Annotated in this window: 38 protein-coding genes, 3 tRNA genes and 2 pseudogenes (1 of these 43 cut by a window edge); 30 read left to right on the top strand and 13 right to left on the bottom strand. The window is 59.0% G+C overall.

Annotated features, from left to right (window positions below):
• A pseudogene (locus C1711_RS05075) lies at positions 1-354 on the top strand (hypothetical protein); the annotation flags it as partial.
• Between the two features lie 618 nt (positions 355-972).
• Here C1711_RS05075 and C1711_RS05070 read toward each other — a convergent pair.
• The 3 genes from C1711_RS05070 to C1711_RS05060 all read right to left on the bottom strand — a co-directional run bounded on the left by C1711_RS05070 (position 973) and on the right by C1711_RS05060 (position 4,956).
• The gene (locus C1711_RS05070; protein WP_102338074.1) at positions 973-2,613 is read right to left on the bottom strand and encodes a C45 family autoproteolytic acyltransferase/hydolase; all 1,641 of its coding nucleotides are present in this window, start codon (positions 2,611-2,613) and stop codon (positions 973-975) included.
• Positions 2,614-2,873: 260 nt separating this feature from the next.
• Positions 2,874-3,500 (bottom strand): helix-turn-helix transcriptional regulator, encoded by a 627-nt coding sequence (locus C1711_RS07735; protein WP_159060055.1) that lies wholly within the window; start codon positions 3,498-3,500, stop codon positions 2,874-2,876.
• A 1,120-nt stretch (positions 3,501-4,620) separates the two neighbouring features.
• Positions 4,621-4,956, bottom strand: a complete 336-nt coding sequence (locus tag C1711_RS05060) for a helix-turn-helix domain-containing protein (protein WP_102338585.1) — start codon at positions 4,954-4,956, stop codon at positions 4,621-4,623.
• A 186-nt stretch (positions 4,957-5,142) separates the two neighbouring features.
• On the opposite strand from C1711_RS05060, the gene C1711_RS05055 reads away from it, so the two are divergent.
• The 24 genes and pseudogenes from C1711_RS05055 (at position 5,143) to C1711_RS04945 (ending at position 29,379) form a co-directional block, all read left to right on the top strand.
• Entirely contained in the window at positions 5,143-5,931 is a 789-nt protein-coding gene (locus C1711_RS05055; protein WP_102338072.1) for a hypothetical protein, read from the top strand.
• An 85-nt stretch (positions 5,932-6,016) separates the two neighbouring features.
• Positions 6,017-7,282 (top strand): leucine-rich repeat domain-containing protein, encoded by a 1,266-nt coding sequence (locus C1711_RS05050; RefSeq protein ID WP_102338071.1) that lies wholly within the window; start codon positions 6,017-6,019, stop codon positions 7,280-7,282.
• Positions 7,283-7,460: 178 nt separating this feature from the next.
• Positions 7,461-8,261, top strand: coding sequence for a hypothetical protein (locus tag C1711_RS05045; RefSeq protein ID WP_102338070.1), 801 nt, complete (start codon positions 7,461-7,463; stop codon positions 8,259-8,261).
• A gap of 2 nt (positions 8,262-8,263) precedes the next feature.
• Positions 8,264-8,944: a hypothetical protein gene (locus C1711_RS05040; RefSeq protein WP_102338069.1), complete on the top strand. Its 681-nt coding sequence runs from the start codon at positions 8,264-8,266 to the stop codon at positions 8,942-8,944.
• A 228-nt stretch (positions 8,945-9,172) separates the two neighbouring features.
• Positions 9,173-9,406 (top strand): hypothetical protein, encoded by a 234-nt coding sequence (locus C1711_RS05035; protein ID WP_102338068.1) that lies wholly within the window; start codon positions 9,173-9,175, stop codon positions 9,404-9,406.
• Between the two features lie 245 nt (positions 9,407-9,651).
• Positions 9,652-11,610 carry a glutamine--fructose-6-phosphate transaminase (isomerizing) gene (glmS, locus tag C1711_RS05030; RefSeq protein ID WP_102338067.1) on the top strand — a complete coding sequence of 653 codons (1,959 nt, stop codon included), beginning with the start codon at positions 9,652-9,654 and terminating at the stop codon, positions 11,608-11,610.
• A 9-nt stretch (positions 11,611-11,619) separates the two neighbouring features.
• Positions 11,620-11,847: pseudogene (locus tag C1711_RS07980) on the top strand (HAD family hydrolase); the annotation flags it as partial.
• 59 nt (positions 11,848-11,906) lie between these two features.
• Positions 11,907-12,017 carry a hypothetical protein gene (locus tag C1711_RS07975; protein ID WP_407641525.1) on the top strand — a complete coding sequence of 37 codons (111 nt, stop codon included), beginning with the start codon at positions 11,907-11,909 and terminating at the stop codon, positions 12,015-12,017.
• 352 nt (positions 12,018-12,369) lie between these two features.
• The gene (locus C1711_RS05020; protein ID WP_102338065.1) at positions 12,370-13,410 is read left to right on the top strand and encodes a branched-chain amino acid aminotransferase; all 1,041 of its coding nucleotides are present in this window, start codon (positions 12,370-12,372) and stop codon (positions 13,408-13,410) included.
• 462 nt (positions 13,411-13,872) lie between these two features.
• Entirely contained in the window at positions 13,873-15,726 is a 1,854-nt protein-coding gene (locus C1711_RS05015) for a carbon starvation CstA family protein (protein ID WP_102338064.1), read from the top strand.
• A gap of 206 nt (positions 15,727-15,932) precedes the next feature.
• A tRNA-Ile gene (locus tag C1711_RS05010) sits at positions 15,933-16,009 on the top strand.
• A 62-nt stretch (positions 16,010-16,071) separates the two neighbouring features.
• A tRNA-Ala gene (locus C1711_RS05005) sits at positions 16,072-16,147 on the top strand.
• An 865-nt stretch (positions 16,148-17,012) separates the two neighbouring features.
• Positions 17,013-17,468: a hypothetical protein gene (locus C1711_RS05000; RefSeq protein WP_102338063.1), complete on the top strand. Its 456-nt coding sequence runs from the start codon at positions 17,013-17,015 to the stop codon at positions 17,466-17,468.
• Between the two features lie 113 nt (positions 17,469-17,581).
• Positions 17,582-19,411, top strand: coding sequence for a translational GTPase TypA (typA, locus tag C1711_RS04995; RefSeq protein ID WP_102338062.1), 1,830 nt, complete (start codon positions 17,582-17,584; stop codon positions 19,409-19,411).
• Between the two features lie 12 nt (positions 19,412-19,423).
• Positions 19,424-19,696 carry a TIGR03905 family TSCPD domain-containing protein gene (locus C1711_RS04990; protein ID WP_102338061.1) on the top strand — a complete coding sequence of 91 codons (273 nt, stop codon included), beginning with the start codon at positions 19,424-19,426 and terminating at the stop codon, positions 19,694-19,696.
• Between the two features lie 21 nt (positions 19,697-19,717).
• Positions 19,718-20,917, top strand: coding sequence for a hypothetical protein (locus C1711_RS04985; RefSeq protein ID WP_102338060.1), 1,200 nt, complete (start codon positions 19,718-19,720; stop codon positions 20,915-20,917).
• A 338-nt stretch (positions 20,918-21,255) separates the two neighbouring features.
• Positions 21,256-21,972 (top strand): response regulator transcription factor, encoded by a 717-nt coding sequence (locus C1711_RS04980; RefSeq protein WP_102338059.1) that lies wholly within the window; start codon positions 21,256-21,258, stop codon positions 21,970-21,972.
• Between the two features lie 180 nt (positions 21,973-22,152).
• Complete coding sequence (locus C1711_RS04975) at positions 22,153-23,913, top strand: sensor histidine kinase (protein WP_102338058.1); 1,761 nt, start codon at positions 22,153-22,155, stop codon at positions 23,911-23,913.
• Positions 23,914-24,013: 100 nt separating this feature from the next.
• Positions 24,014-24,907, top strand: coding sequence for a phosphoribosylaminoimidazolesuccinocarboxamide synthase (locus tag C1711_RS04970; RefSeq protein ID WP_199824844.1), 894 nt, complete (start codon positions 24,014-24,016; stop codon positions 24,905-24,907).
• On the top strand, positions 24,908-25,465 hold the full coding sequence (locus C1711_RS04965) for a hypothetical protein (RefSeq protein WP_102338057.1): 558 nt from the start codon (positions 24,908-24,910) through the stop codon (positions 25,463-25,465).
• 159 nt (positions 25,466-25,624) lie between these two features.
• Positions 25,625-26,905: an aminopeptidase gene (locus tag C1711_RS04960; protein WP_102338583.1), complete on the top strand. Its 1,281-nt coding sequence runs from the start codon at positions 25,625-25,627 to the stop codon at positions 26,903-26,905.
• A gap of 97 nt (positions 26,906-27,002) precedes the next feature.
• Positions 27,003-27,075 (top strand) — tRNA-Lys (locus C1711_RS04955).
• A gap of 471 nt (positions 27,076-27,546) precedes the next feature.
• Positions 27,547-28,023 (top strand): 5-(carboxyamino)imidazole ribonucleotide mutase, encoded by a 477-nt coding sequence (purE, locus tag C1711_RS04950; RefSeq protein WP_102338056.1) that lies wholly within the window; start codon positions 27,547-27,549, stop codon positions 28,021-28,023.
• A gap of 453 nt (positions 28,024-28,476) precedes the next feature.
• Positions 28,477-29,379, top strand: coding sequence for a class B sortase (locus tag C1711_RS04945; protein WP_234346262.1), 903 nt, complete (start codon positions 28,477-28,479; stop codon positions 29,377-29,379).
• Between the two features lie 277 nt (positions 29,380-29,656).
• Here C1711_RS04945 and C1711_RS04940 read toward each other — a convergent pair whose 3' ends face one another.
• From C1711_RS04940 to pth, 4 genes are all read right to left on the bottom strand, one after another.
• Entirely contained in the window at positions 29,657-31,000 is a 1,344-nt protein-coding gene (locus C1711_RS04940; protein ID WP_102338055.1) for a putative ABC transporter permease, read from the bottom strand.
• A 509-nt stretch (positions 31,001-31,509) separates the two neighbouring features.
• Positions 31,510-32,916, bottom strand: coding sequence for an NADPH-dependent glutamate synthase (gltA, locus tag C1711_RS04935; protein WP_102338054.1), 1,407 nt, complete (start codon positions 32,914-32,916; stop codon positions 31,510-31,512).
• On the bottom strand, positions 32,904-33,740 hold the full coding sequence (locus C1711_RS04930) for a sulfide/dihydroorotate dehydrogenase-like FAD/NAD-binding protein (RefSeq protein ID WP_102338053.1): 837 nt from the start codon (positions 33,738-33,740) through the stop codon (positions 32,904-32,906). Before C1711_RS04930 ends, gltA begins: the two co-directional genes overlap by 13 nt.
• 175 nt (positions 33,741-33,915) lie before the next feature.
• A complete protein-coding gene (gene pth / locus C1711_RS04925) occupies positions 33,916-34,545 on the bottom strand; it encodes an aminoacyl-tRNA hydrolase (RefSeq protein ID WP_199824843.1) in 630 nt (209 codons plus the stop codon).
• A gap of 373 nt (positions 34,546-34,918) precedes the next feature.
• Here pth and C1711_RS04920 point away from each other — a divergent pair, with 373 nt between their 5' ends.
• The 3 genes from C1711_RS04920 (at position 34,919) to C1711_RS04910 (ending at position 38,305) form a co-directional block, all read left to right on the top strand.
• On the top strand, positions 34,919-35,770 hold the full coding sequence (locus C1711_RS04920) for a tyrosine-type recombinase/integrase (protein WP_102338052.1): 852 nt from the start codon (positions 34,919-34,921) through the stop codon (positions 35,768-35,770).
• Between the two features lie 363 nt (positions 35,771-36,133).
• Complete coding sequence (locus C1711_RS04915) at positions 36,134-37,885, top strand: VWA domain-containing protein (protein WP_102338051.1); 1,752 nt, start codon at positions 36,134-36,136, stop codon at positions 37,883-37,885.
• A gap of 72 nt (positions 37,886-37,957) precedes the next feature.
• Positions 37,958-38,305 carry a hypothetical protein gene (locus C1711_RS04910; protein WP_159060054.1) on the top strand — a complete coding sequence of 116 codons (348 nt, stop codon included), beginning with the start codon at positions 37,958-37,960 and terminating at the stop codon, positions 38,303-38,305.
• 127 nt (positions 38,306-38,432) lie between these two features.
• On the opposite strand, the gene C1711_RS04905 is transcribed toward C1711_RS04910, so the two are convergent.
• Complete coding sequence (locus tag C1711_RS04905; protein ID WP_102338049.1) at positions 38,433-39,419, bottom strand: ribose-phosphate diphosphokinase; 987 nt, start codon at positions 39,417-39,419, stop codon at positions 38,433-38,435.
• 49 nt (positions 39,420-39,468) lie between these two features.
• Complete coding sequence (glmU, locus tag C1711_RS04900) at positions 39,469-40,869, bottom strand: bifunctional UDP-N-acetylglucosamine diphosphorylase/glucosamine-1-phosphate N-acetyltransferase GlmU (RefSeq protein ID WP_102338048.1); 1,401 nt, start codon at positions 40,867-40,869, stop codon at positions 39,469-39,471.
• A gap of 103 nt (positions 40,870-40,972) precedes the next feature.
• On the opposite strand from glmU, the gene C1711_RS04895 reads away from it, so the two are divergent.
• Positions 40,973-42,619 carry a cation:proton antiporter gene (locus C1711_RS04895; protein ID WP_102338047.1) on the top strand — a complete coding sequence of 549 codons (1,647 nt, stop codon included), beginning with the start codon at positions 40,973-40,975 and terminating at the stop codon, positions 42,617-42,619.
• Positions 42,620-42,721: 102 nt separating this feature from the next.
• Here C1711_RS04895 and C1711_RS04890 read toward each other — a convergent pair whose 3' ends face one another.
• The gene (locus tag C1711_RS04890) at positions 42,722-43,552 is read right to left on the bottom strand and encodes an exodeoxyribonuclease III (protein WP_102338046.1); all 831 of its coding nucleotides are present in this window, start codon (positions 43,550-43,552) and stop codon (positions 42,722-42,724) included.
• A gap of 247 nt (positions 43,553-43,799) precedes the next feature.
• On the opposite strand from C1711_RS04890, the gene folP reads away from it, so the two are divergent.
• Positions 43,800-45,563 carry a dihydropteroate synthase gene (gene folP / locus C1711_RS04885; protein WP_102338045.1) on the top strand — a complete coding sequence of 588 codons (1,764 nt, stop codon included), beginning with the start codon at positions 43,800-43,802 and terminating at the stop codon, positions 45,561-45,563.
• Positions 45,564-45,850: 287 nt separating this feature from the next.
• On the opposite strand, the gene C1711_RS04880 is transcribed toward folP, so the two are convergent.
• The 3 genes from C1711_RS04880 to C1711_RS04870 form a co-directional block, all read right to left on the bottom strand.
• Entirely contained in the window at positions 45,851-46,615 is a 765-nt protein-coding gene (locus tag C1711_RS04880) for a type III pantothenate kinase (protein ID WP_102338044.1), read from the bottom strand.
• A 280-nt stretch (positions 46,616-46,895) separates the two neighbouring features.
• The gene (locus C1711_RS04875; RefSeq protein ID WP_199824882.1) at positions 46,896-48,767 is read right to left on the bottom strand and encodes an ABC transporter ATP-binding protein; all 1,872 of its coding nucleotides are present in this window, start codon (positions 48,765-48,767) and stop codon (positions 46,896-46,898) included.
• Between the two features lie 166 nt (positions 48,768-48,933).
• On the bottom strand, positions 48,934-50,490 hold the 3' portion of the coding sequence (locus C1711_RS04870; protein WP_234346259.1) for an ABC transporter ATP-binding protein. Its footprint extends 300 nt past the window's final position; 1,557 of the gene's 1,857 nt are visible here — the last part of the coding sequence; its start codon lies off the right edge, out of view — the gene reads right to left on this strand; the stop codon is at positions 48,934-48,936.

Here is a 50,490-nt window from a genome sequence, read left to right as displayed (position 1 = left end):
GTGCGGCCCGCGGCGTCGGCGCCCGTGTTCCCCGCACCCGCCTCGGGCGGGGTCTGGGAGCGCGGTAACTGCCAGAAGGCCGTGCGCGCGTTCTACGACGAGCTCGCCGACTCCCTCGGCATCCCGCAGCTCCGCGACGTGGCGACGCACGCGTGGAGGGCGACGCTCAACTCGGAGTGGGCGGACCTCGGAATCTCCGCCGAGCGCCGCGCCGCCTACTTCGGGCACTCAGTCGATGTGAACCGCGCCCGCTACACCGACCTCACCGACGTCTCGGAGATTGCCCGGGTTCTGCGGTCTCAGGATGTACATCAGGATGTATCTATAGCCGTGACACAGGATGATTCGCAGTGATTCGCAGTGATATTCGGATTTGGCATTTTTCCAGTTGTACACAGTGATTGACCGTGTCATCAGGTGATTTGAAATAAGAACATCTGACCCCGGAGGTCGTAGGTTCAAATCCTGCCCCCGCGACCAAGACTTTTAGCAGCTCAGAGGCATTGTTCCTCTGGGCTGTTTTCTTTTGGCTAAATAGTGCGGCGAAGAAATAGCGAAGAAAATAAGACGGAATCATGCACAAAGAAGCCTACCGGAGTGCAATAGAGTAAAACGCTGGCAAAAAAGACCGGACTAGCACGTAGAATCTTTCTCAGTGGAAAAGGCTATCAAGTGAGGGCCCTTGTGTCGGTGGGGCAAAGACCACGCGGCGAGCTAGTTGCTGCGCGGGCATTTTGGATCCCCATGCCAATCTCTGCGCCTTGGAGGTCGTTGGTTCGAATCCGGCCCTCCGCGACCAAAACTCCGGGTCAGACGCAGGAAAGCCTGGCAGCGCGAATAAACGACAAGTACCACCATGCCGAGATGATCGGCATGGTGGTACATCTTAGAAGTGATCTCGAACGTTATCTTTAGGGAGAGTTCGAGATCATCTCCGCTTTCTGTAAATGACGAGCTGAGCGTTACGCAAAATTACTGAATAATCACATTTTCAGTAGTATAAGATGCCTGTGCGTATCGCTGAGCATTGGCAAACTGTGAAGTGGCAAGGCCATACATAATCGCAGCCTGCTCCTTATCGCCTTTCGCATTGGCGCAATCAGCCATAGTTGTGTAATTGCATCCCGTGTGCACCGCCTCAGCAGCCTTATTGTAATATTCCATGGACTCGTCATCCACCGAATCGTTCTTGTACAATTCAGCTCCTGCGTTTCTCACCGCAATACGTGCATCGGTTTCTGCCTGCTTGTTAGTAGCCTGCATGCCCTCTCCAAGAATAAGCCTGCAGTAATTCGCTGTGCCGTAGGGAACATCTGAGCGGAATTTCTCGTCATGACCTCTCAAGACATACATTTCAAGATCAGTTGCATCAAAAATTGTCCTGAAAATTGTCTTGAACTCTATGTCATCTCCTTCTGGAGAGTGGAACTGATAGAAACCGCCAAAATCCCAGTTTTCCTCATTCCATTTGCCTTCGTCAAAGTAACGAATACTTCCGAGTCCGTTCGCAAGCGTAAGAGGGGTAACGCTGCCGCTCTCGTCTAGCATAACCTTTTCTAGAGTATTGGCTCTCGGAACGCTATCTGGATATGCCTCGTATGAATCATTCATCCACGATTCATCCTTGAAATGATTCGCTGCAATAAGATAGTCCGTCTCGCCGTAGTCGCCAGCCTTGCGCACTACGAATGCATTGTCTTTTTGCTCGATGAGGTATGCATTTCCATTGTTGTCGGAAACGTTGATGTTGCCTGTATGGATCCACTCGGTTTCCGTAAGCATCTTAACCGCTTCGTCTGCTGTAGCGCACTTTGTAGCTGCGTACCAATAAGCAAACAAGGTATCGAGGAAGGTGCCTTCCCTATCAATCACCTCCGCACCTTCGCTCGGCGATGCCTGAGGCCCTCCAGCATAGGTGATAATAAGGCCTTCGGAATTCATGAACGCATTTCCCTGCAATCCGCCTGATGCAATAACCGCATAGCCATCATCCGGATAAGAAATCATATCCGAGAACATTGCGGCGGGCGTTGCGCTGATTGCATCAAGATTAGCGGCTCCAAGATGATGGCCATCCTGAGTCATATCTCCCCAAGCAGATACATTCATACATGTTTTTGAGCGCTCTGGATCGTAATGCATCATGAGGTCGTAGTTGAGAACAGATGAACCCATAACTGCAACTATTGCGTCTTCCTTTGAGATTCCTGCCCCATCAGCTATCCCTGACAAGAAATCAAATACAGCCGGCTCATCCGCTTCATAATGCTTCAGAATCTTACCCATAGCTTCGTTATATGCGGCATCGTCTGCCTCTGCGTAAATTAGAGCCATAACAGATGTCCAGTTATTCTCTAACTGATCTTTCTGCTGTAACCCATACTGCCTTCCCATATCAAACCAAGAGCCATTTACATACACGACTTCCTGTGCATTCCCCGCATTGACGGTTGCATCGAACTTCCCGTCAAACTCTTTAGAAGTTGATCCGGCATTTGCCAGCGTGCTGTCTGATGCCCCACCTTGCAGATTATTTGCAGAACATCCTTGGCCTACCACCATGCTTAAACATAGGCTGGCGCAACACAATACGCAGGCAATCTTTCTTCTCATAATCTGTCACCTTCTCTTCCAGAGGTTCCGTGTTGCCGATAACTTGATGGCTAAAGCAAAGGCCCCTCGCTGCCGACAACCCAATGGCTAGATTATGTAGTTTTCCAATCCGCTTTCACATGAACTGGTCTTGATAAAAATGTTCAATCTTAGCCTATACCCTGGTTTAGCGCTTTATGAACTAGGGTTCATAAAGCGCTAAACCAGGGTATAAACAAAAGGAAGCGGGATTCATATTGATTGGCCCAACGTAATCAACGTTATGAACATCTGATTTTCTGCAGCAACTGCATCCTGTTGCTGACATCGGCCTTTTGGTAGATGTTATGCGTATGCGACTTGACCGTACCAGCCGAAATAAACAACAGTCCGGATATCTCCTGTACGCTTTTCTCTTTAAGCAAGAATCCCAGGATCTCTCGCTCTCTGAGACTAAGGCCAATAGATGTTGCATAGGCGTCTATGACTTCTTCTGAAAGCTCCCCCGTCAAGGCTTCACCGCGAATCGATTTCGCTGCAATCTTGTCAACAAAGAAATGTGCCGCAACAGCGATAAGGTATACGGCAACGATTATTTGAAAAATGTTCTCGCTAATATTACGGCTTCGAATTGCCCCACTTGCCACCAGATCCGCAACGTCACTACCGAGCCCATAATACAGTCCTGTGACGACATCTTCGAAGACAATCGCTATCCCAAGAATTCCAACCACTCTCAAGAATACACCTAACTTCAAAAATATGCTTTTCTGCGCTACCCTGCCGAAGGATTTGCTGCCGATGAAAGCTAGTACGACAACTAGAAGTTGGAATGGCAACAGGTAACAAATATACAAGAATCCCGTACGCACCCCCAGCAAGGGGAACATGACGAGCCAAATGAACAATAGCACTTCCACCGGTACCAATATCCATGCTCTTGACTTATCAATAGCCCTCCTGAACAAACAACATATCAGAAAGACGGATGCGCAATAGAGAAGCGACTTGATCACCACGGGCGCCGAAAAATAGCTATGGAGGTAATAGTAAATTGGCGAACTAGTCTCGTATCCTCGAACCATTAGCTCGATCAAGTACTGACTTAGCATAAATAGAGCGATATACAGGTATTCCCTCTTTCGATCTCCAATAAAGAGAATTAAATACAGGGTTGCGGAGATCACACAGCCAGACCTTATTAATAAACTTAAAGCAGCAGACAGTACTAGCATCAGGACCCATCCTTTATTTTGTAATACAGATACTAGCGATAACGTCCCAGTCCGGATGCGTTTCCAAGGACGGTACATTCGAGATTGCAAAAGGAGAGCGGCCGGTCAGAAACTGCATCAGGAGCGTGCCAATATTCGACAAAATAGCGACCGCTGGAATTGGGCAACACATGGCAAGCGACCTTATAGATTTTTTCACTTCAGTCATTTTAGAAGCCCCCTTACCGACAACGCTAATTCCTTTTATAGCGCGCAGTGCCCAATTTAATTCATATCATTTGTCTGCAATCCGCCTTCTGGATCTCCTTGCTCTGCTTCTAGTAAGCAAGCCTTTTCCCGCAGCCTCTTCAGCATCCTTTCAATAGCACGTCATATGATACCAGTTGCAGCGGCCACATCATTCGCTTTGAGCATCGCCGCCGTGCGGGCGATGACGGACAATGGGGTCGTCTACCACAGCGACAAACCCAGCGCACTGCTAGGTCGGAGGATATCGCCACATCTGTGCAGACCCTTTGGCCCCTGGCAGAGCGGGAAGGTTTGAATAGAGATGTTGGACTGTTTATAGGACTAAATACTGTGGAAGGCCCGGCTTTAGTCCAATCGCTGTTTGACGGCCCGCCATATTCATGACCCGGAGGTCGTAGGTTCAAATCCTGCCCCCGCGACCAAGAATTGTACGCCTGAACTGGTAAAACGGTTCAGGCGTTTTCTTTTATCTGCTGCCAAAAACGGGCGACCGTGTAGGTATCCGTGTATGTATCGGCGTATATCGGAGTTCTCTAGAAGAAGGCTATTCCCTGCGCTTTGCCATCGCGTCCCTCAAGGCCCTCAGCACCTCTATCGCCACGGGCAGTTCGTCAGCCTCAAATGAATCCAGTATCTCCCGTACTTCTGCCGAGAGCATCGATTTGTCGAGCTTCGGTTCATCGGACAACAGGGCATCCGTGCCAACGGAAAGCTCTTCGGCAATTTTTGCCAGCACGGGCAGGCTCAGCTTCGTATTTCCAGTCTCTATATGGCTCATGTGCGTGACGGAGATGCCGACCCTTCCCGCCAGCGTCTCCTGCGAGAATCCGCACGCTTTGCGATACCGCCGGATCCGTTGGCCTATCTCGAAATACCTCATGCAATCACCGCCCATATAAATCAAGTCATCTTGAATCCTATGGGCGATTCTTCTCGACTATAATAACCTCTGTAGGCTAATTTATGCCTATACAATTAAAGTTTAAGAGCAATCCGCACCTTGTTGTGACAAGCGCGCTTGCGAGCGGTTCCATGGCCGCGAAAGAGAAGGCAAAAGGAGAATGGCATGGACGAACGGGAAGATTTGCTATCGGGAATCACGACAGCCCGCGACCTGATGCACAGCGTGGTGGAGCTGCAGAACCGCATCAACCAGCTGACTACGCAGTTCGCAAAAAAGTCGGAGAAGAAGACGAAGCGGCACCCTCTGCTGTATGCGGTTCTGGGTTTCCTCATCGCGTTTACACTTATCACGAGCACACCGCTCAAGGTCGTCACATATCCCCTCACCATTCCGTTTTTCGCAATGGGCGGCATGGAGCTTCAATTGACGGTCTGGAACGTTGTGAACCTCGCCGTCTCCGCCGTCATAGGCGCAATCCTGTACAGGGTCATTGCCAGGACGGCAGACAAGAGCCGCGCACAGAGAAATACCGCCATCGAGCAGAGGAACGCGCAGATCGATGCGAGCAACCAAGCACTTGCGCAGAGCATCGAGCAGACCAAGCAGGAGATTTTCGCCGTGCAGCAACGGTGGGCGGAAGAGATCGCGCCGTGGTACCCCATGGACTACGACAACATCGAGGCCGTCGACTTCTTCTTCGCGGCGGTGCGTAACCATCGTGCGGCGACGGTGCAGGAGATGGTCAACCTCTACGAAACCGAGATGCACCAGCGCCGCATGGAGGCGGGCCAGCGGCAGATGCTCAACCAGCAGCGCATCGGCAACATGCTTCAGCTTGGAAACCTGTTCATGCAGGGGCAGGTACTCAGCCAAGCCCAGCAGGTCAACGCCAACACGGCCTCTGCAAGCGCGAACATCGATCGATTGACGCGTTCGGTAACAGGGCGATAACAGCAGCGATTGGCTCGTCGCCTCGAATGCGGGTTTAGCGCGAGTGGGCGACGAACGTCAGATAACACGGTAAGGAGAGGCAGGAATGATCCAATTTGCAAGAAAAGCACGTGGGGCTTGGCTGGCGGCGGGAATCGTCCTTGTGGCGGTATTCGCGCTCGCGGGTGTAAAGCCCGCATACGCAGCAGAGGTGGCGTCTGGAACAGGTTGGACGCTAGACGATGCGGGGACGATCACGCTTACCGCGGACGTTGCACCCGCCGGGTCGGGGCAGCCCTACGAGTGGGCGCAGTATGCGCATCAGATAAAGGAGGTTCGGGCTGCAGAAGGGGTTACGACGATCCCCAGAATGGCGTTTGCCTCCACACAGGAAACCTCCTACAGCGAGCTGCGCACGTTCGTCTCACCCTCGACGTTGAAGACGGTGGGCGGGGCGGCATTTGAAGGCACCTCCTCTTTAACGGAAGTCAGCTTGAATGACGGGCTCGAAGAGCTGCAGGTGGTCGCTTTCTCGGGAACGGGCATCCGGGAGATCAGCATCCCCGAGAACGTGAAATTCGGCTCCGATGTGTTCACCTATTGCACGAACCTGGAGCGCGCTACCATAGGCGGCGGCGCGACATGGGACGGAAACGCGCAGTTTCACGGATGCGCGAACCTCAAGACGCTGATTCTCGAAGAGGGTACGACCGCCATTCCCAACCAGTTCGTCAACGGTTGCGACAACCTCGCATACGTCTGGATTCCGCGCTCGGTAACCACTATCGACGGCGCTTCGATGGGCGCGAGCTGGGAGACGTGGGGCAGCCCCATCCTGAACGGGTGCATCATTGGCTACTCGGGAACGATCTCCGAGAAATACGTTGAGCGCTGGGACGGCAAGCACGGGTATCCCGGCAGCTATCCTTTGTCCTTCCACGCCATCGATGGCGAGCAGCACGAGGGCGCGTGGCAGACGGTGAGCGCCCCCACATGCATCGCCAGCGGCCAAGAGAAACTGGTGTGCAGCATTTGCGGCACCGAACAGGTGCGCGGGCTTGCGGCAACGGGCCATGTGTGGGATGGCGGCGCTGTGACCAAGGAGCCGACCGCACACTCCACTGGCGTAAAAACGTATACCTGCTCCGTATGCGGCGAGAAGCGCAGCGAGACGATCCCCGATTTGTCCACGAAACCGGGACAGGATGATGCAGCCGGCAGCGGAAGCGGACAGGACAGCCAGGACGCCAACAAGGGAGAGCTGCCTCAAACGGGAGACGGCGCCCTCTCGGCGCTGGTGCCGCTCGCGCTCTCGGCTCTTCTCTTCGTGGTAGGCCCAGCAATCTCAGCCACGAAAGAGCAGCGCAGCTAAAAGCAAACAGATAAGACAGGGAAGCTCTGCGCCCTCGATATGCCGGGGGCGCACCGAGCAATTTAGCAGGGCGCACCGAGAATCAAACGGAGGGGCTATGCGGTTTTATGCTAGCGCCCCCTCGCGGACGGAGGTTGCGCCGGACTGTCGAAGGATCATGACAAGGAGGAATGCAGACATGAAAAGGAAGATGACGGTTGTCGTGGGGGCGCTCGCCGCTGCGGCCCTCGCGGTGTCCCTCGCCGGCTGCTCCGGTGGGGAGGATGTGAAAAAGGCGGAGGAGCCCGTCTCCGCTTCGCAGGCGTTCAACGCGAAGGGGGTGTGGTTCCGCTCGTCGGACACGCCCGAGAAGGACGAGAAGGTGTCCGAGGTGTTCGTGTTCGACGGGGCGGGCAACGTCACCGTGTATAAGACCGACCTCACCTACGGGGACCTGAACGGCAAGTCCGAAGACGAGATCGTCGACATCGCCAAGCAACAGGACGAGGAGGTCTTCAACGCCACCCGCGATAGCAGGATAGACGAACTCAACGCCGAGATCGCGAACCGCACGAGGGACAACGCCGACCCTCAAGAGGGCTTGGACATGCTAGAGGAGCAGAAGGAGCGCTACGCGGACGACCCCGAAGCCCTTGCGGCTATTCAAGCAGAGGGCGAGGAGCTTCAAGCGGAGGTTAACGAGAACGATGAGGCGATTCAGAGGATGAAGGACGAAATCGCCGAGTTGGAGGCGGGCTACACCGCTCCCGAGGCGCAGCCCTTCACGCTTCACGTGGAGACCGACGGCACGGGCAACAACGCCGAGAGCGAGGACCTCGGATACGGGACCGAGTCCATCGAGCTCACGACGCAGAGCATGGGGTGGACGGTCTACGACTTCCACTTCCTCGGCTATGATGGTCTGTACACCATCGTCGAGCAGGGGCATCACGGGTTCATCCTCGATACGCCCGGAACCGAAGGAGTGGAGGTCGATTAGGGATGGAGCGGCTGAGAGGATGGCTCGCCTCCCATAGGGTACAAGCGGCCGCCGCGGCGGCCGCGGCGATCATCCTCGCACTGTGCCTAGGGGCCTTCTTCGTCGGCGGGTCTTTCCCGGACGGAAAGGCAGACGCCGCGGGTTCCGATGCCTCCGTCGCCGTCTCCGGTGGGGACGGCGCCGATGAAAGAGGGGGAAGCGCTTCTGCCGACGGCAAAGAAGGCGGCCCGCCCGCCGAGGCTTCCGAGGGCGAATCCTCCTCAACCGATTCCAAATCCGGAAGTAAGGGTCCCTCCAGCCCAAACTCAGGAAATTCCAATTCTGGAAACTCTGGAAGCTCTGGCGGTTCCGACAAGCCGAGCAAACCTGCTCACCAGCATTCGTGGAAACAGCACACCGCACAGAAGTGGGTGTCCAACATGGTGACGGTTCCCGACTACGAAACCCAAAAGGTACCTGTTGGAACTCGCTACATCTTCGCCTATGACGGTTACTCCACTACAAGTGCGGCTGACGCTGAAAACCACAGTGTGGAACTCATCCTCGCAGGTCTCCCAGACAACCACCGTCTGGAAACCATCTACGAGGAAAAACAGGTTCAGGTCGGTTCCCATCAGGAAGACCACGGTCACTACGAGACCTATGTCGACTACGAATACTGCGACTGCGGTGCAACCCGCTAATCGCAACCGTCCATACCACGGCTATGTCAGACCCCTCACGGGGAACGACATGGCCGTATTTTTTTTCAATTCTCCGCCACAGGCGGTACGGCGGATGCCCGCCGGACAACCTCGCCCCGAACGTCAGTGCAGCCCCTGTCGCGCATGATCCCCATTGCCCCCGCGGCTTCCGCAAAGCCTCGAAGATGCCTCCGGCATCGGGAGAATGCGCGAAGGGAGGTGCTGTTCATGAGAGAAGAGAAGATAAACGAGCACAGCATCGAAGAGGAGATGGAGTGGCGGATACGGGTGCTCAGGCGAACCGCGAGGACGTGTGCCGCGGAGGCGAAGAGGCTGGAGCGAGAAAAAGACGCCATGCGCGACAGCGAGCTCCAGCTCGTCATCCCCTCCCAGCAGGACTGGCTCATGGACGTGGGCGGCTTCTGTGAGATGGTCGAGGAGAGGCAGCGGGCGCTCGACTAGGCCGGGACAATAAGGACGTTGAGGCGACGGGCAAGCGACTGGGGTTTTGCCGATATTGGTTGTCGCCATCATTTTCGGGGCAAACCTAGGCGAGGGAGTCGTCCTTGCCTCGATTCTTGGGTTTCTGCACTGGTATTTAATGTGTGTTACCAGATGGCAACCTCCACGTGTCCGTGCTTTTTTACAATAAAGCGGATGTGTTGAAACCTCGCCGCGCTGCTGCGGCATCACGATAGGAGGTCGCTATGTGCGGCATCGTCGGTTATACGGGAACGCATTCGGTTGCGGAGATTTTGACTGAGGGGCTGGCGCGCCTTGAGTACCGCGGGTACGACTCCTCGGGTGTGGCGCTGGAGCACGCGAACGGATCTGGCTTGGACGTGGTACGCCGCGTTGGCAAGGTTTCCGAGCTTGTTGACGAACTGCAGAACAAGAGGCTTCTGGGCGCGGCCGCCGGTACGGGCGAGGGCGCGGCCGCCGCTGGGGACGCCAAGGCTGCCACCTGTTCGACCTGCGGCATCGGTCACACCCGCTGGGCAACGCACGGCCGCCCCACGGAGGAGAACGCGCATCCCCATACCAGCTGCGACGGTCGTATCGCCATCGTCCACAACGGCATCATTGAGAACTTCGCTGAGCTGCGTGAGGAGCTCGAGGGCCGTGGCCACGTCTTCAAGAGTGATACCGACACGGAAGTGATCGCGCACCTCGTCGAAGAGGCGTATCTCGGCCGCTGCGCCAACGATGCCGCCGCAACCGATGCCGAAGCGCCCGCCCGCGCTGCCGGCACGCACGATCTCGTTGCCGCCCTGCGACTTGCTTGCGAGCGCGTGACGGGCGCCTACGGCATCGCCGCCGTCTGCGAGGACGAGCCGGGCGTGATCGCGGTGGCCCGCAAGGATTCGCCCATCGTGGTCGGCACCTGCGAACGCGGCAGCTACGTGGCCTCGGACGCCATCGCCATCATGGACGCCACGCGCGACGTGGTGGTGCTCGAGGACGGTCAGTTCGCCCGCCTTACGCCGGAGGGCATCGAGTTCACGGATGCTTCGGGCGCGGTCATCCAGCCCGAAATGACGCACATCGACTGGGACATGGATGCCGCGGAGAAGAGCGGCTACCCGGACTTCATGCTCAAGGAGATCTACGAGCAGCCGCGCGTGGTGCGCGACACCCTGACTGGTCGTTTGGCCGGCGGCGCACTTGCCATCGACGAACTCGGCCTTACGCTCGAAGAGCTCAACCTCATCGACCGCGTGTACGTGATCGCCTGCGGCACGAGTTACCATGCGGGCCTCATCGCCAAGAACCTGGTCGAGGCCTGGGCGCGCATCCCCTGCGAGGTCGAGGCCGCAAGTGAGTTCCGCTATCGCGACCCCATCATCACGCCGTCCACGCTCGTGGTTGCCGTGAGCCAGTCCGGCGAGACGGCCGACACCCTGGCCGCCATCCGCGACGCGCGCATCAAGGGCGCCAAGGTCTTCGGCATCACCAATGTGGTGGGCAGCCCCGTGGCGCGCGAGTCCGACGGCGTCATCTACACCAAGGCCAACAAAGAGATCGCCGTCGCCTCCACCAAGAGCTTTATCGGCCAGGTGGTCTCGCTCACGCTGCTTGCCATGCTGCTCGCCCAGGTCAAGGGTCGTCTGCGCCAGGCCCAGGTGCGCTTGCTGTTCCGCGAGCTCGGCGACACGGCCGAGCAGATCCAGCGCATCTTCGACACGCAGGAGCCTGCAATCCATGAGGCCGCTCTTGCCTGCGAGCACGCCTCGTCCGCGTTGTTCGTCGGTCGCGGCATGGGTGCCGCCATCAGCTACGAAGGCGCGCTCAAGCTCAAGGAGATCAGCTACCTGCACGCCGAGGCATACGCGGCGGGCGAGATGAAGCACGGTCCCATCGCCCTCATCACGCCCGGGTTTCCGGTGATTGCGGTTGCCACCAAGAGCCCCACGTACGACAAACTCGTCTCCAACCTCAAGGAGTGCGAGGCCCGTGGCGCCACCATCATCGCCATTGCGACGGAGGGCGACGAGGATATCCGTGCGATTGCGGACCACGTGATCTACGTGCCGCCCGTGCGCGACGCGATGAGCCCCATCACGGCGACGGTACCGTTGCAGCTGCTGGCGCGCGAGGTCGCCCTGCTGCGCGGCTGCGATGTGGATCGTCCGCGCAACCTGGCCAAGAGCGTCACGGTGGAGTAAGCACAAAGGATGAATTCAGCCGCCTGCAACCCGGGCGGCTGTTTATTGGCGCATTATGAGCGGGGAACACCATGCAAAAGTGATGGCCTTAGACAAGCCTGTCGATCCAACACGTCGATAAAGGAGCACATCATGATCAAGATGGTTTTTTCCGATTTGGATGGCACGTTTCTCACACCCGAGAAGACCATATCAGACAAGAACAGTCGCATGTTGGGCGCCTTGCACGAGCGCGGCATCCTCGCCGCCCTGCAGTCCCATGAGTTCGAGCCAGGCGCCCGGATGCTGGCGTTGCCATGGCGAATGCCCTCAGCGAATGCAAACGGGCGGCGGACCATGTGTGCGCTGGCAATGCCGAATCGGGTGTTGGTCGGTATATTCTGAACGCGCTGGGAGTGACGGAGTAGCCGGGAGTCGCAGCGCAGAAGAGGACGCGCCGGGGGCGGCCGAGCAACTGTGCTGCGGAACAGAGGGGCGGCGAAATAGTAGAGCGGCGTTACGCAGTTGTTACAGCTTTGCTACGTGGCCCCATGCGCAAGGGCGTCCGTCCCGTGCGGCGTAGAATGCGTGCAAACCAAGCGAGGCCGGCTCCGACCGGCCTCTTCTTCTATGGGCTTGGCTTATACGAGTGGTATGTGCGAGACGACTGCAAAACGCGCCATCGAGCGCTGTGTCCGCGAGACGAGCAGACGAAGGCGCTGGTTGGACTTCTGCTTTGCCTCCGAATCGCATTGCCGCATGCACGGAAAGGGGTTTGAGATGACAGTGGAAAAGAAAGACCTCGATTGGGGCAACCTGAGCTTCGGCTATATGAAAACCGACTACAGCTACGTGTCCAATTGGAAGGACGGCGCGTGGGACGAGGGCGACCTCACCACCGATCACTCCATCACGCTTTCCGAGTGCGCGGGCATCTTCCATTACTGCCAAGAGGTTTTCGAGGGACTCAAGGCATACACCACGAGCGACGGTTCCATCGTGTGCTTCCGTCCTGATATGAACGCGCAGCGCATGGCCGACTCCGCCGAGCGCCTGTGCATGCCGGTGTTCCCGCAGGACCGCTTCGTCGAGGCGGTCAAGCAGGTCGTCGAGGCCAATGCCGCATGGGTTCCGCCGTTCGGCTCTGGCGCGACGCTGTACGTGCGCCCGTTCATGATCGGCTCCGGCGAGGTCATCGGTGTGGCTCCGGCTCCCGAGTACCAGTTCCGCATCCTCGTGACGCCGGTCGGTCCGTATTTCAAGGGCGGCCTCAAGCCCATCAAGCTGCGCATTTCCGAGTACGATCGCGCCGCGCCGCACGGCACGGGCAATATCAAGGCGGGCCTCAACTACGCCATGAGCCTCAAGGCGGGCATGGAGGCGCACGCCGCCGGCTACGACGAGAACCTCTACCTCGATTCCGAGTCGCGCACGTATGTCGAGGAGACGGGCGGTGCCAACGTGCTGTTCGTAAAGGCCGACGGCACTCTCGTGGTGCCGCAGTCCCATACGGACTCCATCCTGCCCTCGATCACGCGTCGCTCGCTCGTGCAGGTCGCGCGCGATCTGGGTATCGCGGTCGATGAGCGCCCCGTCACGTGGGACGAGGTCAAGCAGGGCACCTTCGTGGAGTGCGGTTTGTGCGGCACGGCGGCCGTGGTCTCCCCGGTGGGCGAGATTCATGAAGGCGACCAGGTGGTGAGCTTCCCGGCCGGTCACGACGAGATCGGTCCGGTTATGGCGCGCCTGCGCGAGACGCTCAGGGGCATCCAGGACGGCGTGGTCGAGGACCAGCATGGCTGGGTATTCTCTATCGCATAGCGCTTGTCGTCGCATTTTACCTGCGCATACGTGATAATTTGAGACCCGCTTGCACACTACAGGCGGGTCTCGTTTTGTTCCGAGCCATGTACATCCGGGTGTCACATGGCAATGCAAGCTCGCCTGCTGCATCGTTTCGCAATCGAAATGCGGACGAAACATTTGTGCGCGCCCGTTGACTCCACTTTGATAAAGCGTACTATACTGCCCAACCGTTTGGGGCGCCTGAAGGAATGGGCGCAGCGGTAACAGAAAGGGTTTTCACCATGAGCATGCGTCGCCACGAGCTACTACTTGAGATTATTTCGATTGTTTAGCGTGGGCTGACGTATGGCCGCCCACGCTTTCGTGGGCGGTCGCGAACCGATAGGTTGTTTCGAGGGGGCCGTCGTTGTATGCGACGGCCCCTTTTTCTATGGCGCGATGTGGTTTGAGACCAAGATCTGAGGGAAGGAAAAGGAAATGAACGGAATCATGGTTATGGTGGTAGCTGCGGTGGTGCTCGCCGCCGGCTACGTTGGGTATGGCCGATGGCTTGCGGCTACTTGGGGCGTCGACACTGACGCCCTGACGCCTGCGCGTCGCATGGAGGATGGGCAGGACTTTTCTCCCGCCTCGCGCTTTACGGTATTCTCGCACCAGTTCAGCTCGATCTGCGGCGCGGGTCCTGTTACGGGCACCATCGTCGCGATGATGTTCGGCTGGTTGCCCGTGCTGCTGTGGGTCATGGTGGGCGGCATCTTTTTCGGCGCCGTGCACGATTTCGGTGCGCTGGTCGCCTCGATGAAGAATAACGGCAAGTCGCTGGCGCAGATTATCGAGAAGTACATTGGTCGAACGGGTCGCCGCCTATTCCTGCTGTTCTCCTGGATGTTCTGCATCATCGTCATCGCCGCCTTCACCTCGATGGTTTCCGGTACGTTCAAGATGACGCCGGATGCCACGGGCGCGGTTGACACGGCTGCATCGTACGCCGCCGGTTGCGCGGGCACCATCTCGATGCTCTTTACGTTTGTGGCAATCGCCTTCGGTTGGGCGTGCCGCACGTGGAGCCTCAGCGGTGTGCGCGAGTTCGTCGTTGCCGTTGCACTGATGGTTGCGATGTTTGCTGTTGGCATGCAGTTCCCCATCTACCTCGATGTCAATGGCTGGATCGCCGTGGTCATGGTGTACCTGGTGTTTGCCGCCGCCATGCCCATCCAGACGCTCAAGCAGCCGCGCGATTACCTCACCAGTATCATGATGATCGTCATGATCGCGTGTGCCGTGGTGGGCATCGTGGTGCTGGACGCAAAGGGCGAGGCCGTCATGACCGCCCCCATGGTCGTCGACGCCGACACCATGAACGCCCTTGCCGCTAACGGCACGCATGTCTTCCCGGTTTTGTTCGTGTCCGTTGCCTGCGGTGCCCTGTCCGGCTTCCACAGCCTGGTTTCTTCCGGCACCTCGTCCAAGCAGGTCGAGAAGGAGTCCGATGCGTTGCCGGTTGCCTATGGCGCCATGGTCATCGAGTCTTTCGTGGGTGTGCTTGCCGTTATCATCGCCGGTATCATGTTCTCCACGATGAACACCTCCGGCGCTGGCGGCGCTGCCGTCGGCACGCCGTTCCAGATCTTCTCCGCCGGTATTGCCCGTGGCATGACCTCCTTTGGCGTCAATGCCACGCTCGCTACGGTCTTCATGACCATGTGCGTTTCCGCACTGGCTCTGACCTCGCTTGATGCGGTGGCCCGCATCGCTCGTGCGTCCTTTACGGAGTTCTTCGCCTCAAGCAACGATGTGATCGCCGTTGAGAACGAGCGAACGGGCGTTATGCGCGTATTCGGCAACCCCTGGTTCGCGACTGTGGTCACGCTGGTTCCGGGCCTCGCCCTGACCTTTGGCGGCTACACCAATATCTGGCCGTTGTTCGGCGCTTCCAACCAGCTGCTCGGCGGTATGTGTATGATCACGCTGGCAGTGTTCTGCCGTTGCACGGGCCGCAAGGGTTGGATGCTCTACGTTCCCATTGCCTTCCTGCTGGTGTGCACCTTTACCTCGCTGGCCCAGAGCACGATGGGCTGCGTCAACGCGCTTATGGTCAGCGCCGCCCCTGAGGTACTTGCCACCTCGGGTCTGCAGCTCGTGTTTGCCGTGCTCTTGATGGCTCTGGGCGTTATCGTTTCGTGGAACTGCCTGCGTGAGCTGGTCACCAAGAAGCCTGGCTCCATGCCCGACGAGGAACCCGAGTGGACTGAGTTGGGCCGTGAGCACGTGGCTGCTTCCCAGAGGCGCTTCGCCGAAGCGCCGGTCTCCGGCGAAGGAGCCATGGCGTAGGTGATGCGCTGAGTCGTCGTGGTTCACGTTCGCTTGATCCGGTCCGAGCCGTGCTTGGATAGTGCATATATATTAGTTATGCAGAGCTGGTGGGACTTCATATAGGTCTTGCTAGCTCTGCCGTTATAGGTGCCTTTATTGAGAAAAATCTCCAAAAAAATGTGTTGACTCATACAGGCGTCTTGCGATATTATGACCCCTGCGTTGGACCTGTAGCTCAGTTGGTCAGAGCGTCCGGCTGATAACCGGGAGGTCACAAGTTCGAGCCTTGTCAGGTCCACCATCCTTTCGCAATAAACACCCCAGCGAGAGCCGAGTCGCCGCTGGGGTGTTTATTACTACAGTGGGGGTTTAGCTCAGCTGGGAGAGCGCGGGCTTTGCAAGCCTGAGGTCAGGGGTTCGATCCCCCTAACCTCCACCACACGAGATTGAGGCCGGGGCCGTGGCGCCCCGGCTTTTTTGTTTCCGGTGCACGGGATCGAACCCCGTTTGGGGCGTGGAGCTGAGGCGCCGCGCGAGCGGCGGCCAGCGCAGCGCGCGAGGGCCGCAAGGCCCGAAGCGGAGGGAGGGCGGCATTCAGGCCGCCCGGCGATCCCTTTCCTTCGCCACTATTTGAGTTGATGGGCAGGTCCGTGTGGCCTGCTTTTTCAAAAATGACGGAAATGCGCAAATCTTTTTCGACATGCTGAGTATAGGTAGATTCGGCACCCGTTCTACCTGCGGTTTTGCTATTTAAAATCACCGTCTACTCGGGAAGACGGAAACAATTTATGCATTTCCGTCATTTTTGTTTTCGCGCACGGAGCTCTTCTTCCGTTGCCTATGCTTTTCTGCGTTTTGGGAGCCTGAAAAGGCAGAAAAGCATAGGCAACGGCCCGTCGCCATAGGCAATGGCGACTTCTCCCAAGTTTTCTCGCCTGAGCGCATTGCGCCTCGCCCCAAATCGTGCGAAGTATGTGGTTTGTTGGAGAGACGTCGAGTAGACAGGGATTTTGCGCAAAGAAACCGCAGGTGGGGGAGTCGGCATTTTGCGGTCTACTCGGGGTGTCGGCTTGAAATCCCATACTTCGCGCGATTTGGGGCGCGACCCCATCTTACCTTCGGTAAAAACTGTCGATGCCTCCTGCTTCGTGCGATTTTGGGGCATGACTCTGCCGCCATGTCCTGTACTTCTCGCGATTTGGGCCGCTGCTGCGTTGCCAAGGTCACAAAGCGCGGCAAACGAACGCTGACGTGGTAAGCTATGAGCTGCAAAAATGATGAGCAGAACCAAAAGGAGTTGCCCCATGGCACAAGATTTGAACGATGCACCTCGGGACGAAGTATCTCCTGAGCTGGATGCTATGGTGTGCGATTTGCTGGATGACCTGCTCAACGCGCTCGCCGACGGCGAGGACCTGGGTGTCGTGCTCATTGCCGAGGACGCAAATGCCAATCGTTACCAGGCATCTTTCACTGAGGACGGCCCCGAGGAGTGCCTTGAGGGCGCACGCCATTTTGTGGAGACCAACGTTGCCGGCATCCAGTCCGATCACGTGGGCCCGCTCGACCGTTATGCCATCGCGTACGCAGGTGGCGTCGAGCTCGATTGCGAGTTCCAGGACGCCATTATCGTGAGCTTTTACCAGCGTGGTATGACGTGCGGCTATTCCGCATACGTGCTGTACGCCAACGCCGGTCAAGGGGAAAACTTTATGTGGAGCGACCCTGAACCTGCTGGTGAGGAGCCCGCGCTTTTCTAGAGCGAGTACAATACCGTCCGTAAAAGTTCGTATCTAAAGGCCGAAAGGCCCATGTTTTCGTCGGCGCCGCGGTTGCGTACGCCGCGCCGACCCATTGAGGAATAGGGGACCACATGCGCGTAGAGAACCTGCGAGATATCGCCATTATCGCCCACGTCGACCATGGCAAGACCACGCTGTGCGACAAGCTGCTGCGTGCGGCCGGCGCCTTCCGCTCCAATCAGGAAGTGCAGGACCGCGTGCTCGACTCCAACGATCAGGAGCGCGAGCGCGGCATCACCATCTTGGCCAAGAACATCTCCATCGACTACAACGGTGTGAAGATCAACATCATCGACACCCCGGGCCACGCCGACTTCGGCGGCGAGGTCGAGCGCGTGCTGCGTATGGCCGACGGCGCCCTGCTGCTGGTCGACGCCTTTGAGGGCCCCATGCCTCAGACCCGTTTCGTGCTGCGCCACGCCATCGACACCGGTCTGTCCATCATGATCGTCATCAATAAGATCGACCGTCCTGGCGCCGACCCCGAGAAGGCCTACAACGACTGCCTTGACCTCATGGCCGACCTCGGCGCCACCGACGAGCAGCTCGAGTTCGCCATGGAGCACGTCGTGTACTGCTCCGGCGTCAACGGCTATGCGCGTCTGGACCCCAACGACGACAACATGGACATGTATCCGCTGCTCGACATGATCATTGAAGACCTGCCCGCCCCCGATGTGGACATCGACGGCCCGCTTGCCATGCAGTGCGTGACCATCGACCACTCCAACTTCGTCGGCCGCATCGGCATCGGCCGCGTGTATTCCGGCACCATCCACACGGGTGACCAAATCCTCGTGGTCAAAAACGACGGCGAGCGCAAGACCGCCACGGTCAAGCAGCTCTTTACGTTCGACTACCTGGGCCGCACCGAGTGCTCCCAGGTCGAGGCAGGCGACATCGCCGCCGTTGTGGGCGTTGACAACACCGACATCGGCGACGTTTACACCGACCCCGAGAACCCCGTGGAGCTCGATCCCATCGAGATCGACCCGCCCACGCTTTCCATCGTGTTCGAGGCTTCGACCTCGCCGCTCGTGGGCCGCGAGGGCGACATCGTGGGCGCACGCCAGCTTAAGGAGCGCCTATTCAACGAGCGCGAGAACAACGTGACCATGCGCATCGAGGAACTCCCCGACAAGTCGGGCGTCGAGGTCTCCGGCCGCGGCATCCTGCATCTTTCCGTGCTCATGGAGAGCATGCGTCGCGAGGGCTATGAGTTCCAGGTGGGTCGCCCGCGCGTTCTGTACAAGAAGGACGACGCCGGCAATCGCCTCGAGCCCGTCGAGCAGGCCGTCGTCGAGTGTCCCGACGAGTACGCCGGCAAGGTCATCGAGATCTTCGGCAACTCCGGCGGCACCATGACCAGCATGGAGACGGGCACGTCCGTCACCCATGTCGAGTTCCGCATTCCCACGCGCGGCATCATGGGCCTGAAGAACCGCATCCTCAACGTGACCCATGGCGAGGGCGTCTTCTACCATACCTTCCTTGAGTACGGTCCGTACGCCGGCGAGATCGGCGCCCGCAAGAACGGCGCGATGATCGCCATGACCACCGAGAAGGCCGTTGCATATGCCCTGGGTACGCTGCAGGAGCGCGGCGCCCTGTTCGTCGAGCCCGGCACCGAGTGCTACGAGGGCATGCTCGTGGGCGAGCGCAACCAGCCCGGCGATATGGTCGTGAACATCGCGCGCACCAAGAACCTCGGCAACCAGCGCTCCTCCACCGCCGACATCTCGGTCCAGCTCGTTCCTCCGCGTACCTTCTCCCTCGAGGAGGCGCTGGAGTACATCATCGATGACGAGCTCGTCGAGATCACGCCCAAGAATATCCGCATGCGCAAGCGCCTGCTGAACGCCACCGACCGCAAGAAGGCCGCGAACCGCGCGATGAAGTAAGGGAGACCTTTGATGATCCAGCTTGATTTCAAGCCGCGTGGTGTGTGCTCGCGCAACATTCACGTTGAGATTTCGGACGATGGCGCCACGATCGAGCATGTGAGCTTTGAGGGCGGCTGCAACGGCAACCTTAAGGCGATCGGTAAGCTTGTGGCCGGTCAGCCGGTCGAGCACATCGTGGAGCTGCTTGAGGGTAACACCTGCGGCCCGCGCAAGACTTCCTGTGCCGACCAGCTCACGCGTGCGCTGCGCGAGGCGCAGGCGCAGGCTCCAACTCAGGCCTAGGCTTAAAAACCGAGGAGCACCATGCCCACCATCTCTCGTCGTAACCTTGTGAAAGGCACCGCCTTTGCCGGCGCGGCGATGGCCGCTGCCGGTCTGGTGGGCTGCTCAAACGACGCGGGCGAGGACGCCGGTCAGCAGTTTTCGGGTGAGCCGCAGGTTGTCGACGAGTCGAAGACGATAGACGTCACCGATGTTTATGAGAGCTCCGAGGAGATCATTGAACCGCAGTTCTCGTGGGACCTGCCTGTGGGCACCATCCCATTTCACTGCGACGGCGCTTGGGCGGCGCTGTTCATGGCCCCCGAAAGCGCTCATTCGGTTAACACGCTTGGTGTCATTTCCCTTGCAAGCGGCAACTGGAACACGCTGATTGCGGGTCCCACGCAGGGAAAATCTTTTGGATTTCATGACGTCCGCTGCGGCGACGGCGTGTTTGCCTGGGTCGAGATGGACTACGCGTCTGGGGCGTGGGTACTTATCGCCCAAGAGATGTCGAACGGCGAGTTGTTGGGCGACGCCGTGCAGCTGGACAAGGGCAACGTTGACTGGGAGCCCGCGCGTCTCACCGCGACCGGTAGCTCCGTGATTTGGCAGAAGATGCCCACGGCGTCCGGCAGCAAACGCGCCGAGCACTCGCATTGCCTCATGTGGTCGGTGGGGGATTCCGAGAGCACCGACCTGTTTGAGAGCCCCGGACGTTTTGCCACGGCCCCGCGCACCTGCGAGGGTATTTTGACCATCGTCCCGCGCGTCAAGGCGGACGAGGGCACGTTCTACGGCATAACCGCGCTCGACCTCAAGCACGATTCCAAGGTGCTCGACCAGATGGTTATGCCCGAAAACGTCCGTCCGTTCGAGGCAGTCTACATGGGTTCGAGCTTCGCATTCTCCGTTGAGGCGAACTACGGCTACGGCGGAAGTCTGGGCAGCATGGGTTCGTTCATTGGCCGCGAGGACGGTCCGTTTGTATCCATTCCGCGCGAGCCGTTGGCCTGCATTGCGGGAAAGGGAAGCCGTTACTTCGTCAAGGTGCGCTCTTCGCACTTTGTACTCGACACCGACAAGGAGACGCTCGGATATCTTTCCGCGCCTGACAAAACGCTCGAGTACGGGGATTATCCCGCCAGTGAGGGAACCACCGACCGCTTTGTCACGTACGCTACGGTGCGCGGGGACGATGGGCTTGCCGCATCGGTGCGTGTGAGGGTTTTCGCGCTATAGCTGCCAGGGAGAGTGGCGGCCTTGGAACGGCTTGTTCCTGCTCTGGCCCGGCCTCGCGGCGGTTTTGCGACGGCGCAGCGACAGTTCTTGCGGTGTCCCTTGGTGGTGTTTTGGCAACGCAGCGACAGTTTTGCGTTAACCTCTGATGGCTTCGCGATGGAATAACCCTGCGGCGGCTTTTCAAAGGCCTTGCACACATCCTGCTTTGTGTCGGGTTTATCGTGTCCACATTTCTGTTTGATTCAAAGGCGAATTGGGAATACTGCTGGTAAGTTATGTGTCGTCCATGTGTAGTAATATAGGACGACAGGTTATTATGCGAGACGAGGAGGCCGACTATGGCTTCAGATGCACGTAAGATTTTGTTGGTCGAAGACGAGAAAGCCATTCGTGATGCCGTTGCCGCGTACCTCGAGCGCGAGGGTTATTGGGTTGTGGGCGTTGGCGATGGCCAGTCCGCCGTCGAGGAGTTCGAGAAGCACCAGTTCGACCTCATCGTTTTGGACCTTATGCTTCCCAAGCTGTCGGGCGAGCGCGTGTGCCGAGCCATTCGCGATACCTCCGATGTGCCTATCATTATGCTGACCGCCAAGGGTGAGGTCGAGGACCGCATCATCGGACTCGAGCTCGGCGCCGACGACTACCTCATCAAGCCGTTCTCCCCGCGCGAGCTGGTCGCCCGCGTGCGCGCGCTGTTCCGTCGCACCCACCTGGCCGACGAGCCGCAGGTCGAGGTGCTCGACTTCGGTGACTTGGTGATTGACATCTCTGGCCACAAGATCCTGGTCGAGGGCCGCGAGGTCGACCTCACCGCTTCCGAGTTCAAGCTCCTCACCACGCTGGCGCGTCATCCGGGCCGCGTGTACAACCGCATGGAGCTCGTGGAGAAGGTCCTGGGCTACGACTTCGAGGGCTACGAGCGCACCATCGACTCGCACGTGAAGAACCTGCGCGCCAAGCTGGGGGATGACCCCAAGAAGCCCAAGTGGCTCTACACGGTTCACGGCGTGGGCTATCGCTTCGAGGCTCCCGCACAGCCGGCGGCCGACAAGTAAGACCGAGCACAGCCGGGCGTCAAACACAGGCGCCCGGCTTTTTTCTTTTGCGCATGCATTCGCGAAGTCGCTTCGGTGTGCGGGACCGTTTCGGTGTGGTTTGCGTGACCGTTTCGGTTTGTGGGATTGCGACGGCGAGCGGGGTCGCGGCAGCATGCGGGGTAGATTTGTGAGAGAGCAATGGCACGTCTGATCATCGGGTTTAACAAGCAAAATGAGCGCGACGCCTCCGCCAAGGCGAGTTGGAACACGCCGCATTCTGAGCCGCGTCACGGCATGACGTACGGTGGGCGCATGGCGCTCGCCTTTGCGTTGACGTCGCTGCTCACGGTGGGAATCTTGGGCGGTGTGGTCACTGTTGTGTGGGGCGGCGCCTTTTCCGACTACACGCGCGCCAACGTTGAGCTGATCGCGCAGGTCGCGGCCGAAAACCTCGCCGAGGGATATGACGAGAAGGGCACTTGGACAAAGGAAGCGATCCTCGCGGTGACCGAGTCCAGCACGATTTCGGACGATATCGGTATGCAGGTCACGGACGCCGACGGTCGGATTATGTATGACGACACGTGGCCTGCCGCATCGATGGCAACCTGGCTGGAAAAGAAACCCTCCAAGGATGAGCCTGTGGATGTTTCTGCCGGTCAGGAAGGGGAGGAGGCCACAGAGGGCAACGCCGCTGATGATGGTGTTTCCGCTGGGGAAGCGGGGGCGCAAAACGGCACCGCGTCCGATGATGCGGCAGCCGAGGCGAGCGCAGAGGGCGAGGGCAACACCTCATCTGCATCCGCATTGACAAATCAGCCCGAGGGCAGCGCCCCTTCCGGTGGCACGAGCCACGACCTTTCCCATAGCCCGGTTTCGACCGCCCCGACGGACTCCGAGTCCGCCGTCAACTTGCCCATCGTGAGCCAGGACGGTTCGACGGTGGGTCAGATCCGCCTGTGGGTGCTGGGATCAGATGCCCTGCTCACCAAGGCGGATACGGCGTTTCGCGAGCGTACCTTTAACGCGGTGAGCCTGGCTGCCGTTGTGGCGGTGGTCGCCTCCATCGCCGTGGGCTTTGTGGTCTCGACCATGTTCACGCACCCCGTGCGCACCATCACCGACACGGCGCGTCGCATCCGCGAAGGCGACCTTTCCGCGCGTACCAGCATGCGCGGCGACGACGAGATCGAGCAACTGGGCGAGACGTTCGACGAAATGGCGGCGAGCCTCGAGAGCGACCTTAAGCGCGAACGCCGCCTCACCTCCGACGTTGCCCACGAGCTGCGTACGCCGCTCATGGCCATGCAGGCCACGGTCGAGGCGATGCAAGACGGCGTGTATCCCACCGATTACGAGCACCTGGAGACGATCGCCTCCGAGACGCGTCGTTTGGCGCGCCTCGTGCAGCAGACGCTCGACCTCTCGCGCTTGGAAAACCACACGGCGCCCCTGCGGCTCGACCAGGTCGACATGCTCCAACTCACGCAGACCATCGTGAACAACCAGCATCAGCTGTTCCACAATAAGGACATCCATCTGCGCTTTGTTGACGAAACCCAAGGCCGACCCGCCATCATCACGTGCGATTCGGACATGATCACGCAGTGCATCATCAACCTCATGAGCAACGCTATGCGCTATACACCCGAGGGAGGATGGGTTGCGGTTTCGGTGTTCGGCGATCGCAAACATGTGATGGTTTCCGTGTCCGACACGGGCATCGGCATCGCCAAAGAGGATTTGGCCCGTATTTTCGGACGCTTCTGGCGCGCCGACGCGAGTCGCGCACGTGAGGCGGGCGGCCTGGGTGTCGGTCTTGCCGTGACCAAGCAGATCGTCGAGCGTCATCAGGGCTTCATTGCGGTAGAAAGCGAACTCGAAAAGGGCACGACTTTTACAATTCATTTACCACGTAGGTTGGAGGTGGATGACCCCTCCTCTGTAGTGACATACTAATCGACGGGCGATCAAGGAGGGGCACCTCCGTCGCCTCGCCTATAAGTATGCGTCGGCGTACGGATTTATCTGGCGCAACGATTTGTGAGGAGTGGTATGCATGAATTCTATGGAACGTCGTCCGGATTCCAGCGGTAAGGTTCGCGACATCTATGATGCCGGTGACAATCTGCTCATTGTGGCCTCTGACCGCATTTCGGCGTTTGACTATATCTTGCCGAGCGAGGTTCCCTACAAGGGCGAGATCCTCAACCGCATTTCTGCATTTTGGTTCAACAAATTTGCCGACTTGGTTCCCAACCACTTGGTGAGCATTTCAACGTCTGAGTTCCCCGTCGAGTTTGCCGAATACAGCGACTATCTGTCTGGACGCGCCATGCTGGTCAAGAAGGCGAAGCCCATCATGATCGAATGCATCGTGCGCGGCTACCTCACCGGTTCTGGCAAGAAGACCTACGACATCGACCATACAGATTGCGGCATTAAGCTGCCCGACGGCCTTACAGAGGCATCCAAGCTTCCCGAGCCGCTGTTTACCCCGTCAACCAAGGCGGCCTTGGGCGATCACGACGAAAACATCACGTTCGAGCGTTGCTGCGAGCTCGTGGGCGAGGACGTGGCGGAGCAAATCCGCGATTTCTCGCTCAAAATCTATCAGGCGGGCGCCGAGTATGCGGCAACGCGCGGCATTATTGTCGCGGATACCAAGTTCGAATTCGGTATCATTGATGGGAAGGTTACGCTCATCGACGAGTGCATGACCCCCGATTCCAGCCGATTTTGGCCTGCCGACGAGTACGAAGAAGGTACAGCCCAAAATAGCTACGATAAGCAGTACGTGCGCAATTGGCTGCTTGCCAACTGGGATTTCAAAGGGCCCGCACCGGCGCTGCCCCCCGAGGTCATCAAGGAGACGTCCGAGCGTTACATCGAAGCGTATGAGATAATCACAGGCGAGAAATTCGAGCCTATGAAAACAAAGGAGAGCAAGTAAGTGAGTACTCGTAGTCCGCAAAACAAGCGCAGCCAGGAGATGGCCCAGGGCAATCGAACCGGCATGGCGCGCAAGTCGGCTTCTTCTGCTAAGCCCGCACGTGAGGCCGCTGGTTCCGTGCGCGTCGTCCCGGCTTCTTCCAAGGCAAAGCGAGCCCAGCTCGAGCGTGGTGAGGACCTGTCCAAACTTTCCAAAGAGGAGCGCAAGGCCCGCAAAGCCGAGATCAATCGCGCCGAGGACCGCGTGTACGCGGTGGCCGATCAGATCATGAAGGAGAACCTCGATTATCGCAACTATCGCCGCGTTTGGTGGATGCTGATGATCCTGGGCGTCGTGTCGATTGTAATTGCTTGGATTGTGATGAGCATCGGTAAGGGCGATTCGAACTTCGCCCCGCTCCAACTGTCGCTCATCGTCGTGGCGTACGCTTCGATTATCGGTGCGTTTATCTTTGACATGGCGAAGATTCGTCCCATCCGCAATGCCGCCCGTGCCGAGGCACAGGGTATGAGCGAGTCGCGCAAGGATGAGGTGCTCAAGCGTCGCGCCGAGAAGTAGCGATGTGTTGCGGGCGGTACGTTTTGGGTAAACCTTGGACGTCCGTTGCAAATTGACGGGTATTGACGGCGCACGGAACAGCCTGTGCGCCGTTTTGCTCTAGATGGATCCTCGTGATTGGATACGTATCGTTTCGTGCTTTTGAGAGATTGGCTTCATATGTTTCAAGCAGAACTGACCGTTGAGGATGCTCGCGCGGGAATGAAAAAACTACGTCCCACGCTCGAGCGCTATGCCGACTTGGTGGTGCGCAAGGGTGTAAATGTGCAGCCCGGTCAAGAGGTCGTCGTTCAGGCTCCGGTCGAGACGGCGGATTTTTCGCGCATGCTCGTGGCACGTGCGTACGCTGCGGGTGCCAGTCATGTCACGATGATTTGGACTGACGACGTGGTGACGCGCCTAACGTACGAGAACGTTGAGACTTCCTGGTTTGAGACGGTTCCCGCTTGGCAGCGCGAGCAGCTCAATTCACTGGCAGAGTCGGGTGCTTGTTTCATCTTCGTCGAGGGAACCGACCCCGAGGCGCTCAAGGGCATCGACCCGGCAAAGCCCGCGGCGGCATCCAAGGCGCGAAACACCCAGTGCGATAAATTCCGTCATGGCATGGATTTCCTCATCAACCCGTGGTGCATTGCCGGTGCGCCTGTTGCCGCATGGGCACGCCAGGTGTTTCCGGGCGTGGAGGACGAGGTCGCAGTGTATGAGCTGTGGTGCGCCATCCTGTCGGTTTCGCGCGCGGACGGTGAGGACCCCGAGGCCGCTTGGGAGCTGCATAACGCCACGTTTGAGAAGAACCTGCGCTTCCTCAACGAAAAGCATTTCGACCGCCTGCACTACACGTCTGGAAACGGCACCGATTTGTGGGTCGGTATGACCGATCATCATATATGGGAGGGCGGCTCCTCGAGCACTGTCGGTGGCGTTTCGTACTTCCCCAACATTCCGACCGAGGAGGTCTTCTCCTCGCCGCACTGCGAGCGCGTGAACGGCATCGTGTATTCCGCCTTGCCGCTGGTACGCTTGGGAAACAAGATCGACCGCTTCTGGCTGCGGTTTGAAAACGGAAGCGTGGTCGATTTCGATGCCGAGGTCGGTCGCGATGCGCTTGCGAGCATTTTGGATACGGACGAGGGCGCGCGTAGGCTCGGCGAGGTAGCACTCATTTCCAAGAACACGCCGATTCGAGAGAGCGGCACGCTGTTCTATGACACGCTGTACGACGAGAACGCCAGCTGCCATTTGGCGCTCGGCGCAGGTTTTGCCGACTGCTATGAGGGCGGATTTGACATGACGGCCGTCGAGTTGCGTGAGCGCGGCGTGAATCAGAGCGCCACGCACGTCGACTTTATGATCGGCGCCGACGACCTTGACATCACAGGCGTTACGGCCGATGGCGAGGAGATTCCGATTTTCGTGAACGGCCAGTGGACCTGGGAGTAGAGCCGGGTTTTAGGCGAGAGCGAAGGGCGAAACGTCTGAGATACGCTGCTTACGGATTAGCTGTGCATGACGGAGGAAGTGGTACAATGTTTCGCGCGGGCCGTTAGCTCAGCTGGCAGAGCAGGGGACTTTTAATCCCAAGGCCCAGGGTTCGAACCCCTGACGGCCCACCCGCAATTGAGGACGCGAGGAGCGAAGACGCCCCTCGCGTTTTTGTTACCCGCGCAGGGGTTCGAACCCTGATCAGGGCGCGGAGCTGAGGAAACGCGAAGCCGTTTCCCAGCGCAGCGCGCGAGGGCCGAGAGGCCCGAAGCGAAAGGAGGGCGGCCGCGCCGCCCGGCGAACCCCTGACGGCCCACCCGTACAAGAGAACGCGAGGAGCGGTTTCGCCCCTCGCGTTTTTGTTTACCTTGCAGGGGTTCGAACCCTGCTCAGATTTTCTGTTCCCGCCCCATACTTCGCGCGATTTGGGACGCAGTCACGCAAATTAAGGCTAACCCGCACCGGAAAGATGATGGGAACCGCGCGGGGGAGGCCCAACCACTCGAGAAAACCGTGCACTTCTTTAGCGCCTTTTCCTTTGACGCTTCAGGTGGCTATACTTGCATGTGGTACTGCATAAAACCGACAGGGGAGGCACCATGGCCGAAAAGCAGAACGAAAAAACCCCGCTTGTGGGCATCATTATGGGATCGAAGTCCGACATGCCCGTTATGGAGGGCTGCACTGCCGAGCTCGAGGCTCTTGGTGTGCCGTACGAACTGGTAATTGCCAGCGCGCATCGCACTCCTGAGAAGGTTCACGAATGGGCTTCGACCGCCGCCGACCGTGGCATCAAGGTCATCATCGCCGCAGCTGGCAAGGCTGCTCATCTGGGCGGAGTCGTTGCCGCGTTTACGCCACTGCCGGTCATTGGCGTTCCCATGAAGACCAGCGATCTGGGCGGTATGGACTCGCTGCTTTCCATGGTGCAGATGCCTTCCGGCGTGCCGGTTGCCTGCGTTGCCATTAACGGTGCCAAGAACGCCGCAATTTATGCCACGCAGATTCTGGGCGCCACCATGCCTGAATACCGCGAGGTCGTGGTGCAGCTTAAAAAAGAAATGGCAGAGGCGTAGGTTATGGCTGAGACTGAAGGACGGCATTTCAAGGCAAAGCCCGAATCGGTTCCGTCCCATGAAAATGCCGCCCCTCAGGCGGGGGGTGCTAGTCACGCTGCCCATAAAATTGAACCGAATTCCGTGAATGCCCCTACGAGAAGGGTGCCTTCTCATGCAGCATCTTCCCAGCTAGAGAGCGTGTCTGCTCTGCATGGGGAAAAAGCCGCGCAAGGAAGTCGGTTCAAAAAAGCTGCAACTCCCAGTAGCTCAGGGCACAAGTTTAAGCGCTCGCATGCAAATGGCGCGCAACCTGCACGCAGCGCTGGAGGCCACGCGCAGGCTAGCCGCGCGCACGGTGTTCAGCCTGTTGCCGGCACGCAGCGACTCGGTGTCGTTTCCCGTGCAAACAATGGTGCCAATGCAGGTGCCCAGCGCCCCAACAGCGCTTCCCGTGCACAAAACAGCGGCACGGTGAGCGGAGTCAACCCTGTTGCGGGCGTTACGCGTGGGAACGTTACCAACCGTTCCGAAAAAACTCGCAATGCGCAGCGCGCGGGTTTCATGGGCAGCTCCAACCGTTCTCCGTATGCTGACACGGGTTCCAAGCGTGTTCCCAAGAAACCCAAGGGCAAGCGAGACATAATTTCGAAGGTGCTGCTCGGTATTGGATTGGCTCTGCTTCTGATTGCAGGAGGGTTGTTTGTCTACGCTCGGATGGGCTACAAACAGGCGTCTGATTACTACAACAGCATCGCTGACGATGTGCTTACGGATACGGGTGGCATTCCCGAGATTGATTTCGCAGCGCTCAAGGAAATCAGCGACGACGTTGTTGGTTGGATTTACATTCCCGATACCCCCGTCAACTATGTGGTTGCCCAGGGCGAAAGCAACGAGACGTATCTGCGCCACATGCTCAATGGCGAATACAACCAAAACGGCACCGTGTTCATGGACGTGGCTGACACTGCTCCGGGCATGATCGATCAGCAAACGACACTCTACGGTCATCACATGGAAGATGGCTCGATGTTCAAGTTCATCGACCAAACGCAGGACCAAAAGGTGTTCGATACCATAGACGAGCTCTACTACATCACCGACGGAAAGACGTATGTCTTAAAGCCGCTGTTCACCATGGTGGTGGAGGACACCTACCTGGACGCTCGCACTCCCAATTTCGAGAGCATCGACGAGTTCCATCAGTACCTGAATACGTCGCTGGGTAAGGCTCGCGCAAAGGCCAAAAACGCTTCGGATCGGATTGACAACGTCGATCACGTTATGACGCTTATCACGTGCGCCGGTGAAATCATTCCGCGTACGACGCGCGCCGGTATGGTGTGCGAGGTTGTCGACAGCTTCGAGAACTAGTTGCTGACCTGCCACAATATAAGCACGTTGCTAAAAAATCCCCCGTTTCTCACTGAAGGGAAGCGGGGGATTTGTTTGTGATTCCTTTTGGTTGACTATGCCGTCCTGCTGTTGTCTATGTTTTTCTGCATTATGGGCGTCCCAAAACGCAGAAAACCGCAGGCAACGGCAATCTGCCATAGGCAATGGTAATCGGCCATAGGCAACGGCAAGCTGCCATAGGCAGCGCCGGCTGTCGTACAGTTTCGGCTATGATCCAGCTGTCGCATAGTTTCGCCTACGCGCTCGTGGCGTGATTCTCCACGCGACTGGTGGTATCGGGGTGAATAGTCATGCTCTGGAAACGATTGGCCATGTACTCGTTGTCGTAGTGGTCGGCAAAGAACTGCTCGACCGGCGATGTTGGTGCAAGTCCGCTCTCGCGCGAGAACCAGCAGTCGAGCGCACCCAGCGTGAGGCAGCCATTGAGAATCATGAGGGCTGCGGTAATCGTTGTGAGCGAGTAGCGCATCTTCCAAGGAATCAGGTTGATGAGCGAAAGCAGGCGCGGCAGGCAAATCTTGATCCACACTACGCCAAGCGCACCCCACATGCAGGCAAATGGCAGCGACGTGCGGCCCGCATACAGGATAGCAACCGGATCGGGAACGCCGGGCATCAGCTCAAAGGGGTAGCTCCAGGCAATTGCGCCAAACGAGGTCTGCATCCACCAGCTTACCGCCGCTTCAAACGTACCGCCGATAACGGCGCTGACCACAAAGATGAGCAGGAAGTTCTTGTCGTAAAAGCGATTGAGCGCGATGGTGAGCAGCACGGCGCCAAATCCGTAAATCGGGGAGAACGGACCGTAGAGCATACCAGCGCGGTCTTGGTACACGCCTGGGTCCACCACTGCCATGTGGTAGATGACCTCGAGGATCAGGCCGAGTATGCAGCAGACGAAGAACACCCAGAACAGGTTGAAGAAGTTGAGTTTGATGTAGCCCTCGCCGGAAAGGTCGCGTCCGAGCATGCCCTCTTCCGCCGCCTCGCGGTCGATATAGTCCTGCAGGTGACGCTGGAATTCGCGCTCCTGGTGCAGGGTCGGATCGACCGTGGTGGAAATAACGATCAGGATGACGAGCTGGATACCGGGGCGGACGAGCTGAACGTTAAAGCCGCCCAGCATGATTTGCACGAGGATCTGGCCCACGGTGAGAACGGCAAGCACGTTTGCCCAACGTGCGGCATGGCGTCGCTCACTTTTCCACAGCTTACGGCCAAAGATGATGAGAACGATTGAAGTCACAAGTTCGAGCACCGCGCCAACCAACGCGACCGTGATGGTGAGTGTGATGTCGGTGCCGATGGTGACACCGTCAACGCCCGTATACAGCGCGAGGATGATCAGGCCGTAAAACAGAATCAAGGCCGGAAGCGAAAGTGCGCCATCAAGGAAGCACAGCGCGGCAAATATCTTCAGATAAATGGGGACTTTTTTGTTTGCCAGCGTGGTGGATGAGGTGCTCACGGCAGGCTTGGAGCCTTTGGGTTTGGGCGCAAAGTGCTGCGGAGAAGTCGAGGCATCGGAGGCGGATGGCTCCGAAGTGGCGCTCGAGATGTTGCTGTCGATATCTGCCATGTCGCTCCTAACGTTTGGGTCTGCGGAGACGGGCAATCTGATACATGATGCCCGCGCGTGTTCCGTGGCCGAGGGGTACGGTAAGACAGCGTTGGTGGGCAATTCGATACATCATACCAGAGCGGTGCATACAACTGTTGGGGGGCGAAAAACAGTGCGAGAATGCGGATGAACGTGTTGCCAAGGCACGAAGTTGACGGGTGTGGGAGGTGAAGAAGCGGAGATTGTCGGTGTGCTGCAGCGCAGGGAAAGGCCCATGCGAAAAAGTGGCGGCATTGGGTGGCGCAGCGACATTTTTCGAATCGCAAACACCAACAAAAAGCCCGCCGACCTTGTGGATCGACGGGCTTCGAAAGCTTGGATATGTTCGCTTGTCCAGGCCGAATGGCGACTGTCTGGTCAAGCCGGCGACTGCCCAATTCAGCCCGATCAAACCTGTTCAGGCTCAATCAAACCCGGGTATCGCTCGTCCAGCGGCCCATCCAGCGAAGCAACCCAACCGCGCGCTATTACTCGCCCAGGAGCTCCTTCTTCATGGAAGCGGCGGCCTTCTTGCCGGCGCCCATGGCGAGAATAACCGTAGCGGCGCCGGTCACGATGTCGCCGCCAGCCCACACCTTGGGGTTGGACGTACGGCCGTCCTCGTCGGCCTCGATGAGGCCCCAGCGGTTGAGCTCGACGTCGGCGCAGAGCTTGGCGAACGGGTTCGCGCGCGTGCCGATAGCCGTGACGGCAACGTCGCAGGGGATGCTGAACTCGGAGTTCGCCACGGCGACGGGACGACGACGACCGGAGGCATCCGGCTCGCCGAGCTCCATGCGCTCAAGCTCGACCTCTTTCACGAAGCCGTCCTCGCCAGCGTTGAAACGCAGCGGGCTGACGAGCTCGAGGATCTTCACGCCCTCCTGCTTGGCATGGTGGACCTCAGCCAGACGCGCGGGCATCTCGGCTTCGGTGCGGCGATACGCGAGGGTAACGCTCTCGGCGCCCAGGCGCAGCGCGGTACGGGCAGCGTCCATAGCGACGTTTCCGCCACCAAACACCACGACGTTCTTGCCGTGACGGATGGGGGTGTCGTACTCGGGGAAGTTGTAGGCGTGCATGAGGTTGGTGCGCGTGAGGTACTCGTTGGCGCAGTACACGCCGGGGAGGTTCTCGCCCGGGACATGCAGGAAGCGGGGGAGGCCAGCGCCCACGGCGAGGTACAGGGCGTCGAAGCCCTCCTCGTTGAAGAGCTCGTCAGCGTCGAACAGACGGCCGGCAACGGAGTTGTACTCAAAGTGAACGCCGAGCTGCTCGAGACCGTCGATCTCGCGCTTCACGATCGCCTTGGGCAGACGGAACTCGGGGATGCCGTAGGTGAGCACGCCGCCGCCGGTGAAGAACGCCTCGAACACGGTGACGTCAAAGCCCTCGCGAGCGAGCTCGCCGGCGCAGGCGATGCCGGAGGGGCCGGAACCCACGATGGCGACCTTCTTGCCGTTCTTGGGCTTGCACACGGGCGCCTTGCCGACCTCGCCGGCCATGTCGCCCACCATGCGCTCGAGCTGGCCGATAGCCACCGGCTCGCCCTTACGGCCCAGGATGCACTTGCCCTCGCACTGGTTCTCCTGCGGGCACACGCGGCCGCAGACGGAGGGAAGCAGGTTGTCGCCCTTGATGGTCTCGAGCGCACCGGTCCAGTCCTCTTCGCGAATCTTGGCGATGAAGTTGGGGATATGCACGCCCACCGGGCAGCCCTCCATGCAGAGGGGCTTCTTGCAGTCGAGGCAGCGGTTGGCCTCGGCGATGGCGTCTTCCTTGGTGAAGCCCGTGTCAACGGGGCGGAAATCGCACGCGCGCTCCGCAGGCGGCTCCTCGTTGGGAGCGGTACGGGGAGCGCCAATGTTGGGGCGATACTTCTTTACTTCTGGCATGCGCAAGCCTCCTTGTGGTGCTGGGTGGACGTTGCCTCTTCGGCGCGATAGCTCGCCTGACGTGCGGCAAGGTCGTCCCAGTCAACAGCACTGGCGTCGAAGTCGGGGCCGTCGACGCAGGCGAACTTGGTCTCGCCGTTTACCTCGACGCGGCAGCAACCGCACATGCCGGTGCCGTCGACCATGATGGGGTTCAGGCTGGCGATGATGGGAATCTTGTGCTCGCGGCAGGTCTTGGCGGAGAACTTCATCATGGGCACGGGGCCGACGCAGAAGGCGTGGTCGATGGAGTTGGTCTCGCACAGACGGGCCAGAGGCAGGGTGACAACACCCTTCTCGCCCATGGAGCCGTCATCGGTGGTGACGTACAGGCCGGCGAGCGGCAGCGCGTCGAACTGGTCGTGCAGGATCATGAGGTCCTTGGTTCGGGCGCCCATGATGACGTACACGTTCTTGCCCTGCTCGCACAGCATGCGTGCCACGGGGTAGGCGATGGCCAAGCCAACGCCGCCGCCCACGACGGCGACGGAATCGCCCTCGATCTCGGTGGGGCAACCCAGCGGACCGGTGACGTCCTGGATGAAGTCACCCTCGTTGAGCTGGGACAGGCACTCGGTGGTCTTGCCAACTACCATGAAGATGAACTCAATCCAGCCCTCTTCGGCATTCCAGTTGGCGAAGGTGAACGGCACGCGCTCGCCCGTCTCGTCGACACGCACCATGAGGAACTGGCCGGCGTGAGCCTTCTTAGCCATCCTCGGGGCGTGGACGCGGAACTCGAAGACCTTCTCCGAGAACTGCGTCTTTTTCAGGATCTCAAACATAGAACCCCTCTCTGACTGTTCGGAATCCATCGTTCTCGCAGGTAGCGGGTCAGATGCATTCCGCTTACAACCATTATGCGACGCGCGTGCGCGAGCATGCGCATACGGCGTTTAGTATACTCCAGCGATTCTATACGAATACTTACAGAGTCCGTGTTCTATCAAGTTGCTACAGCTAGTGCTTTCCGTTGCTCGCCGCTCCGCCGTTGACGTGGTCGCGGGCGAACACTACGCCGCGTGTCACTGCGAGCGCGGCCGCCTCGGCGGCATGTGCGCAGGTGATTTCAAAATCCTCGGCTTCGCGTGAACGCAGCTGTTTGAGCACGTAATCGGCAACGGCCATGCGTCCCGGGGGATCGCCGATGCCCACGCGCACGCGGCTGAAGTCACGGCTTCCCGTCTTGTCGATGATGGAACGCAACCCGTTGTGCCCGGCGTGCCCACCGCCCACTTTGATGCGCACGTCGCCCTCGGGTATGTCGAGTTCATCATGGATGACGAGCATTTCCTCGGGCTTGATTTTGTATTGCGCGCACAGCTTGGAGATGGGGCCGCCACTCGTGTTCATATAAGACTGCGGCTTAACAAGCACGACCTCGCGTTTGCCGCCCTCGGCTTCGGGGTCGTTGACTTTTATGAGCGCGACTTCGGCACCGGATTGGTTTTTCCAGTAGGACACGCCCGCCTGACTGGCGAGGATGTCGATGGAGCGAAAGCCCGCGTTGTGACGCGTGGCGGCGTATTCTTCTCCGGGGTTGCCCAGCCCAGCGACCAGACGGATCGGTTTTGGTTGTGCAGCAGCCATGGGGGCCTTCCTTGATTGTGTGCGAACTGTCCCATGATACCGCAGGCGCGAATGTGGCGGGAGAAACCTCCAAGTCGGAAAAGCCCTCTGAATCAATTGAATCAACGGCTCCTTGTGCAGACGCGCATCGGTGTGTTCCTCGGCACTTGTTTAACCCATTTTCGTTGCGCGTAATAACCCCCATTTCAGAAATATTTTATTAAATGGCAGGGGTTTACATAATCTTTAACAATTCATCGCGACTTAAAATTTACTGCTAAGGATACTTTTCTGTAAATATATTAGACGATATATAACGCTATCAAATTAGGAATGCTCGAATAAAAATAATAGTGCGCCATACTTCTTTTCACGTTTTAGAGAAAGGAAGCCTATGTTTCGACTACGCAGCTACCAGATTCGATCGGTTGAGGAATATGAGGCGTTTTTACGAGAACGAGAGTCGGCGCCGGCAACTGTTGAGAAGTACACGCGTTTCGTAAACCGCTTTATCACGTTCCTTTCGAACGAAGGACGTGTTTTGGACAAAGCCTCCGTGCTCGATTTCAAAGCGACGCTCATCAAGGAATACGCTCCCGCCACGGTTAATGTGGGAATCGCGGCAATCAACAGCTATCTCATGTGCTGCGGTGCGTTCGAGCTGAGGGCAAAGCGCCTTCGCGTTCAGGCAGACGAGTTTCGCAGCGCTACGCGTAACCTCACGAAAGGTGAATATCAAAAGCTTGTGCGGGCGGCAACGAAGTGCAGCAGCGAGCGGGATGCCTTGCTTGTGCAAGCCATCGGCTCAACGGGCGTGCGCGTGAGCGAGGTGCAGGCGATTACCGTTGAGGCTGCGAAGGAGCAGGTTGCCGTGATTGCCAACAAAGGCAAAGTCCGTCGCGTTTGGCTTCCAGAGGAGCTTTGCCGACGCATCGCGAGGTTTGCCCGTAAGCATCGCATTACCAGTGGTCCTGTATTCGTAAGCAAGACCGGCAAGCCGCTTGATCGCACGCGCATCTGGCGCATTCTAAAAGCGTTGGCGAAGCAAGCGGGGATAGACGCTCGGAAGGTGTTCCCGCACAACCTGCGTCACCTGTTTGCAACCGTGTTCTATCGCAAGCACAACGACATCGATTCCCTGAGCGCTGTACTCGGACATACGCGCGTGGAGACAACGCGGTTATATCTTGCTGCGGATGTGGCTCGCCGCAAAAAACAGGTTTCTTGTTTGAATTTATTAACATAGGCGCAAAACCGCTCCTGCCGGACGCGCCAGTTTGTTCTCAACGCATGGGGAGCAAATGAAAAAAGACAACGGAATATTCGTTCCATTGTCCTACCTTCCTTCGATGAATGATAGCACAGATAGATGGTTAGAAGTCCTACAACCGCGAAACCGATGCCGTTCATAAGGTAAACCTTCCCCAAACGCTTTCACTTTTCGCCCAGTACGGCGAAAGCGCAAGCGCGCCCCCTTTCTCTTCAATTGAATAGCTTTACTCCCTTTTCCGCTGGATTTCCCCTGCTTTAAGCAACGGAACGAATATTCCGTTGCTTTGCCTTCTCGTTGTCTTCACCTGCAAATGCAGCTGGATCAAAGGAGAAGGATATGAAAACAAATCTGTTTAGAAAAAAGGGGTTGATTAGAGCTTTCACAGCTGTGATGACCTCGGTTTTCTTGGCCATGGTGTTTGTGGCAACACCTGCCATGGGCGCGACTGCCGACATCTGGAACATTTCTAAGTCCAAGACGGCAACGAACTTGGATGAGAACTACGAGTCTCAGGTGACGCTGTCTCTGCCTTCCGCCGAGGAAGAGCTGGTCAGCGACATCGTTTTCGTTATGGACGAATCAAGCTGCAATGATCAACAAGGATCAGGTGGTCCTGGCAATGCCCCGTTGATTAGAGCAAAAGTTACCGCGATGCTGAATGACCTTAATGAAAGTATCGCGAAGTCCGGTGCCACCATTCAGGTCGGCGTTGTGCAATTCCGTGGTGAGGTCACTACGTTTCCTCTGACCGAGCTTGATGCCAGCACTGGTGAGAAAGTTGCTAATTTCATGAATACTCGTCCCACGGTGGGCGGCAGCAACATGAGTGCTGGTTTGAATGCAGGCAAAGCGATGCTTGACAATGACACTAGGGTGAAAGAACCCAGCCGCAAGTACTTGATTGTTGTGAGCGACGGCCTTACGTACATTTGGGATGACGAAGATACGAAAGACGTGTATGAGAACTACGGCGTGAACTTTGCTAATGGTGACGCTCCGAATAAACCGATGCTTGCCAGTCCCGACGGCTGGGATGTTCGTTATTACAATGGATACACTCCCGACGACTGGAACGAATGGTATGCCGAGATGAACGGCGGTCTTGCCAAGAAGACCATTGATGAGAAGCCTTCTACCTATGATCGCGACGCAGATATCTCTGGTGATAAGTTTGTTCATTACGGCGAAAAAGACAATTACGCCTCTACGGTCGACGTTGCTTTGTATAAGTCCTACCAGGTGTATCAGAGCATCAAAGCTGAGGGCTACAACGCGTACGTTGTATGCGAGGGTGTTCCAGGTGAAATGGCAAGTTTCCCCTATGGTCCTTCGTTCATGAAGTGGATGGGTGGCGAGAACACCGTCGACTTCGACGATATTCAGAAGGATGTGTACTACCTGCTTGACAGCGGCTCCAAGGTCGTTGACGTTATGGGCAAGGGTACTGACGACAAGGGCAACGCCTACGACTTCGATTTCGTCAACGACGTCGAAAAGCTTGAGCTGGAGGTTGGCGATCAGGTACTCGACAGGGTCAAGATTGACGAGAACACCTACGGCTTCGGCAAGACCGATAACGGCTTCCGCTTCAAGGTGACCTACTGCCCCGAGGGCACCCCTGAGGTCCCTGGCGAGCACTTCGTGTGGGAGATCAATGAGGCAGTAAGCAACTTTGATCCTGTTGCCCTTACTTACACCGTGAAGCTGATGAACCCCCAGACCAAGGCTGGTACCTACGGCGAGTACGACGCTAATGGCGCTGCTGGAAAGAGCGCGCTCTACACCAACGACAGCGCAACGCTGTATCCCGTTGACACGAATCAGACCCCGGGCGCTGCTGAGGACTTTGCTAAGCCCACGGTTTCCTACACCGTAGCCGAGGCGCCCGTCGTGCCCGAGGAGCCTGCTAAGCCTGAGCAGCCCGAGAAGCCGGCTAAGCCTGAGCAGCCCGAGAAGCCGGCTAAGCCCACCAAGAAGCCGTCCGGCACCCTGCCGCAGACCGGTGACGCCGTCATGGCCGCCGTTGTGCTGACTGGCCTGGTTGGCGCTGGTGCAGGCGTTGCTTACGTCTCGCGTCGTCGCGCATAGAACTTCTATTGGCAATGTGGTGTGCGTCCTTTCCGGGGCGCGCACCATTTACTTTTTCGTTGGCGAGGAATAGTGGCAAAACGAGTCAATTTGGGCATTCAAGGGCTTCGCGTCAATGAGACTGAGTGCGAAATCCTGGCATATATCGTGCACCGTGCGCGTGAGCAGCGCGGACTTGGTTGTGATCCCGTTGGATTGAGCCGCCGTAGCCTTTCGCTTGCAGTGGGATGCTCAGCGCAGACGACTCTGAGGTCCTGCGCCGCCCTTGAGGAAAAGGGGCTTGTTTCCGCGGATGTTCGCCATGCGGAAAATGGGGCCCAGGTTGCCAACGCATATTGCGTTACGGCTCTGGGCATGGAGATTGCCCGCTTGTATGAAGAAAGATTCGGCGCAAATCGCCTGGAGGAATCCGTAGCGTAGGCGGCCAAAGGCGCCTAACAAGGCGTAGCCAGAATCCAACATACTCATGAAAAGGGGGACACGATTTGCATCGTGTCCCCCTTCGTTGCGTGAAGACATTCGAGCTACTGGATGTGGCTCGATGCAATTACATCGCGAAGTCGCCGCCGATGAGGCAGGAGACGGGCTGCTCGCGATACACGGCAGAGATGGTCTCGGCAAACTCACCCGCCACGGTTATGGTCTTGATCTTGCCCTGCTCCTCAACGGGGATGGCGTCGGTGACAACGCACTCCACAATGGGGGCGTCGTTCAGGCGCTCAATTGCGGGGCCGGAGAAGATGCCGTGGGTGGCGCACACGTAGATGTCGCCGGCGCCCATGGCCTTGAGCTCCTTGACGTTGGCGCACAGGGTGCCCGCCGTGTCGATCATGTCGTCGTTGATGATGCAGGTCTTGCCCTTGATGTCGCCGATGATGCCCATGACCTCGGCCGCGTTGTGACGCGGACGGCCCTTGTGGGCGATAGCGAGGCTGCAGTCGAGCATGTCGGAGAGCTTCTTGGCTGCCTTGGCGCGACCCACGTCGGGGGAGACGACGACCAGGTTCTCAGTATCGAAGTTCATCGCGTTGTAATAGTCAGCGAACAGCGGCAGAGCAGACAGGTGATTGACCGGGATGTCGAAGAAGCCCTGGATCTGACCCTGGTGCAGGTCGAGCGTGATAACGCGGTCGACGCCGGCGCACTCGAGCAGGTTGGCCACAAGACGGGCGGTGATGGGCTCACGCGGAGCGGCCTTGCGATCCTGGCGCGAGTAGCCGTAGTGCGTGATGACGGCGGTGATGGAGCGAGCAGAGGCGCGCTTGGCGGCGTCGGTGGCGATGAGCAGCTCCATGAGCATGTCGTTGACGTTCTCACCCGCAACGGACTGAATGAAGAATACGTCGGCGCCACGGACAGTCTCGTCATAACGAGCATAGATCTCGCCATTGGCAAACTGCTTCAGGGTGAGGCCGGAGAGCTCCACGCCAAGGATGTTCGCAATCTTCTCAGCGAGCGGACGGTTGGAAGAACCGGAATAGATACGCAGAATCTTGCTGACGTCCATAGTCTTCTTAGGATCAGTTAGCGGCATGTCGTTCTCTCCTTCTAAAACGCCTCACTGCCTGTCATAACACACTATATTATAGGCGAGCGCGACGACGCTCGGTGTATCCTTCCAACACACGCTGATCAGATCTTTCGATGGCCAGTGCGCCGTCGGGAACGTCGCGCGTGATGCAGCTGCTCGCGCCCGTGATGGCGTCTGCGCCGATGTTCACGGGGGCGACCATCATGGTGTCCGAGCCGATGAACGTGCGATCGCCGATGGTGGTGGCGTGCTTGTTCTTGCCGTCGTAATTGCAGGTGATGGAGCCCGCGCCCACGTTGACACCGGAGCCCATGGTGGTGTCGCCGATGTAGGAGAGATGCGGGACCTTGGAGCCCTCGCCGATGGTGGATTTCTTGATCTCCACGTGCGTACCGGCCTTGGAGCCGTCGAGCATGTGCGTCCCGGGGCGCAGGTAGCAGCGCGGGCCGCACGAGACGTTGTTCTCGAGCACGACGTCGATGGCAACCGTCTCGTCGATGGTGCAGCCATTGCCGGCGACCACGTTGGTGAGGCGCGTGTTGGGGCCAACCTGGCAGTCCTCGCCGATGCGGCAGGCGCCGATGAGGTGGGTCTGCGGCCAGACGACGGAGTCGCGGCCGATCTGCGCATCGGGGGAGATCCACGCCTGTGCGGGGTCGATGAACGTGACGCCCTCGGCCATGAGGCGCGCGTTGATGCGGCCGCGCGCGATGCCGGTGAGCTCTGCGAGCTGTGCGCGTGAGTTCACGCCCAAGCCATCACGGTAATCGTCGCAATGGAAGATGGTCACACTGTGGCCGTGGTCTTTAAGAATCTCGACCATGTCGGGGAGGTAGTACTCGGACTGGGCGTTGTCGCTGGTGATTTCGCCCACATGAGCGGCGAGCAGTGCGCCGTCGAATGCGTAGCAACCGGCGTTGCATTCGGTCAGCTCGGCTGCCTGCTCGGGCGTGCAGTCCTTCTGCTCGATGATACGGTTGACGGAGCCGTTCTCCGCAAGCTCGATGCGACCGTATCCAAAGGGCTCAGGCGGCGTGAAGGTGAGAATGGCGCCCGCATGTCCGCCCTCGGCGACCGTGCTGGCGAAGGTGCGGATGGTTTCCGCCTGGATGAGGGGCAGGTCGCCGTTGAGTACCACGACGGGGCCCTCAGCGATGCCCGTCTCCTCGAGTGCCACGCGGACGGCATGGCCGGTGCCCAAGCGCTCGATCTGCTCAACGCACTCGATGGCGGCGGCGTGCGGCGTGTCCTTGTAAGCGGCGCTGATGAGCGCACGAACCTCATCGGAATGGCTGCCCACCACGACGACCACGCGTGTGCAGCCCGCGGCAAGCGCGGCGTCGATAACCCAGCAGGCCATCGGTTTGCCCAGGATTTGGTGCGACACTTTGGCATGATTCGACTTCATGCGCGTGCCCTCGCCCGCGGCCAAGATGATTGCAGTGACGTCCATGTGGGTTCTCCCTGTGCATTTGAGTTGCCGATAAGCGCGGTGTCCGTGCCATCATAAAGTGGACGGTACGCACGCTTGATGATATAGCACCAAACGGAGGACCATGCACGGAGACAGCATCCTACTCACAACTTTCGTCCTTGCCCTCGTTGCCGCATTTGCAGGCGGCATGGCCGCCCGGGCCGTCCGTCTGCCGCCCATCGTGGGGTATCTGCTGGGCGGCCTGGCGGTCGGTCCGTTCACTCCCGGATTCATCGGGGACTCGCATGCCATGAACCAGCTCGCCGAGATCGGCATCATGTTCATGATGTTCGGAACGGGCTTGCACTTCTCATTCGACGACCTCAAGGCGGTCAAGAACGTGGCGGTCCCCGGGGCGGCGCTGCAGATCGTGCTCGGCACGGCGGCGGGCTGCGCCCTGGCGCTTGCGCTGGGCTGGAGCGTCGAGGCGGGCGTCATCCTCGGTTTGTCGGTGTCGATCGCTTCGACGGTGGTCCTCATCAAAAACCTGTCCGATACGGGTCTCGACAAAACCGAGGGAGGGCGCATCGCCACGGGCCGACTCATCATCGAGGACTTGGTCACCGTGGTGATCATCGTGGTGCTGCCCGTGGTGTTTGGCCCGGGCGAGACGACGGTGCGCGCCGTCGCCGTCGGTTTGGCTCGCGCGTTGCTCAAGACCGCCGCGTTCGTGCTGATCATGTTCGAGATCGGTTCGCGCGTCTTGCCGACCCTGCTCACGCGCATCGCGCGCTTTTGTCCGCGCGAATTGTTCCAGCTCGCCGTGATCGTGGTCGCACTCGGCACAGCGATGGTCGCCGCGGTGACGTTTGACCTGTCCTTCGCGCTTGGCGCGTTTCTGGCCGGCGTCGTGGTGGGAGGGTCCAAGATCGCGCATCGCGTGGCGGCAGAGTCTATCCCATTCCAAGACCTGTTCTCCATCATCTTCTTCGCCAGCGTGGGCATGATGGTCAATCCGGGATTTCTGATGGCCCATCTGCCCGAGCTGCTCGTGCTCGTGCTGCTTATCATGGTGGGGAAGTGGGTCATCAACATGGCGCTCGGCCTGGCGTTGTCGGCCGGTGTGAGCGCCTCGATTGTCATCGCCGCGGGGCTGTCGCAGATTGGCGAGTTCTCGTTTCTCATCGGGCAGACGGGCATGGCGCTTGGGGTTTTGAACTCCGATCAGTACGGCCTGATCCTGGGCGCCGCCGTGGTCTCCATCGCTTTGAATTCGTTTGTGTTTAAGTTGAATCCGCTGCTCGAGCGCTGGTTTGCCGCACATCCCTCGCTTGCGTCCCTGTACGAGCGCCGCGCGTCCCAGAGGGCGGTTTTTGGGTATAGCGGCGCCGGCACCGGAGTTGCTCCCGTCGCTGCTGCATCCGCCGCCGTGCCCGCGAACGCACCCGTGAATGTGCCCGCGCAGGCTGCCATGGCTCCCGCCACGTCCGACGCGCCTGTGGGCGAGTTTGTCCCCAAGTCCGCATTCGGTGCGCTTGACGAGCTGTTCGGCGCGTTCCCCGGCGTTGAGTTGCACTGGGTTGCGGTGAGGGCCCACAGCGCCGCCGCGGGCTCCACGCTTGCGGAGCTCAACGTGCGCGCCAAGACCGGCGCGCGTGCCATTGCCATGCATCGCGATGGCGACTTGGAACTCGCGATCGAGCCGGATATGCCCCTGTGCGTTGACGACAGGCTCGGGTTGCTGGGCTCGCCCGAGCAGATTCGGGCCGCCGAGGAGCTCTTGCGTTAGACCGGGCTTTCGGCGCGGGCGGGGCCACTGCGCCAGGCCTTTTGATGTGGCGTGACGGTTTGGCCGCTGCCGTCTCCTTGAATCGAACGGCGTTCGCTTGGGCTAGAGTTCTATCTCCAGCGTGACGGGGCAGTGGTCGCTGCCAAAGATGTCGTTGCGGATTCCCGCGCTGTGCACGCGACCCGCGATTGCGTCGCTCACGAGGAAGTAGTCGATGCGCCAGCCCGCGTTGTTCTTGCGGGCGTTGAAGCGATAACTCCACCAGCTGTAGGCGCCCTCGAGGTCGGGGTGCACCATGCGGAACGTGTCGGTGTAACCCGCTTCGAGCAGCTTGGTAAATTTTGCGCGCTCCTCATCGGAAAAGCCTGCGTTGCCGCGGTTGCTCTTGGGGTTCTTGAGGTCGATTTCGTTGTGCGCAACGTTAAAGTCTCCGCAGGTAATGACCGGTTTTCCCGTTTCGGCTTCAAGCGAGAGCAAAAACGCGCGATAGGCGTCGTCCCAAGCCATGCGCACGTCGATGCGCGCGAGCTCGTTTTGCGCATTGGGCGTGTACACGTTCACGAACCAAAAGCGCTCGAACTCGAGGGCGCATACGCGACCTTCGGTGGCCGCGGCGGCAACGAGCTCCAACGCATCATCTGAAAGGCCGGCGTTGCGGCCTGCTTCGAGGACAGCATCGGCATGGCGGACGGAGAGTGGTTCCTCGCGTGTGAACACGGCGGTACCAGAGTAGCCTTTGCGCTCGGCGTAACTCCATACCTCGTGGTAGCCGGGAAGGTCGATTTCGGCCTGACCCTGCTGTAGCTTCGTTTCCTGGATGGCGAGGATATCGGCATCAAGCTCAGCGGCGATTTCGGTGAAGCTCGGCTCCTTTTTGAGGACGGCGCGTAGACCGTTGACGTTCCACGAGGCAAAACGGTAAAGCTGGGACATGCTGGTACTCCAAGTGTTTGTGCGGGTACGTTTACTTTTCTTCGCTCGGTGCGCACTTCGACAAAACGCGCACCAGTTTCGGGACAGTTGCTTTTGGCTCAGTGTATCAGCTCTGAACCTTGAAAGAATGTATGCGCAACGCGGTTCTTGCACCTTGCTTTGGTTAACAGGGCAATCACGCTATACAATAAGGTTTCATGCATGCGGGGCATACGGTCTCGCTGCACGGGGAATGCAAGGAGCCGTTATGGCACGCGATACAAAGGTTTGGCTCTGCGGCAAGTTTGAGCTCAAGTTCGACCGTCCGCGCATCATGGGTGTTTTGAACGTCACTCCCGACTCGTTTAGCGACGGCGGGGAGCACTTTGATGTTAACTCCGCGATTGCGTTTGGCATGGAGATGCTCGACGCCGGCGCCGACATCATCGACGTGGGTGGCGAGTCGACGCGTCCGGGCTTTACGCCGGTCGATATCGACGAAGAGGCGAAGCGTGTCCTGCCCGTGGTAAAAGCACTGGCAAAAGAGGGCGCCATCGTCTCCATTGACACGCGTCATGTCGAGGTTGCCAAGGCCGCCGTGCGCGTGGGCGCTTCCATCGTAAACGACGTGACGGGCTTTACCGACCCGCGCATGGTCGAGTTCGTTGCCAATAGCGATTGCGGCGTGGTTGTCATGCATGCCGGCGAGATTGACGGCGCGGACGGGGCTTCCGTACGCACGCATACGCCGGTGCAGCTCGACACCTCGGCAGCGGCGTTTATGGCCGAAAAAGCCCGCGAGGCCGAAGAGGCAGCTCGCGCGTTGGGCGCCACCGGCAAGTCCAAGCGCGCTGCGAAGGCAAAGCTCATTTCGGGCATGATGCAGCCCCAGCTGCCGTTTGATGCAACGCCCAACGGATCGGATGCCGCTGAGGCCGAGCGTCGGGCCGCCATTGCCGCCTTCGCTCCTGCCGAGGCGCGCGCCACGGAGGCGGTCGCCTCCGATGCCGAAGTCGCTGTAGTTGGCGTGAACGCCGCAAGCCCCGATGCACAAAAGACGGCGACCGGCGATGACCTCGCTTCTATCATGGCTCGCTCCGCCGCTCGCGCCGGAGCACATGCGCGTACTTCGCAGCTGCGCCGCTTCACCTTGCCCGACTCCGCGCCCATCATGCGCCGCATCATGGGCTTCCTGTCAGACCAGGCGCGAGCCCTGGTGCACGCGGGCGTTGACCGCGAGCGCATCTGCCTTGACCCGGGTCCGGGATTTGGCAAGGACGCCAACGAGGACATCGTGATTCAGCGCGAGATGGGCAAGATCGCCTCACTCGGGTATCCCACGCTGTGCGCTGTCTCGCGCAAACGCGTGGTGGGCGCCATCTCGGGTGTTGCCGATGCCGCCGACCGCGACATCGCCACATTCGGCGTGTGCCTCGGTGCCATCGAGCAAGGTGCCAATATCGTGCGCGTTCATGACGTTGCGGGCTTTTACCAGTTCCTGAACGGTTTTTGGGCCATCGCGCGCCCCATGCCGCGCCGCGCGTACATCGCACTTGGCTCCAACAAGGGCGAGCGTGAGGATAACCTCCGCGCCGCGCGCGATCTCATTGCCGAGATTCCCATGACTTGCGTGTCCAGCTGCTCGCGCATCTATGAGAGTGAACCAGCATATGTGACGCGTCAGCAGCCGTTCGCCAATGCCGTTATCGAGATCAAGACCGAACTCGCCCCGCTTATCCTGCTGGAAGAGCTTCTCAAAATCGAGAACAAGCTCGGCCGCAAGCGCGGTGCGGGCACGCGCGCCAACGGGCCGCGCGTTATCGACTGTGACCTCATTTGGATGGACAACGAGACGCACGGCGGCAACAAGCTGCGCCTGCCGCACCCCGGTCTGGGCGAGCGCGACTTCGTGCTCGTGCCGCTTGAGGACCTGATGCACAATCCGGCGCGCTTCTTCCGCTACGAGGGCATTGACGTCAAAGAGCCCGAAGAGCGCGTGGGTCACGTGGTCGCGGAGCTCGGCACGTTCTAGCGGTTTTTTCTCAAAACGGTGCGAGAATGGCAAAAAATGCCAGATTGTAGTGTTTTGGTTGGCCTTTTGGAGATCGTTGGTCTGCTGTCAGATGTTCTCGCGCAATGCATGTTGCAAAAAGACCAGGTGGCGAGGAGGCAGGCGCGCCTCCTCGTTTCATTACAACCTTGCTGCTGAGTTTTTCTTGCTTGCGAAAGACTATTTTCTGGCAAAAATTGCCACTTATTCTCTTTTCATGAGAAAAAGTAGGTTGAGCGATAGTGGGCGGAGGGTATTCCTCCCGCCCGCTATCGCATGCGGTGGTAAATCTCGCAGATGCCCTTGATGGTGAGCTGCGGATCGACGACGTCGAAGGCGTCGGTGGCTGTGGCGACGATGCTGGCGAGTCCGCCCGTGGCGATGACCGGCGCATCGGGGGCGCCGAGCTCTTCGCGTATGCGTGCGATCAAGCCCTCCGCCATGGCGGCGGCACCCACCACGGCGCCGCTTTGAACGGCCTCAACGGTGTTTCGACCAATGGTATGCGCGGGTGCCTCAAGCGGAACGCTCGCCAGTTTGGCAGCGCGCGACGTGAGCGCGTCAAGTGAAAGGCGAAGGCCCGGGGCGATGCAGCCGCCGATATAGGCTCCGCTCGCGTCCACGACGTCGATATTCGTTGCGGTTCCAAAATCGACCACGATGCTCGGCGCGCCATATTCCAGCGCCGCTGCGGTTGCGTTGGCAATGCGGTCGGCGCCGACTTCGGCGGGGTTGTCCGCCTTGACGTTGGTGACCGCCGCCGTCTCGCGACCCACGATCACGACGCGGACGCCCAGCGCGTCGGCCACGCCCCTCCATGCGCGCACGAGTTGGGGTACCACGCCCGCGAAGGCGATGGCGTCAACGCTGTCGAGCGACAGCCCGTCTTTTTGGAAATAGCCGAGCAGACGCAGGTGCACCTCGTCCATGGTGAGGGTGCGGTCGGTGGGCATACGCCATGCGTGAATCAACTCATCGTCATCGAACAGGCCCAATACCGTTTGCGTGTTTCCCATATCGATGGCTAATAACATGGCTGTCTCCCATGAGCGTGTGTTCAGATTCTCGGCGTACATTTTGCACCGTTCACGTGCGGAGGGCAAATAAACGCCGCCCCATCCTTCTTTCGAGAGCGACTTGGCAAAGCGCTCTTTAGAAGAATGGGGCGGCGAGTACGGAGTCAATGTTTTGGCGCGCAGGCTGCTTCCCGAGGGTGTTTTGTGGAGCGAAGCGGAACCACACCCGAGGGAAATTGGCTGCGCGCCCGGGCGGCGTCCTCTTTTGTCCGCCCGCCCAAGCGCACGTATTCAGCGATTACTCCAGCTCAAATGCGCCGGTGTAGAGCTGGTAGTACATGCCCTTTTGCGCGATGAGCTCGTCGTGCGTGCCGCGCTCGATCACGCGACCATGGTCGAGGCAGATGATCACATCGGAGTTGCGCACGGTGGAGAGGCGGTGCGCAATCACAAACGTGGTGCGCCCCTGCATGAGGGCGTCCATGCCCTTCTGCACGATGGCCTCGGTGCGCGTGTCGATGCTTGAGGTCGCCTCGTCCAAAATCATCGCGGGCGGGTCGGCAACTGCAGCGCGTGCGATGGAGAGCAGCTGACGCTGACCTTGCGAAATCTGCGCACCGTTGTCGGTGAGCACAGTGTCGTAGCCCTGCGGCAACATGTTGATGAACGTATCGGCGCCTGCAAGCTTTGCCGCCTTGATGCACTCCTCGTCGGTGGCGTCGAGCTTGCCATAGCGGATGTTGTCCATCACGGTACCGGTGAAGAGGTTCACGTCCTGCAACACCACGCCAAGGGAGCGGCGCAGGTCGCTCTTGCGAATCTTGCTCACGTTGATGCCGTCATAGCGGATCTTGCCGTCGGAAATGTCGTAGAAGCGGTTGATGAGGTTCGTGATGGTGGTCTTGCCGGCACCCGTGGCGCCCACGAACGCGACCTTCTGGCCGGGCTTTGCATACACCGAAACGTCGTGCAGGATCTCGTGGTCGGGACGGTAGCCAAAGTTCACGTGCTCCATGCGAACATCGCCGCGCAGCGGAGTGTAGGTGACGGTGCCGTCGTGGTGCGGGTGCTTCCAGCCCCACAGGCCCGTACGCTCGGCGCTCTCAACCAGCTCGTTGTCCTTAACGGCAAGATTCACGAGCGTCACATAGCCGGCATCCTGCTCAACTTCCTCGTCGAGCAGCTCGAAGATGCGCTCGGCACCGGCGAGGCCCATGACCACGGAGTTGATCTGGTTGGAGATCTGTCCCACCTGGCCGGCAAGCTGTTTGGTCATGTTGAGGAACGGAACCGCCACGGCGATGCTCAGCGGCATGCCTGAGATCGAGAAGTTGGGCACGCCCAGGAAGATGAACACGCCGCTCATAATCGCCACGATTACATACAGGAGGTTGCCCATGTTCATGAGAATCGGCATGAGCGTGTTGGCATAGCTGTTCGCGGTGCGCGCGGCGGTTTCCCACTCACTGTTGATGCGGTCGAAGTCCTCCTCAGCCTCGCGCTCGTGGCAGAAGACCTTGATGACCTTCTCGCCGCCCATGACCTCTTCCACATGGCCCTCAAGCGCGGCGACGGCGCGTTGCTGACGCAGGAAGTTGCGGGCCGAGCGGCTGCCCAGGTAGCGTGTGGCGAGCGCCATGACGATAACGCCCAGGATCACCACGATGGCCAGCGTGATGCTGTAGTAGAACATGATGCACACCACGGCGACCATGATGAGAGACGTGAGCGTGAGCTGCGGGATGCTCTGGGAGATCATCTGACGCATGGCGTCGACGTCGTTGGTGTAATGGCTCATCACGTCACCGTGCAGGTGCGTGTCGAAGTACCGGATCGGCAGGCGCTGCATGTGCTCGAACATGGCGGTGCGGAAGTTCTTGAGCGCGCCTTGCGTGATGACGGCCATTGCCTGCTGCCAGAAGGCGTTGCAGATAAGTCCGAGCAGGTAGAAGATCACGAGCATAATCACGTTGTGGATGATTTCGCCGGCAACGGGGTCCCATGCACCGGTCTGCCAGGAGTCCTCCACGATGGCGAGCACGCGTTCCATGAATACGTTGGGAATCGCCTGAACGATGGCGTTGAAGACGATGGCGGCAATGACGGTCGGCAGGAGCACGGGGAAGAACCCGAAAAGCATCTTGAGGGTTCGACGGGCGGTCTTGCCCATGTTTGCCGTGCGCTTACCGCGATTGGCGGATGCGCCCTGGGGGTCGTGGGTGACCTGTGATGCTCGCTTGGCGGCCTGCGCGTTGGCAGACTGCGACGATTGAGATGCTGCCTGTGCGTCAGCGACCTGCGATGCGTTTTGCTGATTCAGCATGGTTTCCGTCTGCTTACTCATGGGCGTTCGCCTCCTCTCGGGAGGTTTGGTCTTCGGTCGCGGGCGCCTCCATGGTTACCTCCGCAACCGCTTCCATAGTCTCGTCTTCGATGTCGATTTGCTTCTCGTCGTGGCTTTGCTTGTTCTGGGACATGTACACGGCGCGGTAAATCTCGCTACGACGCAGCAGCTCGTCATGCGTGCCAACGGCCGAGATGCGTCCGCTGTCCATAACGATGATGCGGTCAGCGTCCTCCACCGAGCCCGTGCGCTGCGCAATGATGATCTTGGTTGTTTCGGGCAGATACGAGCGCAAACCGGCGCGGATCAGCTTGTCCGTCTTGGTATCCACGGCGGACGTGGAGTCGTCCAAAATCAGGATTTTGGGACGCTTGAGCAGTGCGCGGGCGATGCATAGACGCTGCTTCTGGCCGCCGGAGACGTTCGCGCCGCCCTGCTCGATGTGGTGCTCGTAGCCGTCGGAGAAGCCTTGAATGAACTCGTCGGCTTGTGCCAAGCGCGCCGCCTCGATGACTTCCTCGTCCGTTGCCTCGGCGTTGCCCCAGCGCAGGTTCTCTGCAATAGTGCCACTGAACAGCACGTTTTTCTGCAGCACCATGGCAACCTCGTTGCGCAGCGTGTCCAGGTCGTAGTCACGCACGTCGATGCCACCTACGCGCACCGTTCCGCGCGTGGTGTCGTACAGGCGCGGAATCAGCTGCACAAGACTCGACTTGGCCGAACCCGTGGATCCGATGATGCCGATAACCTCACCGCTCTTGATATGCAGGTCGATGTCGGAGAGCGCTTCGGCGCTGCTGCGGGATGCATAGGCAAAGCCCACGTTTTCGAAGTCGATGGAGCCGTCGGGCACCTCGGTTACGGGGTTTTCGGGGTTGACGATTTCGGACTTTGCAGACAGCACTTCGCAGATGCGGTTTGCGCCCTCTTCGGCGATGGTGCACAGCGCGAATACCTGGGAGAGCATCATCAGGTTCATGAGAATCTGGATGCCGTAGGTGATAAGGCTGGAGAACTGTCCCACGTCGATGAGCGTGCCCTGGGTGTCGATGATGGCGTACGAGCCCACGCCGATGACGAAGGTCATGACGGTGTACATGCAGAAGTTCATGATCGGCGCGTTGAGGGCAAGGATGCGCTCGGCGAACGTGAAGTCGTGGGCGACCTCCTCGGCAGCACGTGAGAACTTATCGATCTCGTAGTCCTCGCGCACGTAGCTCTTGACCACGCGGATGGCGGAGAGGTTCTCCTCAGCGGACTCGTTCAGGGCATCGTACTTATGGAAGATGCGCTGGAAGACGGGGTGCACCTTGCGCACGATGGTGAACAGGGCAATACCGAGGAACGGCATGATTGCCAGGTAGATGAACGACAGCCATCCGCCCATGATGTATGCCATGGTGAAGGCGCAGATGATCATCAGTGGGCTGCGGATGGCAGCACGGATGAGCATCATGAAGGCCATCTGCACGTTTTGGACATCCGTGGTGAGACGCGTGACCAGCGACGAGTTGGAGAAGCGGTCGATGGTGGCAAAGTCGAAGGTCTG

Origin of the sequence: Collinsella provencensis, from assembly GCF_900199705.1 — a bacterium.
GTDB classification, from domain to species: domain Bacteria; phylum Actinomycetota; class Coriobacteriia; order Coriobacteriales; family Coriobacteriaceae; genus Collinsella; species Collinsella provencensis.
Note: the sequence above shows the minus strand (reverse complement) of the source record. Positions and strands in the feature narration are given on the sequence as shown.

Coding starts and splice junctions, on each gene's coding strand:
- pth (WP_199824843.1), bottom strand. CDS start 34,545: ATGGCTGCTGCACAACCAAAACCGATCCGTCTGGTCGCTGGGCTGGGC.
- C1711_RS05040 (WP_102338069.1), top strand. CDS start 8,264: ATGGAGCGGCTGAGAGGATGGCTCGCCTCCCATAGGGTACAAGCGGCC.
- purE (WP_102338056.1), top strand. CDS start 27,547: ATGGCCGAAAAGCAGAACGAAAAAACCCCGCTTGTGGGCATCATTATG.
- C1711_RS05020 (WP_102338065.1), top strand. CDS start 12,370: ATGACAGTGGAAAAGAAAGACCTCGATTGGGGCAACCTGAGCTTCGGC.
- typA (WP_102338062.1), top strand. CDS start 17,582: ATGCGCGTAGAGAACCTGCGAGATATCGCCATTATCGCCCACGTCGAC.
- C1711_RS05055 (WP_102338072.1), top strand. CDS start 5,143: ATGGACGAACGGGAAGATTTGCTATCGGGAATCACGACAGCCCGCGAC.
- C1711_RS04990 (WP_102338061.1), top strand. CDS start 19,424: ATGATCCAGCTTGATTTCAAGCCGCGTGGTGTGTGCTCGCGCAACATT.
- C1711_RS04895 (WP_102338047.1), top strand. CDS start 40,973: ATGCACGGAGACAGCATCCTACTCACAACTTTCGTCCTTGCCCTCGTT.
- C1711_RS04970 (WP_199824844.1), top strand. CDS start 24,014: ATGAATTCTATGGAACGTCGTCCGGATTCCAGCGGTAAGGTTCGCGAC.
- C1711_RS04875 (WP_199824882.1), bottom strand. CDS start 48,767: ATGGGCAAGACCGCCCGTCGAACCCTCAAGATGCTTTTCGGGTTCTTC.
- C1711_RS04985 (WP_102338060.1), top strand. CDS start 19,718: ATGCCCACCATCTCTCGTCGTAACCTTGTGAAAGGCACCGCCTTTGCC.
- C1711_RS07975 (WP_407641525.1), top strand. CDS start 11,907: ATGGCGAATGCCCTCAGCGAATGCAAACGGGCGGCGGACCATGTGTGC.
- C1711_RS05070 (WP_102338074.1), bottom strand. CDS start 2,613: ATGAGAAGAAAGATTGCCTGCGTATTGTGTTGCGCCAGCCTATGTTTA.
- C1711_RS04905 (WP_102338049.1), bottom strand. CDS start 39,419: ATGCCGCTAACTGATCCTAAGAAGACTATGGACGTCAGCAAGATTCTG.
- glmU (WP_102338048.1), bottom strand. CDS start 40,869: ATGGACGTCACTGCAATCATCTTGGCCGCGGGCGAGGGCACGCGCATG.
- C1711_RS04930 (WP_102338053.1), bottom strand. CDS start 33,740: ATGTTTGAGATCCTGAAAAAGACGCAGTTCTCGGAGAAGGTCTTCGAG.
- C1711_RS04960 (WP_102338583.1), top strand. CDS start 25,625: ATGTTTCAAGCAGAACTGACCGTTGAGGATGCTCGCGCGGGAATGAAA.
- C1711_RS05060 (WP_102338585.1), bottom strand. CDS start 4,956: ATGAGGTATTTCGAGATAGGCCAACGGATCCGGCGGTATCGCAAAGCG.
- folP (WP_102338045.1), top strand. CDS start 43,800: ATGGCACGCGATACAAAGGTTTGGCTCTGCGGCAAGTTTGAGCTCAAG.
- gltA (WP_102338054.1), bottom strand. CDS start 32,916: ATGCCAGAAGTAAAGAAGTATCGCCCCAACATTGGCGCTCCCCGTACC.
- C1711_RS05000 (WP_102338063.1), top strand. CDS start 17,013: ATGGCACAAGATTTGAACGATGCACCTCGGGACGAAGTATCTCCTGAG.
- C1711_RS05050 (WP_102338071.1), top strand. CDS start 6,017: ATGATCCAATTTGCAAGAAAAGCACGTGGGGCTTGGCTGGCGGCGGGA.
- glmS (WP_102338067.1), top strand. CDS start 9,652: ATGTGCGGCATCGTCGGTTATACGGGAACGCATTCGGTTGCGGAGATT.
- C1711_RS04920 (WP_102338052.1), top strand. CDS start 34,919: ATGTTTCGACTACGCAGCTACCAGATTCGATCGGTTGAGGAATATGAG.
- C1711_RS04915 (WP_102338051.1), top strand. CDS start 36,134: ATGAAAACAAATCTGTTTAGAAAAAAGGGGTTGATTAGAGCTTTCACA.
- C1711_RS04980 (WP_102338059.1), top strand. CDS start 21,256: ATGGCTTCAGATGCACGTAAGATTTTGTTGGTCGAAGACGAGAAAGCC.
- C1711_RS05045 (WP_102338070.1), top strand. CDS start 7,461: ATGAAAAGGAAGATGACGGTTGTCGTGGGGGCGCTCGCCGCTGCGGCC.
- C1711_RS04975 (WP_102338058.1), top strand. CDS start 22,153: ATGGCACGTCTGATCATCGGGTTTAACAAGCAAAATGAGCGCGACGCC.
- C1711_RS04880 (WP_102338044.1), bottom strand. CDS start 46,615: ATGTTATTAGCCATCGATATGGGAAACACGCAAACGGTATTGGGCCTG.
- C1711_RS05015 (WP_102338064.1), top strand. CDS start 13,873: ATGAACGGAATCATGGTTATGGTGGTAGCTGCGGTGGTGCTCGCCGCC.
- C1711_RS04940 (WP_102338055.1), bottom strand. CDS start 31,000: ATGGCAGATATCGACAGCAACATCTCGAGCGCCACTTCGGAGCCATCC.
- C1711_RS05035 (WP_102338068.1), top strand. CDS start 9,173: ATGAGAGAAGAGAAGATAAACGAGCACAGCATCGAAGAGGAGATGGAG.
- C1711_RS04890 (WP_102338046.1), bottom strand. CDS start 43,552: ATGTCCCAGCTTTACCGTTTTGCCTCGTGGAACGTCAACGGTCTACGC.